Below are 45713 nucleotides of genomic sequence, written 5' to 3'. Positions count from 1 at the left end.
CCCGGAACCCGGACCAGCCCCGGACCACCGCCCGAACCCGGAGACCGAACCCGGACCGGAGACCGAACCCGGACCGACCCCGAGACCTGTCCGCCGGCGGACGCGGAACGGTCCGGCTCGCCCGGGGACGGTGCACGCTCGGGTGCAGGCGAGCCGGCAGTCCCGATCCGGGCCCAAGCGCTTGTCGCACGAGCAGGTGGTCGAGCTGGTCCTCCCCCACGTGCCCGACGTGCTGAGAGAGGACGGCAACGCTCAGATCACCCGAGCCCAGCTCCGGAAGATCATGCGCAGCCACGAGATCCCGCTCAGCAACGAACACCTGACCCCGGTCCTGGCCCTCGTACGGGCCGCCGCCCCGGTTTCTACTTCCTCCAAAGGAGCTGCTCGATGAAGACCTGCGACCGCTTCAACCGGATAAAGGCCGGTTTCGAGAATGACCTCGCCATCCTGAACAGCCACGCTGCCCAGCACGAGGGGAGCAACCCGGCGAAGGCGAGCAGCCGAATCGCCAAGGGCGTAAAGCTGAACATGGGGCGGATGCTCGCTCGCCACTACTCCCGGTGCAGGCTCTGCTGCTGAACCCAGACTTTCCCGACGGTGGCCCGGCCTTGCCGGGCCACCGCCCCGTTCGCCCAAGCTCTCCCGCTCCGAAGGAACTCCGTGCCCGCCACCTCTTCCTGCCCCGATTCCGGTGCTGGCCGTCCACTCCCGACGGCCGTGTCCTCACTTCCCCCGCACGGTGCGGCTGACGACAACTCGGTCTCCGACGGAGCAAGTTGGGGCGGAAGCAAAGCTTCCGCCGCACCCGCCCCCGAAGGGGCGGGAGAGGACCTGCACCAGGGGGCGCAGGTCCGGGAGGCTTCGACCGGGGGCGGATCGGAGCCGGGGAACGAGGAGAAGCCGAAGCCTCGCCGTCGCGAGCGTCCTGTCCGTCAGCGTCCGCGTCAGCCGCCCGCGAAGAAGCGCCGCCACCAGCCCTCGACGCGTTTCAACGACGACGAGTACGCGCTCGTCGTCGCCGCCGCCGCCCAGTGCCATCTGACCGTCGCCGGCTTCCTCGCCCGCTCCGCCCTGGCCGCAGCCCGCGACCTCGACCGCACCAGCGCCGAGATCGCCACCGAGCGCGACATGCTCACCGCGCTGTTCGACAGCCGGCGCAAGCTCGGCTGGGCCGGCAGCAACCTCAACCAGGTGACGAAGGCGCTCAACGCCGGTGCCGATGCCGCCGTCCCCCAGCTGGAGGCAAGCCTCGCGGCCGTGCGGCGGGCCGCCGACGCCGTGCACGCCGCCGCGACCTCCGTTCTCGAACGACAGCAGGCGGCATGATCCCCAGCATCAACCCGCCCGGTGACCGGACCATCGGCCTGCTCGCCTACCTCTACGGCCCCGGCAAGCGCGAGGAGCACGTCGACCCGCACCTCGTCGCCTCGTTCGACGGCATGGCCCCCGACCCCGGCCGCGACCCGAGCGCCACGCTGAAGGCCCTCCAACAGCTCCTGGACCAGCCCGTTCAGGCACTGCCGGAGCATGCCCGTCCCGCCAAGCACGTCTGGCACACTTCCGTCCGCACCGCGCCCGGCGACCGGATTCTGTCCGACGAGGAGTGGGCCGAGGTGGCCCGCCGGATCGTCGTCGCCACCGGCATCGACCCGGGCGAAGGGCAGCCCGGCTGCCGCTGGGCCGCCGTACGGCACGCGGACGACCACATCCACATCGTCGCCACCCTCGTATGCGAGGACGGCTCTCGGCCCGACGACTTCCGCTCCGGCAAACGCGCCCAGGCCGAGGCCCGGCTCATCGAGAAGGAGCTCGGCCTGCACCGGGTCGCGCCCGGCGACGGCACCGCCGCCCAGCGTCCCACGAGTGCGGAACGGCACAAGGCCGAACGGCAGGGACGCGAGCGGACCGCCCGCGAGGAACTCCGCGAAGCCGTACGGCGGGCTGCGGCCGGCGCTCAGAGTGAGGAGGAGTTCTTCAGCCGTCTGTCCGCCGCGGGCCTCCTGGTGAAGAAGCGTGCCGCGCCCTCCGGGGACCTGCTCGGCTACAAGGTCGCCCTGCCCGAGGACCGGAACAAGGACGGCGAGCCGGTGTTCTATCCCGGCGCGCGTCTCGCCCCCGACCTCTCTCTGCCCCGCATCCGCGAACGCTGGGCCGGCGGTGGCCTCCAGGACAGGACCGGCCTCGAGGCTCCGGGAATGGCCGGGGCGCCGGCCGCCGCGCGGCGGCGCACGGCGGCTGCCGCCTGGCAGGCTGTCCTGGTCGTCGAGCACGGCGAGGACGGCCTCGCCGCCGCGTACATCGCCGCCGCCGGCGAAGTCCTCGACGCGCTCGCCAAAACCTCCGCCGCCCACACTAGGCAAGAACTGCGAGAAGCCGCCTGGGCGTTCGAGCGAGCCTCCCGGTCCCACGTCCGCGCCGTACGCGGCCACGACCGGGCCCTGCGGCAGGCTGCCCGTGACCTCGTCCATGGCGGGTCGGCCCTCGGCCGCGGCGAGGAGGGCGCGACCACGGCCATGGCGATCGACATGCTGTTCTTCCTCATCACCGCTGCCGCGCACTGGCACGCCAGGAAGGGCCACGCCCAGCAGGCCGAAGCAGCCCAACGAGCAGCCGAGCACCTGCGAACCGCCTACCAGGCCGCCGCCGAGTACCCGCTCGCCGTCCTCCACCAGCGTGGCCGTCGCCTCGCCCGCCCTCTGCTGCGGCGCCAGGCCGAGGCGGTGCACGCGGCGATCCCCGAGCTGGCCGAGCAGGTCCTGGCCGAGCCCGGCTGGCCGGCCCTCGCCGCCACGCTCGCCGAAGCCGAGGCCGCCGGCCACGACCCCGTCCCCCTGCTCTCCGAAGCAGCCGAACACCGCGAACTGGGCACCGCCGAATCGATCAGCGACGTCCTGGTCTGGCGACTGCGCCGGGCCGCAGACCTTCCGGCTGACGCCGCGAGCGCTCCCGTTCCTCAGCGCATGCCTGGCGCAGCCTCGACTCCGCCTCGCGACCGGGACCGCCGACGGCGCCGGTAGCCGGCTCCTCCATTCACGGATTCGAGAGTTGCCCGACGTCCCGTCCGTGGGGCACTCTCGTCGTCCGCTGCCGGGGCGAGGCAGCCGAATGCGAGGGGAGGCCGTATGTTCGGGCGCAGGAAGGCGCGGAAGAGCGAGGGCGAGCTGGGGCCGGCGGGCGCGCCGTGGCTGGACTACCCAGCGCCGGCATGGCCGCAGGAGGCCGCACCCGTCGAGGAGGCTCCGGCCGCGCCGGCGGGCGAGGACTTCCTCCCGGAGGACCTCCGGCTCGATCTGAGCACGAAGCGCTTCCTGGTATGGCGCCGGCCGCTGGTCCTGGAGGGCGAAGTCCGCTCCTGCCCGCAGTGCGCGGCGTACCGCGACTGGGCCATCCTCGCGGTCGAGGGCCAGATCTGGCTCCGGTGCCCTGCCAAGCATGTGACGCAGGAGCCGCGCCTGAGTCTCGAATGGTTCAACCGGAACGCCGGCCCGACCAGCTCGACGTACGGCTCCCTGGACGAGGGCCTGGACGACTTCGGCCTCTGAACCGGTGACTCGGTTCCGCGCCCTGCTCAGCCGCCCCGGCCTCCCGAAAGAGTCACCGATCCAAGGACGCTCGCCAAAGAGCCCGGTGCCAGGTCGAATGACCTGGCACCGGGCCCTGTTTGTGCTGCTGTACGTGCTGAGGGACGGCTGTTGGACCCGAGGAGGTACGAGGCCGTGCTGGTGGCTGGCCGCCGGGGGTCAGACGGTGGGGCGCAGGGAGAGTTGCCCCTCGCTGTCGCCGGGCAGGGTGTGCCGGAGTACGGGGTCGGGAGAGGCGAGGGAGGCGGCAAAGGCGGCGACGAGGTCATGCGGAGTGCTCGCGGAGAACCCCGTGGCCCAGAGATACCCCCGCCCGATCCGGGGCTCACACCAGGCTAGCCAGCCGGTTTGCTCGGCGGTGGGGTCGAGGCAGAGGGGGTCTCCGTCCTGGAGGTACTCCGGGAGGAGGCTCAGTGCCATGCCCGCGGCCAGCTGCGGATCGGAGAAGGCAGTCGGGTTGTCGATGTCGCGGACCCAGCCGCGCTCCGCGAGCGACTCGAAGACCACGTGCGGGCCTGCATATCCGTGCGCCGGATCCGGACGGGCCTCCAGGGCGAGCAGGAAGTCGGCGACGGCTTCGGGCGGGACGCCGGTGGTGAAGTAGGCAGTCCACTCAGCCAGCCCGTCCGCGGTCGGGCGGGCGGAGACGGTCCACGCGACCGGCAGGTCTCCGAGGATGATCGGTTCGTCGGCAAGCACCCACTGGGCCCAGCGGAGTCCGTCGGGAGCGACGTACAGCACGGTGCTGCGAACCACCTGCTGGACCGCGTCCGGATCGTCCGGATCAACAGGTTCACGACGGCCGCGAGCGAGTGTCAGGGAAGTCCAGCCGGCGGCGGAGAGGTGGGAGGCGACGTGGTCTGCGAGTGCTCCGTCGTCACCGGCAAGGTGGCGCGGGGTGACCCACCAGGCGGGAAGGGCCGGAACGTCGGACGGATCGGAAGGCGTGGACGGGCGCAGAAGTGCTCCTTGTCGTACGGGCGATCAGGGGGAGACGGCGCGCAGTCTGCGGCGCGAACTCGTCGGCGGGTCGACCGGCGGCATCCAGGTCAGCGCCTCGGCGACCGGCCGGGGCAGGTAGCCGTACTGCACGGCCTCGGCGTCTTCGGCGAGGTACACCACCGGCTGTCCGTCCAGGTCCTCCCCGACGAGGACGTCAGCGAGACGGTGGGCCATGGGGAAGAAGGGATTGATGGCGAGGCGGACGGAGGTGTCGGGATCCAGGGCGGCAAGGCGGTCGATCAGGTGGCGGACGGTCATGTCCGATGCAGATGCGGGCATGTGCACTCCTTGCAAGGCGGGGAAAGCAGAGGCGCGGGGACAACAGGAACGCCGGGGCGGTGCCACCGTCAGAGACGCTTGGCCGTAGCCAGAACCTCGGAGACGGTCCTCGCGACCAGGTGGGCCGGCGTGTGGGGATCAAAGACGATCCTGTAGCCGGGAGTCCGAGCGGTGCCGGTGACCGCGAGTACCCAGCCCTCATGCTCGGCGCCGGGGCGGCCGGCGGGAAAGTGGCCGAGGTAGAAGCGGCCGTCGGCGGAGGCGATATGGGTGTCGGCCCGGTCGTCGACGATGAAGTGGAAGTCGCCGTTCGCGGCGGGGAAGGTGTCAATGACCTCGGTCGCCTGTCCCGGCCCCAGGAGCCAGTCGTGCAGCCTCAGGCGCTGGGTCGTGGTCCGGAATCCGGCGGAACTCAGCTCCACTGTCACGGCATCACCTCTCTGACCTGCTATTTTCCGGGGTTCCCGGAAAGGGTCGTCTAGGTTGACATGCCCTTGAAGCGTGTACCAGTCCTTTCGCGATCTTTCCTGTCTGCCAGAGGCGAACTGACGGTGCGCCCCTGCCCGTAACGAACGATCGCCGGCAGCGCGACCGCACAGAAGGGTCGCGCTGTCGGCGTTTCAGGGCTCCTACTCCTGCACGACTTCCAGCTCGGCGCCCAGCGCCGAGAGCGTGGGCAGCAGCGTGCCGTAGCCGCGTTGCAAGTGATAGATGCCTTCAATGGTCAAGACGCCTTCGGCTGCGAGGGCCGCGATCAGCAGGGCTGCGACGGCCCGGATGTCCTGTCCGGCCACGCGGGTCGCGGTGAGTCGGGACGGCCCGTGGACGGTGATGGCCGGGCCGTCGGAGGTGACGCTGGCGCTGAAGTCGCGCAGCGGGCGGACGTGGCTGTCGCGGGCGGTGTAGATCCGCTCCTCGATCCGCGAGACGCCGGGGGCCTGGGTGAGGAAGGCGTCAGCTGCGGCTGTACGTCGGTGCAGGTGGCGGAGACGGTGGCGGTCTGAACGTGAGCCTCATGCCGAACGGCGTGCGCGGGCCTGGACCGACACGGCCCGGATGTGGCATGCGCTCGGCGACGGGCAGCAGACTTTCGCCGCCCTGCGCCGCGTCGAGCAGGAGGCGGATCAGGAAGTCCGCCGTCCCGCGCTGCGAGCGCTGACAGCGAGCCTCCTGTACGGCCCGGCCTGGGTGCAGGGAGTTCGGGACTTCGCCGTCCGTACGGGAGCCGTGCCCGCCTGAGCAGCACGGCCCCCCGGCCGCTACACGCGGGGGCGGCGCGCGGTCACGGCGCCGGGGCGAACGCCGCCGCAGCCTCGTCCTTCTCGACCGTCGCGATGACCTCCCGCATCCGGTCACTCATGGGCGGCAGCGCGTCCAGCGAGTGCCAGCCGACCTCCACCGACTCGTCGTCGCACACCCGGGGCGAGGAGCCCGGGGCCGCGGGTCGGCAGGCGAAAACGATCTCCAAGTACTGAGCCCGGTCCCCGTTGGCGTGCTGCACCGGCGGGGAGTGCGTCACTGCCGCCAGGCGCTCCACCACGACCCGGACTCCGGTCTCCTCCTCGACCTCCCGCGCCACTGCGGCGGCCGGGGCCTCGCCCGGCTTCACGATCCCGCTGAGCGGGGTCCACAGGCCGGCGGCGGACCGGCGCTGCAGCAGCACCTGCCGGTGCTCGTCGCGGACGACCGCGACCACCCCGGGCAGCCACAGCAAGCAATCGGGACCGACCGCCCGCCGCAGATCTGACACAAAATCAGGAATCATGCCCACACCCTAGGGCGACCAGAACACCTTGGGCGGCCGTTCCTGACACTCTGCTGCGCCGAGCCCTGCGGTGCACCCCACCGCGGCGTGCGGCACCGCCCCAGGGGAAAGCAGTTCGGTCTTCAGGTCCGGCAGGAGAGCTGCCCCCGTCGGCAGCTCGGACCCAGCCCCAGGTCAGGGTGATGTGTGGCTGCCTTGGATACGGCGCCAGACAATGCCCAGGTCTGCGAGTCGCCCTCTCATGGCCCCTCGCTGCTCCTCCAGCTCCAGCGAGGCCGGGGAGAGGAGGTAGACGTTCCCCTGGTAGCGCCGGAACCCGATGAGTTCCCATCCTCTGGCGATCTTGGTGGTCACCCGGTCGAACTCCGTCTGGTTCCTCAGGCGGTCGCTGCTGAGGTCGGTGACGCCCGGCGAGCATGCGATGGCGCGGCAGCCGGCCATGAGCCGGTGGATCGCCTCAGTGGCGAGGATGGCGCCGAGGCCGTGCCCACGCCACGGCTCGTCCAGGGTCACCTTGTCCATGACGAGCAGGGAGGACCCCACGTACGGAAGCGAGCTGCTGGCGTCCTCGCTGAAGCTCCCCGTGCTCGGATCCAGCACGGCCTGAGCGATCTCGCCGAGTTCTTCGGATTCCTCCTCCATGACCCGGACCGCATTCATGCCCCGGTCGAGATGCACCCGATAGAAGGTGATCGAACCCACCGTCCTGTCGCCGTGGAGGACGGCCACGTCCCACCGCTCCAAGGTGTCGGCCTGTGGGGTGTCGGCGAGGTCATCGATGTAGGAAATACGCAGGCGCAGCTCGGAGGGGTCTCCGGGCAGGGTGAACAGTTCGGTCACTCCTGAAGCCTAGCCACACGCAGCAGCCCGGAGACGGAGGCGGGCAGCCGTCGGGCGACGGCCGGAGGCCCGCGGCCCGGTCCTGGGAGCGTCCAGGCTCGTGCCAGGGTTGCCTCCATGACGCCGATGATCCCCGCGCACGTCCCCGACGAGCCGCCGCTCACCTACGCCGACAGCTTCGACATACCGGTCCTGTTCCGTAACGGTCCTGCGGACAAGCCCTGGAAGCAGTGGCGGACGGCCAAGCACAAGGAGTGGAGCGCGACGGACGGGTTCCCGAAGGCGGACGGCTGGTACGCCCCGACCACCACGTGGCGGGAGATCATCAAGGCGGCCACCGAGGTCGGCCGCGACATCACCCCGCACCTGCAGAACCAGCCGCGGTACGCACACGGGGAGCTCGTCGCCCGCGTCGCCCCGCTGTATGCCTACCTCGGTGCGCACCCCTTCAAGCACCAGCCCCCCGTGCCGGGCGCTAGGGGCCGGCGCCTGACGCTGAACCCGGTCTACGCGTACGGCACCGAGCGCACCGCGAAGAACGCTGCCGCCTACCGGCTGGGCATGACGATGACCGAGTGGGCCTGCCGCTCGCTGCTGGGTCTGGGGCAGACCGAGCACCTCGAACTCGGCGGCCCCATCCCCGCCCTCAGCGCCACCTTCAAGGACCCCAAGAGGAAGCTGCCGGACCTGTGGGGACGGCACGAGGCGGAGAAGGTGTACTGGCTGATCGAGGCCAAGGGCGGTATCTGCGACGTCGGCACCCTCCGCAAGGGGTGGGCGCAGCTGGAGTCCGGGAGCAAGGTCCTCGGCTCGTACGCGCACCGCAGCGTCCTGGTCGGAGCCGCCGTGCGGCCCGGGGACGACCTGTTCCTGACCATCGATCATGCCCTGCACCCCGGCCAGCCGCCCCTCCCCCCTGCCGGATCCGACCCCGACGGCAAGGAAGCCGCGGGCAAGGGCAACCTCGAAGACCACCTCGGCGACAACGACGACGCGCTCATCGGCGCGGCCCGCGCCCAGATGCTCGTCTACCAGGCACTGCGCTCCGCTCCCCCCTCGCAGTTGCGCACCGTCCCGGTGCCGGCCGACCGCACTTCGCGCCATCGACGCCACGGACTGACCACACCGCTGGAAGACGACGACCGCACCCGCGCCATGCGAGCCGACCTCCGCGGAGCGGCACTTCATCTCAATCCGGACCTCACGCGTTCCCAGATCCGCTCCTGGGGGATCGACGACTTCCTCACCTGCCGCATCCCCGGCACCGAAGTCCATCTCGGCATGTCCCGGAAGCTGTTCGCCGTCTGCGCGCGCCTCCACGAGGAAGATCTCGCCATCGCCCGGCGCACCCCGGGACTGCGCGCCGAGGACCAGCTGGCCGTCGACGAGCGGGGCAGCGAAGAGGCTCAGGAAGAGCAGCGGCTCAAGCAGCGGCGGATTTTCCACGAGCAGCAGGAGGAAGCCCGCCCCCGGCTGCGTTCCCTGCTCCGGGAAGCCTATGAGCGTGGAGAGACGAGCGACTGGAGCGACCTGCTGCACCGTCCCGAGGAACCAGAACTCGACCTGGCGAGTGCCGAAGGGCTCCTCGAAGCGGCGACCCCGGAAACGTACCTGGCCGTCAGCCGCTACGACCTGCCCCCGATCCACGCCTAGCTAGCGGTCAGGTCTGGGGCCTGGGTCCAGCTCGCCGTCCACAAGGGCCTGGATGATCCTCTCGGTGCGGGCACGCGTCTCGGGTCCGTGGCCGGCGAGGTTGTGGTCGAGTTCGTACTGCTGCATGTCAAGCACCGGCTTCATCTCTCCGATGAGGGCGGGCCATGGCGCAAGCGAGTCGGTCAGTTCCTCAACGTTGCCGGACCACTCGGCCTGGCGTGCTCCCAGGGCGAAGGCGAGCAGGAGGACGGCGAAGAGGGGTTCGCTGTCGAAACCGGCGAGCAACCCGAGCCCTGCGGGGTTCTCCTTGCCGGTGTGGGTGGCGACAGCCCGCGCGACAACCGGGAGCTGGAGGAAGAGGGCCGTGGCCACCGAGCGGGCTTCTTCCCATTCTGGGTCGGTGGCTTCGGCGAGCGCTTCGCTCATCCGCGGCAGGGACACGAAGTCGGCAGCGCCGACGAGCAGGCTCGCCGGACCGGTCAGCCACGGCTCGGCGCCTTCCACCCGCTGCCGTCTGCCCGGCGAGATGCCAAGGACCTTCTCGATCGTTCCCGCCTCGTCTTCCGTCACCTCGGGCCGCGTGCCCAGGGCGAAGATCTGGAGCATGTGCGCGACAGCCGTTGCCCGGTCGCCAGCCGGGACACGGATCGGGCGGGGCAGCGCGTTCTTGCCTCGCATCGCGGCCATGGTCGCGGCGAGGGCGCCCACGACCGTGTCCTGGTCGTCGACCGGGTCGAGGCCCTGGCGGGATGCCTCGGCGTGAAGGAGCTGCTCCAGCTCATGCGACAGGTCGTCTACCACGATGGTCGCGGAGGTACGGACGGCGTCGAGGTCGAAAGGGAAGCCCTCTACCCACAGCACGACGCGCAGCAGGTTCACGTCCCGTGTGCGCTCGCGCCAGCGTAGGAGCTGGACCAGCTGACGGTCGCTGTCAGGCGGGTAGATCCAGACCGGGCGGCGTCCGTCGTTGCCAGCTCGGGTGGGATGGGGCATCAGGCCGTTGCTGATGAAACTCTCCAGCTTCCTCGCGGTCATGGTGCTGAAGCCGGCGGATGTGGCGGCGCGCAGAAGGTCGGCGCGCTGTAGGAGACGGGGTTCGACTGCCATGCCGGGCAGCGTAGGGGCGCTGCGGCACGCCGCGCGAGCCGAGTACTCCCACTCCAGGCCGGTCTAACTTGCAAACGGGCCGACCCCCGTTGCCACCAGCAGGTTTGCGCTGCTTCTGTGGGTCCGCGGCGCCAACTCGGGCGCTGCTCCCACCTCGAGAGGACTTGTCCATGTCCAGGAATACGGCAGCGGCGGTGACCGGAATGATCGTGCGTTCCCTCGCGAAGCGGTGGGCCGACGCGAACGGCCTCAGCAGGGAGCAGGGCCTGCTCCTCGCATGGGCGGCCGGCGCCCTCGCGTCGGTGGCCGTCATGCGCGTCTGACGCTGTAGCGGAGCGGTATCGGTCTCCGCAGACATAGCGAAGGCCCCGGGAACCATGGTGGTTCCCGGGGCCTTCGGGCTGAAAGGGGCTTGCCTGTGCCGAGTGCTCGCGCCTCGGCTCCTGGCAGGTCCCTCTGATCAGCCGGTGGTCGGAGTCTCCGCCTCGTCCTGCGTCTTCTTCCGTCGTGCCGCGATCAGCGCCCCGCCGCCGGCCGCGATCAGCAGGCCGCCGGCCGCAAGGAGCCACGCGTTGGAGTCGGCGCCGGTGTGCGCGAGGGAGCCCTTGGAGGGCGGGGTGCTCGGGGTGTCGGTCGGGGGCACCGGTGCGGTGGAGGTGGACCGGGTCGGGGTCGGGGTGGTCGGCGGGGTCGTCGCCGGTGTGGTGGGCGGGGTGACCGGCGGGGCGGTCGGCGGGGTCGTGGTGGGCGGTGTGGTCGGCGGGGTGGGCTTGTTCTTCTTGGTGTTGGTGAAGGTGGCGGTGGTCTTCGCGGCGGGCTTGGCGGTGATCTTGACGGGAGTGGTGTCGAGTTCGTAGCCGGTGGGGGCCGTGGTCTCGGTGCCGGTGTAGGCGGTGCCCTTGCGGGAGGAGACGGGAAGCGAGGTGGTGGCGGTGCCGTCCTTGCCGGTGGTCAGCGTGATCGTCTTGCCGGTGCCGATGGCGGGGGTGATGTTGATGACGGCGCCGGCCAGGGGCTTGCCGGTCTTCCTGTCGGTCTTCTTCACGAGCAGCTCGGCGGGCTTGAAGGTGTCGATGATCGTGAGCTTCGCGGTGTGCTCGGGGGCGACGATGACTTCCTGGTCGGGGGCCAGGTCGTGGAGGGGGCTGCCGGTCGCGGTCTCCTTGAGGCGGTAGGTGCCGGGGTGGACGTCCTCGAAGAGCAGCTTTCCGTCGGCGTTCGTCTTGCCGGTCAGGGCCTTGGTGCCGTTGAGGGTGTCGAGCAGGGCGAACGCGGCGCCGGCGAGCAGGGTGCCGTCCGGGTCCTTCTTGGTGATCTCGACGGCGCCCGGCGGGATCTCGGGGGCGCTGGCGAAGGCGGTCGGGACCCAGATCAGAGAGCTGGTTGCCAGGGTGGTCACGGCGACGGTGGCCGCGGTGCGGCGGGGGGCACGCATGAAGAAGGAGTTCTCCTCGGTCAGGTGGTGGGCGGAACGCCTTGAGGGCGGAAGTCAGCGAGAGCGGGTAGCCGGCGTTGGGACGGATGCCGGGGCGGGGCGTGCGGGAGGCGGGCTCGTCCGAAGGAGAAGTGGCCGCGTGCCGTCGGGTGGCGGCTAGGACAAGGGCGTGCTGCCTGTCCATCTACACGCTGCGGGTTGTCGGGTTCGGGACCGGTGGAGCGGGACCCGAGGCTCCTGGTCAGCTGGCCGTGTCGCTCGTGCGCCGGCGGCGGCTGAACAGGTAGAGGCCCGAGCCGCTGGCGAGCAGAGCGGTCGCGCCGGCGATCAGCCACGGTGTGGTGTCCGCGCCGGTGTGGGCGAGGGAGCCGGACGGCGGAGCCGGGGGCGTGGTCGGCGCGACCGGGGGCGTCGTGGGCGGGGACGGCGGAGTGGTCGGCGGAGCCGGGGGCGTGGTGCTCGGGCTCGGCGGCGGGGTGGTCGGGACGGGCTGGTCGGCGAGGGTGACCGTGACGTCGGCGTCGGGCTTCGCGGTGAAGGGGACGGGGGTGGTGTCGAGCTGGTAGCCGTCGGGGGCCTTGGTCTCGGCGGCCCAGTAGCGGGTGCCGGTCTTGAGGGTGACGTCGAGGTCGGCCTCGGCGGTGCCGTTCGTGCCGGTGGTCAGCGTGGTGACGACCTTGCCGGGGATGTGCTTGCCGGTCTTGTCCGTCTCGTCGGCCCGGATGGCGATGACCGCGCCCGCGAGCAGCTTGCCGGTGTTCTTGTCGATCTTCTTCACCGACAGATCGGCCTTCTTGAACGGGTCGATCAGGTCGATCGGGTTGGCCTGGGCCGTGCGTCCGGCGGTGATCGTGATGGTCTGATCGGCAACGAGGTCGTGTACGGGGCTGCCGGAGGACGTTTCGCGCAGGCGGTAGGTGCCGGCCCGGAGCTGGTCGAAGGCGAGGACGCCGTGCTCGTCGGTCTTGCCCGCGGCGACCTTCTTCCCGTCCTTGTCCAGGAGTTCGAAGGCGGCGCCGACCAGGCGGCTGCCCTGAGGGTCCTTCTTGCGGATGGTGACGCCGCCGGTCGGCTCGTCCACGGTGACGGCGGTCGAGTCCTTGACACTGGTGGTGCCGCCGGCGAGGAGCATGCGCTGAGCGGCGGGGTTCTTCGGGGTGAGGACCTGCAGGTCGGTGGCGGGCAGGCCGTCGGCCTTCGCGGTGACGCTGGCGGTGCCTGCGGTCTTTGCGGCGAATTCCCACTGGGCGGTGCCGCTCGCGCTCGTGGTGACCTTCCCGGAGGCGGTGCCGGAGCCGGACTCGGCCAGCGAGACGGTCACCTTCGGCACGGGGGCGCCCGCGCTCGTGGCGACCTTCACCGCGACGGTGACCTTCGTCCCGGCGGTGGTGGTCGTCACTGACGGGGTGATCGTGAGGGTGTAGGGGCCGGCGAGCCGCTTGGCCTCGGCGATGTAGCCCTGGGCGAGGGTGCGGGCGGTCGGCGAGACGACCGGGTAGGCCAGGCGCTGCTTGCCGCGGGGACCGTCGAGCGCGTACGTGCCGCCGGCCAGGTACTCGTACACGACCGCGTCCACTGCCGCCGCCCGCGCGTTGTCGCGGGTCTGACCGTACCGCCCGATCACGTACGCCGCCTGGGCGAGACGCTCCTTCGGCACGGTCTTGCCGGTCACCGACGACGTCCAGGACGTCACCGGGCGCGGGGCGCCGTAGCCACCGGCGTCGGCCGGGCCCTTGCGTTCGGGGTCGGCGCAGTAGGTCTCGGCGTCGCCGTGGACGGCCGGGCCGGGCGGTCCGTAGGCGCCGATGTGGCTGGAGCCGGCGTTCCCTTCGGAGTCCGGGATGGTGTAGCCGGGACCGAGGATCTCGCCGGCCGAAGGCGCCGCCAGGGCCGGGGTGGCCAGGACAGTGCCTGCCGTGCAGGCGGCGACCGCGACGGCCAGGTGTACGGATCGAGCGGAGCGAAGACGCATGGAGATGGTGAAGTCCTGTCGGAGTAGGTGTCAGTGGTGAGGGCAGCGGCGAGGCGGAGTTACCGGCTGCGAGCAGCCGGGACGGCGGTCCGGCCGGGCAGGGCCGCAGAGGGTTTCGATCCCGTACGAACCGGCGGAGCGCCGGGGAACCAGAGCTGGACGTAGCGGTCGATCGCCTTGCGGAGGCCGGCGGTGCCGATGCCCTGCCAGGGCGGGGTGTCCGCGTGGCGCCAGTCGGTGAAGGTGCCGTAGTTCCCTTCTCCGGGCCTGGTGCCCAGTCGCTGGTCGCGGGCGGCGAAGGCATGGTGGTCGGCGAAGCTGAGCCACTGGGCATCGATCAACCCGCGTTCCAGGTGCACGACTTCGAGGCGCAGGCCGTCGTAGCGCTGGTGCATGCGGGTGTCGGTGAAGCTGATCCGCAGTCGGAGGGGAAGGGCGGGGGCGGGTCTGGCGTAGTAGGTGTCCCCGACGACGGCCGCCTCCGGATACGGGAGGGTGAGGTGGTCGTCGAAGAACTGCTCGGCGAACAGGGGCAAGCGCGGGGCTCCTGGTGGTCAGCGGCGGATGGCGGGGCGGGCGGGCAGTAGCGCCGAGGGGGTGGTGGTGCTCCAGCGCGGGACGCTGCCGGTGGGGGCCGGCGGGCGGGCGGCGATCCGGGGTCGGATGTCGCGCGGCGTCGGGGCGGGTGCCCGGGGCGGCACGACCGGGGTGAGTGTGGCGTGGGCCGCCAGGCGCGGGTGGAGGGTGTCCTGCCAGCGAGGCAGAGGAGCGGGGTTGGTGAACGCTTTCGCGGTGGCGGCGATCAGGTGGGGTGGTGTCCGGGAGCTGAAGGCGATCCCGGCGCGAGTTCCCCACCCAGCGGGTCCGGCCCACAGCGTGATCGCCTCGTCGGGGTGCCGGTTGACGATGTCGATGCTCGCCCCGGCCTGCCCGTCGGGAGCGGTGACGTGCAGCCATCCGCGGTCCGGGCCGCTGAGTGTCCAGCCGGCGGCGATGAGCGGTGCGACGGCGTGGGACCGGGGTCCGGCGGCGTGGAGGAAGCGGTCGCTGTCCTCCGCCCAGTCGTGCGCGAGCGCGGTGGTCAGGGCGCCGACGAGTTCGGCGGGCGTGTTCTGGTTGGCGATGGCCGTCCACTGCGGTGAGGACATCGCGTCGGGTGCGGCGCTGATGGTCCACAGGTCGTAGTCGTCTCCGGCCCAGCCGATCCGGATGCGGTGGTCCGGGCTGGTGACGACGAGTTGGTGGGGGCCGTCGTCGAGGTGGTGGTGGGGCCAGTGGGTGACGGGCGCGAAGCCGGCGTCGCCGTGGCCGGAGGATCCGGCCAGGTATCGGGGGGTGACGTAGACGTCGCCGTCCACGGGCTGGGGCGCGGGCAGGGGTGGCTCCGGGGTGTGCGAGGAGGGGCTGGGTCAGCGCATGGCGGACGTGGCTGGGGCTGGACGCGGGGCGGGCGGGGGCGGCGCCGTGTCCGGTGTCCGCGTCGGCACGGCGGCGGCGCGGGCCTCGGTGACGAGCTGGCGTTTGAGGCTGACGCGTTCGCCGGGAGGAAGTTCGATCAGGCCGTCGCCGGTGATGTGCGGGAGCAGGCCGGTGACGAGACGGGAAGCAGCGGCCGGCTGCTGGTTGACGAGGCGGTCGATGGCCGCCTCGACGGCCTGGCGGCGCAGCTGGTGTTCCGGTGACGAGCGGCGGCGTTCGGTGACGGTGGCGGTGTACTGGCGGAGGAGGTGCTTGTGCTCGGCCTGACGCTGCCAGACGGCAGTGAGGAAGCGGCGCCCGTTGAAGACCTTGTACGCGTCGGTCTCCGGCAGGTCGTAGACATCTGCGGGCAGTGGGCCGAGGGCCGAGGAGCTGGAAGCCCGGGCCACGGGGACGGTCAGCTCGGCGAGTTCGTCCAGGGCCTGGGCCCAGCGCCGTTGGAGGAGCGGGTGGCGCAGGGCCGTGGTGCGGGCGTTCTGGGCCCGGACGTCGTCGGCGACCAGCCCGCAGAAGGCGACCGCGCCCTTGGCGAGCAGCTCGTCCACCTGCGGGGTACGCGGCTCGGTGAGGAGACCGTCGTCCCATCCTTCCTCGACCGTGCCGAAGACGTCGGCAGCGGCAGGGCGGAGAGGGAATCCGGCCTCGGCGAACGTCCTGGTGAGCAGCCGGTTGAAGTGGTCGGGAAGGGCGTCCACGAGCCAGTTTCGGGCCATGGCGATCATGTCGGTGGAGGGCGGCGCGGCTTTGGCTTCCCGCTGTCGTCCCTCCTCGCGCCGTACGGCGGTGGTCTCCCGGGTGACCTCGTGCAGGGCGGTGCGGACGCGTCGCAGGAGGCGGGTGGTCCGCGCTGCGCGGGCGTCGCCGTGGTAGGTCATCCGCTCGGCGGCGACCTGGAGGTCGCCCTCGGCGAAGGTGAGGGCGTCGTGCAGCTGGAGGAGGCGTCCGGGGGTGTGGAGGGCCTCATGCTGTTCGGGGCGGAGCCATCCGTCGGCGTCGGCGATCGCGGCCGTGACCAGCTGGTCGAACCGCTCCTCTATATAGAGGTCGAAGGCGTGGTCGTCGAGGGAGGCGACCTCGTGCAGGCGCAGACGCTGCTCATGCCGGGTGTCGTCGGTCGGCTGGGTCATGGCGGGGCGGTTCCTTGTACGGGTAGGTGTCACGCGGTCGCGGGACGCCGGGCGGCGGGGTGGCTGCGGAGCTTGGCGAAGGACACGCCGAGTCCGAGGGCCTGCAGGACGGCGCAGACGGTGATGGCGTGGCCCAGCAGGTCGGGCGGGGTGAGGGCGACCAGGGCTCCGGCGATCGGGAAGGGCGCCAGGAGCAGCAGGATGATCAGGGAGAGGGTGGCGCCGAAGACCTCGGCGGGGACCAGGCGGGCGCGCAGGGTGCGCAGGACGACGGTCATGCCTGCCTCGCCGGCCATGAGGAGGGCCACGAGGACCAGGAAGACGGTGTAGGTGTGGGCGGCGGCGAGGGCGAGGCAGGTGGCGGAGGCGAGGGCGGCGGCTGCGGCGCCGACCGGCCACAAGCCGAGACGGTCGATGGCGAGGCGGGCGAGGGCGACCATGGCCAGGGAGGCGACGGCGGCGGCGGACCAGACCAGTCCGACCTGGCTGCTGGTGCCGCCGAGCTGCTGGATGACCAGGACGGGGCCGGCGGCCTGGACCAGGCCGATCGCGCAGTTGGAGAGGAGCAGGCCGACGCACAGCCACCCCAGGGCGGGCAGCGACCGGAGCGTCTTCCAGCCGGTCTTGATGCCCTGGACGACCGGGGCGGGTGCCTTCTGCGGCCAGATGGGGCGCTGGCGCGGGGCGAGCGCGGCGCCGAGCAGGGAGCAGGCGGCGATCGTCAGGAGCATGCCGGTCGCGCCGACGTACTGCAGCAGGACGCCGGCCAGGGCCGGACCGGCGAGCGTGGCGCACTGATCGATCCCGAGCAGGACGGCCTGGACCCGGTGGGCGTGGTCGCCCGCGTCCCGGCTCGCGGCGCCGCCGGCGGTCTCGGCCGCGATGTACGCGAACTCGCTGAGGACGCCCGTCGCGGCGGCGAGCACCATGACGGTGACGACGGCGCCCAGGCCATCGCCCATCGCAGGCAGGGTGCCGGCGACGGCCAGGACGACCACGGCCCGCAGCACCGAGGCGGTGCGCAGCACCCGCGTGCTGCCGACCCTGTCGACTGCGGCACCCGCGAGCGCGAAGGCCGAGAGCCTGGGGAGCCATTCGAGGACGAACGCCAGGCCGGTGAGGGCGGCGGAGTTGGTGACGGCAAGGACGAGCAGGGGGATGCCGTAGGTGCTCATCGCGAACGCGCCGGCGTCCGCGGTACGGGGGACGTAGACACCGCGCACGGGGCCGAAGGCCGGAATACGGGCGTGACGGCCGGCGGGTGGCCGGGATGTGGAGTGCGTGCGGGGCATCGAACGTTTCCAGTGGAAGGTACGTAGGTTCAGCGGCCGTTGGGGCGGCGAGCCGGGGCGCGGCTCACGGCCGGTGCGGGCGCGGCGGTGGCCTGGGAGAGGGCCTTGAAGGCGGTGCACAGGCCGGTCAGGTGGCGTACAGCGTCGCCGCGGCGGGCGAGGAGCATGTCGATCTGCGGGCCGGTGAGCTGCAGGACACCGTCGGTGGAACGGTGGCGGTACTGGTCGCGGCCGTCGGCGACGCGGCTGAGCTGGTCGATGGCGTACTCGGTCTGCCGCTGGAGTTGCTCGGCGATGCCGTCGAGCACGTCGGCCTCTTCGCGGATGAGGCGGCCGAGGAGGGCTGCCGCCTGGCTGCCCGCGGGATCCCGGGCGGGCATCCCGCCGAGCAGGGAGCGGACGGTTGCTTCGCCGAGCCGGGGCGCCGGCCGAGGTGTCCGGGTCACCGGCAGGGGCCGGTCGTCGGGGAGGAGAACAGGTCGGCCGGACGCCAGGTCTTCGCCGGGGCAGGAGCAGGCGGCTGGGCGACGGGCAGGGCAGGGCGCGTGCTCTGGCGGGCCTGGTGGGCGGCCCACTGCCCCGTGCGCGCGGCGGCCGGAAGGCGGGAGGCGCCCCACAGCGGGTGACTGTCGGCGTCCCTGTGGGGCCGGCCGCTCGCCCAGGCGGATGCCGCCCGGTAGACGGGGGCCAGGGCGTGGGCGGCGTCGGTGAGGCGCAGCTCCATTCCCTCGTCCTCGGCGCCGGTGGGCCAGACGGGCTGGCGGGCAGAGACCAAGCGGTCGTCTATGAGCCGGTGCACGGGCGGGTACACGGCGCTGGGGCTGTAGCCGGGGAGCAGCGTCTTGCGCAGGGACACGATGCTGGACGGCCCGCGTTCCCTGAGGGCCCACAGAAGGGGCGTGGCGTGCCGGTAGGAGATCAGGGCAAGGGCGTCCTCGGCGTTCTGGGCGGCCGGGATCCGCTCGGGCAGCTGCATCACCTGCGGCTTGCCCTCCATGACGATCGTCGTGTCGACGAGCTGCTTGTCGAGGTGCTGATCGCCGTACTCCGCCAGGGCGTGAAGCGTCGGAAGAAGCGCACGGCCTCGGTCGGTGAGGCTGTAGGTGACGTGCCGGTGGGTCACCGCGGTGCGCTCCAGCAGCCCGGTCTCGCACAGGGCGCGAACGCGCGGGGTGATCTGACTGGCAATGAGCCAGGGGAGGCGGGACTGGATCTCGGTGTAACGCAGGCCCTTCGGCTCGGAGGCGAGGGTCATGAGCATCCAGACGCTCCAGCGCGGCGCGATCATCTCCAGCGTCTCGGCGACGCGACGCAGGTCGGGGGAAAGGGCTCGGGCAGCGGCCACAACGGACTCCAGCGGAAGAAGAGGAACAGGGGTGGGAAGCGGGTTACCGCGCGCGGGCGGCAGGGGGGACCAGGGCCGGCGGCAGGTCGACGGCGGTCTCGGGGAGGGCCGGTGGGGTGGCCGGCGCGGGTTCGGGTACGCGGTGGAGGCTCTGCAGGACGTCGCCGAGGACCTTGTTGTGTGCGTCGCGGGCGGTGACGGCGTGGGCCAGGCGGCGGGCGGCGTCGAGGATGTGCCCGGCGTCCGCGGCCTCGAAGGTGCGCCCCGCGGCGGTCAGGCGATGCAGCTGCTCGGCGTAGAAGACGACGCCGTGGTCGGCGTGCCGCAGGGCGTCGAAGGCGTTGAGCAGGGCGTAGCGCATGGTGCCCGGTTCGGCCCCGGCGGCGAGTTCGGTGACCGGCCGGCCGTAGAGGGATTCGATCCGGTCCCCCGCCGCACGGGAGGCGGCGTACGGATCGGGCACTCAGCGTCCCCGCACCGCTGGCCGTACCGGCGCCGAAGAGGCGGGCTGCGCGGGAGGAAGTCTGCTGGTCAGGGTGGCGGCGCGCGTGGGGGGCGGCGGCATGGCGGTCAGGAGCGCGTCCAGCGTTTTGAGGTAAGCACGGCGGCCGGAGAGCGCGGCGTCGAGCCAGTACACGTCGGTCTGGAGACTCTCCGCGGACAGCCCGTCCAAGTCGCCGGTGGGGGCCATGCTCGCGTGGACGCGGTCACGGACCAGGGCGACCTGCTCCTCGGACAGAGCGAGCATCGCCCGCACCTCCAGGGCCCGGGTGAGAGCGGGAGACGCTCCGGACCGCACGGCCTGCGCGTACAGGTCGGCGAGCGGCGCACCGAACGCGTCCTCCAGTGCCTCGTCACGGCTGCTCATCTTGTCGGCGACGCTCATCGTGCGATTCCGATCTGCGCGGGCCGGGCCGGGGCGGCGACAGGGAGCGTGGTGGTCAGCCGGGGCGCCGGGCTGGTTCGCGCGCGCTGTGGTCCGGCCGGGACCTCCACCAGCGCGCGGACCCACTGGGCGTACAGGTCCCGCTCTTCGACCGCCCGGTTCACCTGGTGGGCCAGGTTCATCACCGGGTCGTCCAGGACCTCGTCCGTGGCCGTCTCCAGGGCGGCGACGAGCGCGTCCTCAGCTTCCTCCAGCGCCGACTGCGCCTGGGTGAGCAGGCCGTAGGCGTGGACGACGCTGGTGAGGCCGGCCGTGGCGGACGGCTGGTCCGCGGACCGGATCAGTTCGTCGAGCGGCGTCCCGAATCGGGCTTCGATGCGACCGGCCAGCACGGCGACGATCTCGCCGTCGAGGAAGTCGGGGGTCTCGGACACGGATGGTGCTCCAGAAGAGGATGAAGGGTGGGGAAGGTCAGGCGCGGACGCGGTCATCGCGGCAGTTGTGTCCGGCGGCGGCCGGGCCGGGGACACTTGCGGCTGCGACGTGACGCTCTCCACCGGCCGGAGCCGGGCGGCTGGCCGTCCGCGGCGGATGAGGCCGTGACGCGAGGGGATGGCTCGGAAGGACGGTGGCTTCGATGGAAGCGGGCGAGTAGCACATGGCAGGCTCCGGACCAGCGGGAACAGGGAAATCGCAGCCCTGCGAGAGGGCCGCTGTAGAAGGCAAGGGTCCGGAGAATCCCCGGTTTCGGAAACCGGGGATTCGCCGCTATATTGCGCACTTTTGGTACTGGCGGTGCCTGTCCGGGAGGGGCGGCCCAGGCGGCGTGGACCGGTCAGCTCAGCGCCCTGGCGGCCTGGCCGCTGTCGGTGCCGGGGTGACGGGCGCGGTCGTCGGCGCCGTGCCGGACGAGGCGGGCGCGGCCGGCTTGAGGGGCGGGGCGTCTCCGTCCCGCCAGGCGTCCCACCACTGGGTGGCCTGGTCGTAGGTGGCGAAACCGCCCTCGCGCAGAGTGTGCGTGCCGGCAGTCATGTCGACGCGCTCCAGCAGGATCCTGAACTCCAGCCCGGCCTGGGGGGTGAGGGAGCGCAGCATCACCGCGGTCTCCGGTGCGTCGCGCTCATCGTCGGAGTAGCTGGTGAGCAGGGCGAAGCGGTCACCGTCGCGTCGGATGCGACCTTCCAGGGTGTGCGTGATGGTGTCGGCCGGCCGGTAGCGGTCGGGGCCGACCACGGCGCCCGGGCAGCCCCGTGCGATCAGCCACGACTCGGCCATCGCGACCAGTGGAAAGTCTGTGCTGTCGATCGTGAAGGTGCGGGCTTTCATGTCCCGGGCGACGTGTACTGCTGCGAGCTGGGGTTCGCCGGGGATGCCCCAGGCAGCGCCCTCGTCGTACAGGACGAAGTAGGCATCGGTCCCCGTGCGTTGCTCTCCGAGGACCTTGTACGACGAGCTCTCCACGGCTTCGAGGAGGTCCTGGTGGCAGGGGGCGGCGGGCTCGAAGCCGTCGAGGTCGTAGTCGGGGTTGTCGTCAGTCACGTACGGATGGGGCTTTCGGTCGCAGGGAGGGTGGCCGCGCCGTCGTGTCCCCGCTGCGGGATCGGGGACACGACGCGGCGCGACGGATCACGCGGGTGCTGGGCGCGGGCGGCCGGGAGATCCGGCGGCACGCGGTGGAGGATCAGTCCAGGCACATGCGGACCTCGCGGTAGACGTAGGTGCCGGAAACCCAACCCTTCACGCCGGTGGTGAGGTCGGTGATGTAGTGCCAGCCGCTCCGGGAGGAGTGGACGGTGAAGCGGTGGCCCTTGTAGAGGACGCCGACGGCGGTGGAGCTGGTCGTGGGGCTCTTGCGGATCTTGACGGCGCTGGTGCCGATGGTCCACGGGCCGGGGAGGTCGCAGGCGCGTACGAGGGGGGCGGTCGCGAGTGCCGTGGTGGTCGCGGCGGTGGCGGCGGAGGCTGCGGCCGGGACGGCGACGGCGGCGAGGGCGACGGCAGTGAGGGCGGCGCGGGTGAAACGCACGGAGGGATCTCCTTGGGGGATCTGGGGATGGGGAAGGCGGGCTGCCGGGTGGGCAGGGCGTCCGCCTGTGGCGAGGCTGGGGCCTCGGGGCCGTCCGCCGTTGGCCGGCGGACGGTGATTCAGCGACTGTGTGCCGGGACGGGCCAGGCGCCGGCAGGGCGGGCGAGGGCGGCAGGATTCGGCTGTGTGCGGTGGCGGGAGCCGATGAGGGTGGAGCGGCCGGCGCCGGTGAGGGTGACGGGCTGGCCGACGATCAGGTCGCGGGACGTGTCCCTCGCGACAAGGCCGTGGTGTTCGAGTCGCTGGAAGGCCATGTAGTCCACGAGGCGGCCCTGGGGCGTCCGTACGGAGACCCGGTGAGTGTGCAGGTGCTCGCGGACGGTTCCGCCGGCGGCGAGCGAGAGCAGGGCGGCCAGGTCGTGCGCGGTGAGTTCGGCGCTGATCGGGGGCCTAGGCGGAGCGGAGGCCCGGACCCTCTCCAGGGCAGCGGCAGCACGCAGTTGCTTCTCGTCCCGGTCGGCAACGGCCTGGGCGAGATCCCGCAGGGTCCGGCTCATCCGGTCGAGCAGGGCGGCGTCGACGAGGTGCGTGCCGGAGGAGAGCTGCATCAGCACGTTGCAGTGGTAGGCGACCGCGGTCTCGGCAGTCCCGAGGTCGCGGTGCGCGGTCGCCAGGGCGGCGCGGTCCTCCGAGAGCAGCCCAGCGTGGTGATCGTGATGCAGGCCGGCCAGGTCTCCTACGGCTTGCTCGATCTGCCCGTCCAGAGCTGTCGGCGCCGCCCGGGACGCAGCGGTCACCGGGCCTCCCAGAAGCCCGCGCAGTCCGGGCAGGCAGCGAGGAGGGCCGTGCGCCGGTACGACTTGCGGCGTCGGCCGTCGGGGAGGGTGATGTCGCGGCTGGAGACCTCGTACGGGCGCAGCAGCGTGGCCAGCCTGGCCTGTGTGAGGGACGCGTACGGCCAGCGTCCCTCGGCCACGCCCGGCAGGGTTCGGAGGCCGTCGACAAGGTCGGCGGAGGCGAGGGCGTCCGGGGAACCGTACGCGGAGAAGACGGCCAGGCAGGCAGCCGCGATGCACTCTCCGCCGAGAGGGCGACGGGGGAAGCAGCACGGGTCCATCTGAGGAGCAGCCTGGTCCCGTTCGGCCTCGGCCGGCGCAGCCGGTACCGAGCAAGAGTGGTCGCCCAGCAGCCGGTTCACCTCCCGCCTCGCGGCGATCAGGTCCGTGAGGACGGCCACGGTGGCCGCGAACTCCCCGTCGGCCTGAGTGTCGGTGGTTGCCCTCGGGCCGTCGATGATGTCGCGCAGCTCGTCTTCGAGGTGGTCCTGGCGGGTCTTCGCGTTCAGGAGGGCCTGATGGTGCGGGTGCGGCGCGGGCGCGGGAACGCGGGCGAGTTCGTCGTCCAGGAAGGCGTCGAGGAAGCGGAGGATCGGGCTGCGGGTGGTCAACGCTGAGGTCCTTTGGGATCGGTGGGAGGCGTGGGTGAGGTGAACAGGTCCGCCGGCCGCCACGGCGGCGCCAGCGAAGTGGTCGTGACCGGCCTGGTCGCGGACTGCGGGGCGTTGCTCTGCAGCTGGGGCGGGATGGTGCGCGCCGCGTGGACGCGGGGCCCGGCTGGTGGGCGTGGCCGGTTCACGCGGGCGCGGACGACGTCGTATACCTCGTGCCGGGCGCGGGGCCGGACGGCGACGATGTGCGCCTCGACGGTGTGCTGGGAGCTGGGCGGGGCCTTCTGCAGGCGGTAGACGATCCGCCATTGGGCCCCCGGACCGAGGTAGAGCTTGCGGTACTCGCTCAGCTCGTAGGCGAGTTCGGGGCCGGTGATCCGGGCCCGGACGACGCCGTCGATCAGGTCGAGTGCCCGGTCCCGGATGTCCTGCGGCAGGACACGTAGGTCCCTGAGGGCCCCCGGGTTGAACGACAACCCGTAGGCAGCCGGGCGGTGTTCGGCCGTCATGACGCGGAACCGGCTTCGGTCGAGGGCGCGTCACCGTTCTCCTGCCGCGATCGGGCGTCGCGGGCGAGGGTCCTGGTCGACGGGCCGGGTCCGCGAAGGAGACGGTGCTCGGGACGTTCCGGGTCCGTCTGGCAGGCGCTGAGCGAGCCGCCGGGCGAGCGGACGTGGGCCATGGCGTGGGTGAGGAAGTCGCGGTGCCAGATGAACATCCCGGATGCGCCGGCGTCCGGCTCCTTGTGCTGCTGGTAGGCCATCCACAGGGCGTGCAGCCACGCCACGACGTCGAGGTGCTCCTGCCACTGGGGGCACCAGGGCGCGGCGGTGGTGATCTCGGCGCCGTAGACGTCCATCAGGACGTCGTCGACCCAGTCCGTCAGGGAGGCCAGCTCGTCCTCGAACTCGTTGCCCTCCAGCTCCAGGATCGGCTTGGGCTCCGGTGGCGGGGTGAAGGCCGGCATGCCGGGGAAGCCGGCGAACGGCATGCCCGCCGACCGCGGGTCGACCGGCGGGGTGGCTGCGAGCCGGTCGATGACCCGCGCCTGCTCGGCCGAGCGATCGAGGAGTTTCCGGACGGACACCTCAATCGATTCGAGGTCCAGCTCCGGGACACGGACGGGCTCCAATTCCCCGCCGTCGGGGGACTCGGTGAATTCGGACACGAAAAGGATCTCCTTGCAGCCGGAGCCGGTGACTCAACGGCTCCGATGGTCCGGAGAATCCCCGGTTTCGGAAACCGGGGATCGGCCGCTATATTGCGCCCTTCAGATCAGGCTCCGAGGACGAAGTCCTCCTGGGACGCGGTCTCCCGCAGGGTCTGCGACAGGCGCTCGGTGGCGACGGCCGCGTACTCCTCGGTCTTCTCGATGCCGATGAACTGCCGCCCTTCGAGCAGCGCGGCCACGCCGGTGGAACCGGATCCGGCGCAGAAGTCGATCACCGTGCCGCCCGGCGGGGCGATCTTGACGAGCTCGCGCATCACCGAGACGGGCTTCTGGGTGATGTGCTTGCGGTCCTTGCCCGAGGGCTGCGAGGCGCTGTACAGGCCGGGCAGGTAGACCGGGTTCGCGGCGGCGTTGACCCGGCCCTTCGCTCCCCAGACGATGAACTCGCAGTCCTGCCGGAACTTGCCCTTCTGGGGCCTGGCCTGGGGCTTATGCCAGGTCAGGACGCCCAGCCACAGCCAGCCGGCGGCCTGGAGGGCGTCGGTGGTCGCCGGGAGCTGGCGCCAGTCGGTGAACAGCAGCGCGGTTCCGCCGGTCTTCGTGGCCCGGTGCGCCTCGGTCATGATCTGCGTCAGCCAGAGCGTGTAGCTCCTCTGGTCCATGTTCTCGCCCACGAAGTCCGGCAGGGCGTGCTTGGCGTCGGCCGAGACGTACTTCTGCCGGGCCGAGCGGCTGGTGCGTTCCTGCGCGGTCCGGCCGCCCGAGTTGTACGGGGGGTCGGTGATGACGGAGTCGGCACAGCCGTCGGGCAGGTTCGCCAGGACGCTCAGCGCGTCCCCCTGGTGCAGGGAAAAAGACATGAGGGTGCCCCAATTCGGAGGAGGAAACAGGAGGAGCCCCTGAGAGCGCGCCAAAGCTACGGAGGCCAAGCTCCGTCGGGCGCAAAGGGGGGAGGCCGAAACAGTAAGGCACGATCCCCGGTTGAGAAGCATCACCGTCGAAGAGCCAAGAAAAGTGCTCCGATTCCGGCTGGCGATTTCGGTGACCGGGGATCCGGGTTTACTGTCGTGTCATTGCCCGGCGGACACCGCTGATGGCGCCCCTCCCCCTCTGCCCACTCCTGCCCAGGAGGTCCTTGTGTTCCGTCCGTGACCCCGCACGCGCTCCGCGCCGCCCCGAACGCCTTTCCCTCCCCGCACCGCCGACCCGACACGGAGGCCACCGATGTACCGCCCCTGATGCCCTGCCCCTCTCCTTGTTCTCTCGCCGCTCCATGGAGGTTCTGCTGATGTTCCGCCCGTAGCACTCCCCGCCCCAAGTCGCTGTTCAAGCAGACCCGTTCTGCTCTCGCCCCAGGAGGTCCGCTGATGTTCCGCCCGTAAGACCCCTCCCCGCCCGGCGGGGCGCGTGAGCCAACACGCACCCCGGCCGGCCCGCTCTCGCACCACCGCTCCGGCCGCACGGCCCTTCCTCTCGCACACCGTGCGGCCGGAGCCCGCCCCGAAGGACTCGCCGTGTCCCTGTCCCGTCCCTCCACCTCCCCACGCGACCGCTTCGCTGAGCGCCGTCCGGAGACCGCTCGCGAGTGAAGGGCATCGCCGCCGCGATCGGCGCGCTCTGCCTTCCCCCTCTTCTCCTCGCCGGCACGGCCGTTGTCGCCGCCGCCGGCGGATCCTCGGCCGTGACAGTGCCGTCCTGCACCACCGCCCCGGTCGACACCGCCGCTGTACAGCAGCAGGTCGCCGCCGTCCTCGCTGGTTCCGGCGCCAAGGGCTCACGTATCGAGGGCCTCGAACTGCCCGACGAACAGATCCCCCACGCCCGCACCATCGTTGCCACCGGCATCGACCTGGGCGTTCCCGAACGCGGCCAGGTCGTCGCGCTGGCCACCGCGATCCAGGAGTCCCGCCTGCGCAACTTGTCGTACGGCGACCGTGACTCGCTCGGCCTGTTCCAGCAGCGCCCGAGCCAGGGATGGGGAACTCCCGCGCAGATCCGCGACCCCGCCTACGCCAGCAAGAAGTTCTACGAGGGCCTGCTGAAGGTCTCCGGCTGGCAGCAGATGACCATCACTCAGGCCGCGCAGGCCGTACAGCGCTCCGGCTTCCCGGACGCCTACGCCCAGTGGGAGCCCCTCGCCCGCGCCCTGCAGCAGGCACTGGTGACCGCACTCCACGCGCCCGACGGTTCCGCAGGCGGAACACCGGCCCAGCAGCCGGCCGACTCGTGCGAGCCGCAGACCGGCGGTGCCGCCACCGGTCCGATCCCCGAAGGCACGGTCCCGAAGGGATACACGATCCCCGCGGACGCCGATCCTCGCGCGAAGACCGCTCTCGACTGGGCCATGCACCAGCTCGGTACGCCCTATCAGTGGGGCGGGTCCTGCACGGACGCGCACGGCCAAGACCCCCTTAAGCGCTGCGACTGCAGCTCCCTGACCCAGCAGTCGTACAAGGAAGCCGGCATCGCTCTCACCCGGGTCTCCCAGACCCAGGCGCACGAAGGGCGAGCCGTCTCTCTCACCCAGCTCCGCCCGGGCGATCTGCTGTTCAGCCGCGGGACCAAAGCCGCCCCTGAGCACGTCGGTCTGTACGCGGGCCACGGGCTCGTCATCGAGGCCCCGCGCACCGGCCGCAACGTCCGGTTCAGCACCCTCGCGGACTACGCCGCCCACAGCGCGCGCCGGGTCCTCTGACACCGGCCCCGCCCGGCCCGCCCTTTCGAGGCGCCGGGCGGGCCGGGCCAACTTCGCGCCGCCGAGCGCTTCTCCCCCCTCTCCTTCCTTCTTCTCCCGTTCCCCGGCACGGGCCGCTGAGCCCTGCCCGCACAAGGAGCGCACCACCATCTCCCCCGCCACCCTCACCGCCCTCCCGTACGACCATCTCCTGCTCGCCTTCGACCCCGGCGTTTCCCCGAAAGGCGGCGGCCTGCCGGGCCTCGAAGTCCTGCGCACCGTCGTGAACAGCATCAATTTGTTCGGCATCGTGGCCGTGGTCGGCGCGCTCGCCGTCAGCCTCGGCGTGTGGGCCTGGGGTCACCACACCGGCGGCCACCAGGCCGAGGCCAACGGCAAGAAGGGCGCCGTGGTCGCCGCCGGCGCCGCCCTCGGTCTCGGCGCCGCCAACGGAATCGTGGCCTTCTTCTCCGCCCTCGGGTCCCAGGTCCAGTAATGGGGAAACGTTCCCTCTCCCCCCGTGTCGGCTGGAGGCCGTCGCGACGGGTCGTCATCGCCGCCGGCGCGCTGATCATGCTGCTGCTCGTGGCCGGCGTGGTCGCCTGGTGGACCGGCAGCAGCAAGACGGCCGACGCCTCGCCACAGCCGCACGCCACGACCTCGCCCCCTGCCGGCGCCGCCGGTTCGGCTCCTCCTCCGGACGGCGAATCGGCAGCGCCGGTAGCTGGGCCGCCTCCGGTCTCTGACCCGCTCGTCTTCGCCCGGGCAGCAGCGACGATGCTGTGGTCCTTCGACGCCCGGACCACCAGCCACGCCGAGCAGCTCGCCAGGATGAAGTCCTGGATGACGTCCGAATCCGCATACGCGGACTGGGACTCCGTGCAGGCCCAGATCCCCGACCCGGTGCTGTGGTCGCGGCTGAAGGACAACGGCCAGCACGCCACCGCAGCCGTCTCCGAGGCGCACTTCCCCAGTGCCTTCAAGCAGGCCATCGCCGACGATCCCGCCGCGATCACCGAGGCGTACATCTACGCCGTCACCGTGCGCGGCAAGACCCAGCTGGCCTGGACCGGAGGCGGGTCGGGAGCCGAGGACCGCCAGATCACCCTGGCCGTCCAGTGCCGGCCCAGCGCGGACTGCCGCCTGGTCGCCGTCGCCCCGCGCGTCGCCCCGTAGCCCTCTCCCGTACTTCCTGACCCGAAAGGACGCCCGACGTGGGCTTCTGTGACCTGCCCGTCGCCGGTTCAATCTGCGACATCGGCGACGCGATCGAGTTCGCCTCCGATCCCGTCGGCGCGATCGGGAACTGGATGGTGCAGAGCGCCGGTGACCTCGCCGCCGCGGCGGCCGACCTGGCTGCCAAGGCCATCGACCGCACCACCGCCATCGACCTCGGCGCGAGCTGGTTCCGCGACAACTACGAGACGATCTTGCCCATCGGCCTCATCGTGCTGGTCGCCACCTTCTGCGCCCAGCTCGTCAGAGCCGCCGTCAAGCGAGACGGCCAAGCCCTCGTCCAGGCCCTCACCGGAACAGCGAGCGGCGTTCTCTTCGCATTCTGTGCGATCACCTTCACCACCGTGGCCATCGAAGTCGTCGACGCGCTGTCCGCCGGACTGTTCGCGGCGGCTGGCACGGACATCGCCTCCGCCGTGCGCCGGATCGTGAAGGTCTCGGCCATCGGTGCCGTCGCCGGACTGGGCTGGCTCGTCGCGGTCATCGCCGCGCTCGCCTCAGCCGCAGGAGCGTTCCTGTTCTGGTGCGTGATGATGGTCCGGAAGGTCGGCATCCTGATCCTCGTCACCTTGGCCGTGTTCGCGGGAGCGGGCGGCGGCTGGGAGGTCGCCCGCCGGTGGCGCCGCGGCTGGATCGAGGCCACCGCCACCCTGGTCGTCTCCAAGCTCCTGATGACGATCGTCTTCGTCCTCGGCATCTCCGCGCTCGGCGAAGCCGACAGCAAGGACGGCCTCGCCGCCCTGGCGGACGTCGCGGCAGGCATGGTGATCATGCTGCTCGTGCTGCTGTGCCCGTACATGGTCTTCAAGTTCGTCCATTGGGCGTCTGAGGGCACCGACGGCGAATCCATCCACCGCGCCGGTGGCGCAGGAGCCTCAGTGGCCCGCCAGCACGCCGAGAACGTCGGCCGTAAGGCAGCAGCCGCAGCGGCAACCGCCGGCACGGGCGGCGCCGCCGCCGGAGCCGGCGCGGCAGGAGGGGCCCAGGCTGGCGGTGGCGGGTTCCCCGGTGACATCGCCGCCAACCCCGCGACCGGCACCGACATGCAAAGCGAAGGCTCCAAGGGCGACTCCGAGAGCCGTCTGCAGGACCTGCTCCAGCAGACGATCTCGCCGCAGCCCCAGGGCGGCGGCACGCCCGACAGCCAGGAGGGCACCCCTCCGAGCTGGAGCGGGAACTGGGCCGGCAGCGAAACCGCCCCCGCGGGACAGCAGAGCGGTGAGCTCGGCAGCAGCTCGGCTGCGATGCCGCCCGCTCACGGGGCCGCGAGCAGCGACTCCGCGGCCGCCGGCCCGCCGCCGGGCCCGTAGCCGCCCCTCCCGTACACCCGCCGCCGGGGGCAGGGGACCCTCCCCGCCCTGCCCCCGGCTCCTCCCTCCCGGAAGCGATCGTGTCCTCCGTTCTCACCGTCAAATTCCCTACCCGGTCGCGCCGCGGCATCCTCCTCGGCCTGACCCTCCCCCAGCTCGTCCTGGTCTCCTCGACCCTCGCCGTGCTGCTGGCCACCGTGGTGACCGCGGGCCTGCTCGGCGCCGTCGTCCTGGCTCCGCTGTGGCTCACCACCGCCGTCCTGGTCGGCGTGCGACGCGACGGCCGCTCCCTGATCGACTGGGCGCCGCTCGCCGGACGCTTCGCCCACCGCCGACGGACCGGCCAGACCCTGTGGCGCGCCCGCCCCGTCTCCCGACCCCGGGTGGAGGGCCTGCTGCATCTTCCCGGCACCGCCGCATCCCTGCGCGTCGCCATCGCCGACTCCGGGGCCGCCGCCGTCCACGACCCTCATAACCAGACCCTGACCGCCGTCGCCCGCGTCAGCTCCCGCGCCTTCGCGCTGCTCGACCCGGCCACCCAGACCGCCAACGTATCCGCGTGGGGCCGAGCGCTCGCCGGCATCGCACGCACCGGACGCATCTCGACCGTGCAGGTCCTGGAACGGACCGTGCCGAACTCCGGCGACAGCCTCGCCCGCCACTGGACCGAGCACGGCAACCCCCATGCCCCGATCGCCGGCCAGATCTACACCGAACTCCTCGCTTCGGCCGGACCTGCCGCCGCCCCGCACGAGGCGTACCTCGCCATCACCCTGGACCTGAAGGCCGCCAAGCGCCTGATCAACCAGGCCGGCGGCGGCCTCGCCGGCGCCTTCACCGTCATGGAGCAGACCACGTCCTCGGTCGCCCAGGCCGCCCGCAACGCGGGCCTGACCGTCTCCGGGTGGCTGGGGCCCCAGGAGATCGCCGCCGTGCTGCGCACCGCGTACGACCCGGCGTCCACCGCGCACCTGCAGCGGTGGTCCGAGACCGGCCAGGCAGAGGCCGACCCTGCCGCCGCCGGGCCTGTCGCCCAGGTCGAGGAGGCCGACCGGCTGGTCACCGACAGCGCCCGGCATGCCACCTTCTGGATCGAGAACTGGCCGAGGACCGAGACGAGCCCGGGCTTCCTGCACAGCCTGATGTTCAGCGCCGGCGTCCGCCGCACCTTCTCCCTTATCTACGCGCCCCAGGGCATCGACTCCGCGCTGCGGGACGTCCAGCGCCGCAAGGCCGCGATCATCGCGGACGCCTCCGAGCGCCAGCGTCGTGGACAGGTCGATTCCGAAGCCGACAGCGTCGAGTACGCCGACGTGAAGACCCGCGAGAAGCAGCTCATCTCCGGCCACGCCGACGTCGCCCTCACCGGACTGCTCACCGTCTCCGCCGACACCGACCAGGACCTCGACGCCGCCTGCACCCAGATCGAGACGGCCGCCGCCGACGCCCAGGTCGACCTGCGGCGCCTGATCTACCAGCAGGCCGACGCCTTCATCACCGCGGCCCTCCCGCTCGCCCGCAGCACCCTGTAGCCCGCCCTGCCGCCCGACGGCGTCCTCCTTCCCCGCGAGAAGCCCATGTCCCCTGATGACCGCCGCGACGCCTTCGACGGTGACGCGTACCCCTACCTGCGGGCCGCCACCGCCGGGCTGCGCCACCACACCCGCGCCCAGAGCGCGACCGGCCAGGCCCAGCCCAGCGACCGGCCCCAACTTGACGCGCTCCACGCCCACCTCACCGCCCTGCACCGCCTCATCGACCAGGCCGCCGAGCAGACCCGCCCCGAGCGCCCGGCAGCCGGACGTCACCTGGCCACGGCCCACGCCCGCGTGTGGCAGGCCGCCGACTCCGTCCACGCGGCCTTCCACCTGGTCCCTGCGGCCACGGAGGACGAGAAGTGCCAGCCCGACCGGCTTCCCGAGGGACCGCCCTTCCTCACCATCTGCCAGCGGCACCTCGCCGCCGTCCACGCGATCCGGCGCAAGACCACCGCCGCCGACCTCGCGTCCTGAACCGTCCTACTGGAAGCGTCCCTTGTCCCACCGCCGCGCCAGCGCCACTCCCCTGTTCACCCCGCATGGCATCGACCGCGCCCAGCGCCGGGCTCTGCGCAAGCAGACCGCCCGCGCAGAAGCCCGGGCCCGCACCGCCGCCGGCACCGGACCCGACCAGCAGTCCGGGGAAGCAGCCTTCCCCTCGCCGTTCTACCCACCCACCGGACGTCCCGGTCCCGCCTCCGCCCGCGGCAACCGCCTCAAGCTCCCCGCCCACCGCATGACCACCGCCGTCGCCAGCGCCGCCTACCCCTTCCTCGCCGAAGGCGGCCTGGGCGCCGACGGCATCTACATCGGCAAGGACCTCCACGCCGAAGGCAGCTTCACCTTCGACCCGTTCTCCCTGTACGGGCGCGTCGAGGGCTTCACCAACCCCAACGTGCTGCTCGCCGGGGTGATCGGTCAGGGCAAGTCCGCCCTGGCCAAGAGCCTGGCCCTGCGCAGCATCGCCTTCGGCTACCGCGTCTACGTCCCGTGCGACCCCAAGGGTGAATGGTCGGACGTCGCCCGGGCCTTGGGCGGCGAGTCCATCGCGCTCGGCCCGGGCCTGCCCGGCCGCCTCAACCCCCTCGACGCCGCGCCCCGGCCCTCAACCATCCCGGAGTCGGAATGGGCGGGAGAGGTCCGCACTCGCCGTCTGCTCCTGCTTGCTTCCCTGGCCCGCACCGTCCTGGGCCGCGATCTGCTGCCCATGGAGCACACGGCCCTCGACATCGCGCTCGACAGCGCCGTCGCCCGGGCCGCCGCCACCGGCCGCGAGCCTCTCCTCGGCGACATCGCCCACGCCCTGGCCGACGGCCCCGGCCTCGAACTGGCCGGCGGCCTGCTCTCCGGACGCCTCGGCGACGCCGCCCGCGACCTCGCCCACGCCATGCGCCGCCTGGTCTTCGGCGACCTGGCGGGCATGTTCGACGCCCCGTCGACCACGGTCTTCGACCCCTACCGGCCGATGCTCACCGTCGACCTCTCCCGCCTCGGCGGCAGCGACGACACCGCGCTCGTCCTCGCCATGACCTGCGCCTCCGCATGGATGGAAGCCGCCCTCACCGACCCCGGCGGCGGACGGCGCTGGGTGGTCTACGACGAGGCGTGGCGCGTGCTGCGCCACCCTGCCCTCCTCATGCGCATGCAGGGCCAGTGGAAGCTCTCCCGCGGCCTGGGCATCGCGAACCTGATGGTGATCCACCGCCTGTCCGACCTGCTCTCCGCCGGCGACGCCGGCAGCCAGAGCCGCGCCCTGGCCGAGGGCCTGCTCGCCGACTGCAGCACGCGTGTGATCTACCGCCAGGAGACCGACCAGCTCGCCGCCGCCTCCAGCCTCCTCGGCCTGACCTCCGTAGAAGCCGGAGCCCTGTCCCACCTCAGCCGGGGCCGCGGCCTATGGAAGGTCGCCGGACGCAGCTTCGTCGTCCAACATCAGCTGCACGCAGCCGAGTTGGACCTGTTCGACACCGATTCCCGTATGCATTGACCCCTTCTCCTGGAGTTCCCCTGCACCCCGATTACGAGCACTACGACAACATCGGCCGCAGCACCGAACAGATCATCGCCGCGCCCTCCGGCATGGCGACGGAAGGCGACCTCCTGCGATGGGCTCGTCGTGACGCAAAGGCGTACCTCGCCGAGCGTTCTCTGCCGACTGGCTCGCCTGCCCCTCTCGACACCGCCGCGTATCGCGCCGCACTCAACGAGGCCCGGACCATCGCCGAGGTCAGTGCGGTGACCAGACACCTGATAGAAGCCTGCAGGCCCGTGCTGGAGTCGATGGGCCAGGTCCTGTCGGACATCGCCGACTGGAACGGCCGGTATGGGAAGTCGGAAGCCGACTCCCCGTCCCGGAAGGTGATGGAGGCGGCCAACCGCCTCGTGTCCACCCTCTGGGACGCCGAGGCAGCCGACCTCGCCGCGCTCCGGGCGACGTACGACCCCGCCCCTACAGGACCGGGGTCGAAGCCCGCACCGGGCCTCCCACCTGCCCCGCCCGAGGCGCCGTCCTCCGGCCCTAAGCCCAGCCGCTAACCCCCTTCCGGAGGCTGAACTTGTCGACCCGTTCCTTCATCGCTCGCCCCACCGCCCCCTCGACCGGAAGCCGGTACGCCGGCCGTTACTGCCACTTCGACGGCTACCCCGAGAACCAGCTCCCCCTGCTGCTCGGTGCTCTGCAGTACCGCTTCGCCGGAGACCTCGAAGCCCTTCGCCGCCACCTCATCGACGCCCCGCACGATTGGTCGGGGCTCGGCATGGACCTGCTGGAAGGCGCCCCCGAGCACGTGCTGAACCAGATCGATCCGCACGCGGAGCGCTTCCCCAGCCGCCCCCTCGACGACATCGTCACCCTCTCGGGCGAGCCGGCCGAGCCCATCACCATCACGCAGGCCAACGCCGGCGGCCTCGAATGGGGCTACGTCCTGCACGACCACGGCATCGAGGTCATCGCCCTGACCTGGGACGACCGCGGAGGCCCGATCGTGAGCTGGGACACGTCCCCGCTCGCACGCTTCCAGGGCACCCCGTCGCTGTGGGGCCGCGACCAGCCCGTGCCCGTCCGGCCAGCCCGCCCCGCGCTGAAGGCCGTCCCGCCGGTCAGTCCCCTGCCGGCCCCGGCCAAGACCCGCGTCACCCGCTGACCCCGACTCCAGGAGCCCATCCCTGTCCACCCCGCAGATCACCGTCGTCATCGCCACCCAGCTCCGCCCCGACCGCCTGTCCTACCTGCAGGAGATGCACGCGAGCCTCACCCGGCAGACCGTTCCGTGGGAGGCCGTGCTCGTCCTCGACGGCGCTCCGCCCGAAAACGTGCCTGCCTCGATCGCCGCCGACCCGCGGGTACGGGTTCTCGCCCTGCCCCGTTCAGTCGGCGCCGCCTGCGCCCGCAACCTCGGCCTGAACCTCGTGAACACCGAGTTCGTGAACTGGGCCGACGACGATGACGTCTTCCCCGACTGGAGCCTGGGCGTACGGCTGGCTGCAGTCACCGACCGTCTCGGGTGGGTCGCCGGGTACAGCGCGGACTGGCTGCCGGACGGCACCACCCGCGTGTGGGAGTGCCCCACGCCGCCCGGTTTCCACGCCGCCGGCGACGTGGTCACGTACTGGCCGCTCCCGCAGGACACCATCCCGATCGGGCCCACGACGATCCTGGCCCGCACCCGCCTCGTACGCGCGGCCGGCGGCATGGGCGGCCTCGTCCAGGGCGAGGACTACATGGCCGCCGTCGGCGTCACCAACCTGGCCCCCGGCGTCCTGCTGCCCCTGCCCGTCTACAAGTACCGCAAGCACGAAGGGCAGATGACACAGGGCGAGCAGTACGACGAGCTGGAGCTCGCCGCTCGACAGCACGCCCACGCCTACGGCCACGCCCTGCGCAACGCCTTCGTCGCCGCCCGGGCAGCATGAACATGGCCGGCACCGCACTGCCGCAGGCACGGCCGGACGCCGAGATCATCCTCTGCGTCAGCGCCAAGGAGGGCCTGGTCGCCATCCCCGTAGGCGAGAAGTATTCCCACGGGCACACCGCCCTCCGCTCGACGGGCGCCTTCGAGAAACAGAAGGCGGGCTTCCACGTCCTGCGCGACCTCAGCACGATGCGCGACGTGATGCCCGCGCTGGCCCAGGCCGCCAAGCTCTATCGAGTCGCACTGACCACCAGCTCCAACCCGTATCTGGGGGACTACGCCCAGAAGCTGGCGCGCTGCCTGCCCGGCGACTGGACAGCGACGGTCGAGGTCTACGCCCACCCTGTGTGGCAGGAGGACTGGCTCCCTCTGCTGTGGGACAGCGGTCAGCTCACCGAGGCAATGGAGCGCTGCCGCGTCCCGTACGGCGCTGTCCTCACCAGCTCAACCGGCGCGGAACTGCTCCTGATCGAACAGCCCGGCGCCGCAGGTCGCTACCTGCTCGGCGCGTGCGCGAGCAGCACCTTCGACGACAACTACGACAATCCGTTCGCTCCGCCGGCCATCGGGTTGCCCAAATACCCGAAACTCGCCGCCGCCCAGGTGACGACCAGCTTTCTTCCCCGCTATGAGCACGCGGTGCACAAGCGCCTGTTGGCGGAGGTCGAGAGCGGGCACGGACGTCTGGAAGACCTGCGGCGCTCTGCCGGTGACGGCCACGCCGAGAGCTCGACGGCCGTGCTCCGCCGGCTTCGCCCCCACGCGGCGCACCTCCTCGACCGAGTCTGGTGGGCCACCACCCCGGACCGGGCGGATGCCGAGGCGTTGGACCGGCTGGACGCTCTGCTCCGGCCGGGGCGAGGCGAGCGGCCCTCTGTATTCAGGGCGCCGGCCCCGCTGCCCTCTGCGTCGGCCGACGACGTGCGCCGATGGCTCGCCGACGCCCCCGTACTCCTGAAGCACGCCCGGGCCACCCTGCCGCCCCCGTCCGCGGCCGACTCCCGCAGGGCGCTCGCCTCGACCCCCCGAGCCCTCGCAGCCCCGACCGCCTCAGGTCGCGGCCGGTGAGCCCGCTCTCCTTCCTCCCCTCCCACTCCGAGGACGTACATGCCCCATGTCCCCCATTTCCACTTCGGCCTCGACCCCGACCTCGGTGTCGTAGCCCGACCGACAACAGAGGTCACGCCGCATCTGGCCAACTGGTACCTGGTGCGTGAGCAGTTCGAGCTCGTTCCCGGCACCGCGGATCTGTACCGGCTCACCCGGCAGGACCACGATCCTTGGCGACGAGGCCGGCAAGCCGTGCACGATCTCCGCCAAGCCGGATTTGCCGTCCAGGCCGACTACAGCCTCGATCCCGCCCAGTCCGCCCCGCCCGCTCCGGCACGAGGCAACGGGCTGACCGAGCGCCGAGCCCGCATCGCAGCGGCGGCAGCCAGCCGCTCCCCTCAGCGCCCCCTCACGACCGCGCCCTCGACAACGGCGCCCATCCCCGCCGCCGGACCGGTTCGCGCTGCTGTCTCGCGGGGTCGGTGACCCGTGGACGACGCCTCAATTCGCATCGTCCGTGAGCGCGGCGGCGAAGTGGAAGTCACCGGCCCTGTCGATCCGCTCGCTATGGAACTGCTCCTGAGGGCCGGCTTCCTGGCCCAGCCGACACTGAGAGGCCCCTGGATCCGCCTCCCGTTCGACATGGGCGAGACCTGGGAGAACGACCGCGCCCAGTGGGCCGCCGACATGCTCCGCACCGCGCGGTACCCCATCCTCCTCGACTCCAGCCTCAGCTCCGCTCCTCCCCCCGCCCCGCCCCATCGCCGCGCTCCCGCCCTGCGCGCGGCTCCGTCGCGACGCCGCTGACGCGCCGCCTTCCGGAGAACACCCGTGTCCCCTACCGCCCACATCACCCTGTACTCAAGCCCTGACGACGGCATCGTCGCCCTGCCTGGCGGGCGAGGCGCCGACTGGGCCGTCATCGCGCTTGACCTCGCACGATTCGAGTCGGCCGGCGAGGGACTCCATGTCCTGCCGATGTCCGACCTTGACCGTGTGCAGCAGGCTCTCGACACGCTCTACGCCAACGCACACCGGCTCGGCATCACGGTGACCGCCACCCACCAGACGTTCATCGGCGACATCGGGCGAAGCATCGCTGCCCGCCTGGATGACTCCTGGACGGTAGAAACCGGCAACTGCGCGCTCTCGCCCTCGGATTCACGTAGCCGCCTGAACTTCCTCTGGGACTCCTTGGGGGGATCGCTGTCCTACGTCATGCAGTCGTACGCGGAGCAGGTATCGGCAGTGGCCTTCCTCTGCTCGGAAACCGGCCTCGAACTGGCTGTGCTGCGGCGCCCGTGGGACGGTCAGATCGTCGTCGGTGCCCTCGCTCCGGAAGCGCAGTTCGCCTCGCTGGGGGCGGTGGCGCCGGTCAGCGTCGTCGCTCCCGACGTCGCCAGCGTCCTGAAGAAGGTTACAGAGGCACTCCTGCCGTCCTACGAACACGCTCTGGCTCAAGCGCACTTCCGGCTCCTGGGAGGTGTTCTCGATCAGCTACGGGCGGCCCGGACGACCGGCGCCCTGCCCCGCCTTGGGGCGTTGAACGAGGACCTCTGCCGACACTGGTACGGCCTCGACCACCACCTGCGAGGACTGTACGACCCCCTGCCCGAGCCTCTGGGCGGTCTCCTCCGCAGGGCCGATGTAGCCCTGTCCGGAGGCAGCGCGCAGGACGAGGAAGGCGCAGTCCAGTTGCTGGAGCACTGGCTGCAGCAGGGCACACGGCTCGTCGACCTGGTGCAGTCCCTCGACGCGGACTTCACCGCCCCCTCGGCCATACTGCCGGGATCCGCTTCCCTCCCGCCCGGGCCGCCGCGTCAGGGGCGTCGGCCGGGGATGAGCAGGTGACGGCCGCGTCGCGGACGTCGGGGCCGGTGCTGAGGGAGCCGTACGTGGCCCGGCTTCTGGCCGGCACCATGGTCGCGCGGCTCCCGACGGGCATGGTGCCGGTCGTTCTCCTCCTCCTGGTCGCCGACCAGGGCGGGGCCGCGTCCATGGCCGCCCTGATGTGCGCGGCGTACGGGCTGGCCTCCGCGCTCGGGCAGCCGGCACTCGGCCGGGTCGTGGACCGGTACGGGCAAACGGCCGTGACCTGGACGGCTACCTGCGTCACCAGCCTGGCGATGCTGGCCATGCTCCGCATCAACTCGGCCACGAAGACGCCGCTGTTCATCGCCCTGGTCGTTCTCGCCGGCCTCTCCACCCCGCCAGCCGAGGCCAACCTTCGAGCTCTGTGGCCGAGCGTGCTGCCTGATCCTCAGCAGCGGCGCGCTGCGCTCGCCCTGGACACCGGCTCTCAGGGGCTGATCTTCATCGTGGGGCCACCGCTCGTTGCCGCCATCACCACGTGCGCGGGACCGGCCACCGCCATGGCCACGTCAGCCGCGCTCGGCCTGGTCGGGGCGACGGTCGTCCTGACCGCCGCCCCGTCCCGGAGCTGGCGCCCCAGTGCGGCTGTGTCGTCCGGTCTCCTCGGCCCTCTGCGTTCGCTCGGGCTGGTCGCTCTGCTCGTCGGCATGACCGGGACCGGCGTCGCGCTCGGTGCCCACACGGTCTGGGCTGTCGCGCTTGCCGAGCGGAGCGAGAGTGCTCTGCTGTTGGGGCTCCTGCCGGCGGCGCTGTCCGTCGGCAGCCTCCTCGGCGGCGTGCTCTACAGCCGACGGGCGTGGCCGGGCAGCCTCACCGCCCAACTCGTCGTCGCTGCCGTCGCCTTCGGCGCGTGCTGGCTTCCCCTGCTTCTGAGCCCGGGTTCGGCAGCGGCCGTTGCCGTGTCCGCCCTGCCGGGTCTCGCGCTGCCCGCGCTGGTGACCAGCGCCTTCCTCACCGTGGACGCGCTCGCCCCGGCCGGCACCGTCACCGAGGCGTACGCGTGGCTGATCGCCGCCATCGGCGTCGGCCAGGCCGTGGGGACGGCCTTCGCCGGCCAGCTCGCCGCTCACCCTCAGCTTGGTGCCGGTCTCCCCGCCGCCGGAGCGGCGCTCACCGTCGCTGTGCTCGCCGCGGCGTGGAGCTGGATCTACGTGCCCGGCGCCCGCGCACACCGTGGTCGGCACCGCCGGGTACCCGCGCACCGCTCGCGGAGGGCTTCGGCCCGTCCCGCCTGACACCCCTTTCCCCTTCCCCTTTACGAACTCAAGGAGATCCTCATGGCCGTGCCCACGTCCTTCGAGGTCGTCCACAGCTGTGGACACACCGTCGCCCACGACCTGTCGACCCGGTCGGCCGACCAGCGAGCCGGATATGCCCGGTGGCTCGCGGAACGAAAGTGCAGCGAATGCTGGCGAGCCGAGCACCGGGCCGATGCCGCGAGCACCGCAGAGTGGCTGGCCGCCAAGCGCGCCGAGGAACAGGCCGCCGCGGCGGCGTGGGCCACCCAGTTCGACATGCCCGAGCTGGAGGGGCCCGAGAAGATCCTCGGCTGGGGCGAGCGCTGCCGGCACCAGCTCGTGACCAGCGCGTACGAGGCCCTCGTCACCGAGGGGACCTGGAACGAAGCCGACTGGGCACAGCTGGAGGAGCAAATCCGGCTGCTGACCCGGGCCGGCTGGTGGGTCGATCAGCGGGACGCGGACGGAGCCGATCTTCCCGAACTTCTGGACGCGGCAACAGACGCGGACCGGCCCACGGAGAACCCGTTCCGGTAGCCGCGCAGCGCGCAATATAGCGGCGGATCCCCGGTTTCCGAAACCGGGGATTCTCCGGACCCTTTGTCTTCCACCGCCGCCCCGCGACCTCGTGGAAGGACCGTCCGTGCCTGAGTTCCGCCCCGTGTACCTGCCGCACGACCCGCTCACCCCGAAGCGGGACATCACCCACGCCCACTTCCGCCCCGGCGAGCACGTGGTGGTCTTCAAGGGGGCCGCCGACGGCCGACTGTGGGGCGACGCGATGAAAGTCGTCACCGACTCGTGGCACACGCCAACCGACGAGAACGGGTGGCGGCTGCTCGACCCGAACGGCGGTCACCGTTCCTACGTCACCGCCCACCCCCGCTACATGGTGCACCTGTCCACCCGGTGCCCCGAATGCCTCGTGCACCAGCAGGCCCTGCACAAGTACCTGGTGCCGCGCGTCGGAACCGGCGAGGAGCCGGTCGACTGCCGCTGGTACTCCGTGACCGCGCTGAACCAACTGGTCCACGTCGCCGATGCCGGCCACGCGGGGCGATAGCCGGCAGGACCGCGTCCCCTCCGCCTTCCCCTACCTGTCTGTCCGACAGCGAGCGAGAACATGATCATTCATCTGCACCGGAACGGTTTCGAAGCCGCCGATGCCCTGGCCGACGCGCTCGGTCGTCCCCTCAGCGCAAACGAAGGGCTCACGACCGAGCCCGGCGGCACCGTGGTGGCCTACTGGGACCAGCTCGACCGGTACACCGACGAGAGCCGGTACTGGACGACCCCGGAGTGGGCCCAGCATCTCGACGATCCGCTGGTCGAGCACCCCTTCGCCGCCGCCCCGGACGGCTCCCGACGCGCGATCCTCCACCTGTACGTGCGCCTGCATCCGCTGGACCGGGAGCTTTCTCCGGCCGAGTGGTCCGAGGTCGGCCACCGGCTGGCGCGCACGGCCGGGCTGGCTCCGCCCGGCGACGACCGGGCCTGCCGCTGGGTCGCCGTACGGGACAAGGCCAACCGCATGGACCTGATCGGCAACCTCATCCGCCTCGACGGCTCCTGGGCCACGACACCCCGCCGCCTGGCCGAAGCCCTGGAGGCGGAGGCCCGACGGATCGAAGCCGACCTGCTTCTTCACACCGGACCCCCGTCCGTCCAGGAGAAAGCGCCCGCGGCAGCCCGGCCGACCGCCGCCGCACCGGCCCGCACTCCGGCTGCGACGAGTCCGCTCGCGGGCATCCTGACCCAGCTTGCCGCCGAGCAGGCCGGGCCGATCGCGGCGGTGCGGCAGCTCGTCGAGCAGGTCGGCCGCCAGGCCGCCGCCCTGCCCGGCCACGAGACCGCCGCCGCCGGCCGGGACCTGTTCTGGGCGGCCCGCCGCCTCCACGGGGTGCAGGATCAACTCGGCCAGATCGCCGCCCGCCTCACGCCCGCCCCGCCTGCCCCAGGCCCGGCGCTCACGCCCCCGCACACCGCTGCACCGTCCCCGGCGGCGCAGCGGTGACCGCGGAAGACACAAGGGCCGAGCAGACGGTGGTCATCGTGCGCGATCTGGCGACCGACGTGATCACCGCGAGCGGCGGGGACGGTCTGGCCCACGGCATCCTGGAGCGCTCCTTCTTCCTGAGGGAGACGCACGGGGTCACCTGGCACCGGATGTCCCCCACGGTCACGCCGGAGGAGGAGCAGGCCGTCGCCCGTATGGCCGTGGCGCGTCTCCAGGCCGCCGGGTACCGGGTCCTCGCCTCTCCGGAGTTCGCCTGGGAGGGCACCGAGGCACGCTACGTGACGACGGGCCGGGAGATCGAGAACCTCGCCGGCCGGATCCGCGAGGCCGCCTCCGTGGACGACCTCACCTTCGAGGTCGCGGAACTCACCGCGACGCACGACGGCATCGTCGCCTCGCTCGGTCTGGTCCTGCACGCGCTCGCCGACGCCTACGACCGGTTCAGCAGACCGGAAGATCCACGCTGGGGCACCCGCCTGCGCAGTGAGGCAGACCACGAACTTCGCCTCCTTGCAACGGAGTTGCGGAGCGTACGCGCCACCCTCGCGGACCGCAGCGCGCCGCCGGGCCGTCGCGGGCCTCACCCCCCGCCGCCGGCTCCACCAACGTCTACCGCCTTCGGACGGACCCGATGACCTTCCCCCCTGCCCCCTCATCGAGGAGCCCATGTCCCTCCCCCGCACCCTCCCCGACGACCGCGACCTGGAATCGTTCGCCACCGTCCTCGCCGAGAACCTGCCCGGCAACTGGGCGGTCGAGTACCACCCGCACCAGCACTACGAGGAGCAGTTCCAGCACGCCGAAGACGTCTGGGACCTCAACCTGGTCAGCGGCGCCATCGCCGAGTTCGTCCTGCGCGAGGACGCCCACCTGATCCGGCAGGACGGCACCCGCCTGTACGTCACGATCCGCCCGCTGCACGACGACGAGTTCCTGGTGGCGGCCATCGCCCCGACCGGATCGATCGCCGCCGCAGCATTCGAAGGAGTTCGCGAGCCCGACGGAATCGCCGTGCCGGCCGACCCCGAGCGGGCCGCTCACGCCGTCACCGCCGTCCTCCTGCCCCGCTACGAAATCGCACTCGCCCAGGTACGCCACGCCGCCATGAACCCCCCGCAGCCCGCAGCCCGCCCCGACACGACGGTCGTGATGACCTGGCGGGAGGACGGCTCCCTCGCGGCGACGACCACCGCCCGGCCCGCGTCCGAGGTACTGCTCGCCGAGGGCTTCGTGTGGGAGACCGCCTCGAACGCATACGTACTGGCCGGCGACGACACCCGCGCCCAGGGCCACGCGGTCCAGGCCGCCGGCGCCCGCCTCGCCCGCCTCGGCATCGGTACCGCACTGCGAACGGCCCCCCGGCCCGCGGCTGAAGTCGCCCTTCCGGCGTCCCAGCCCGGTGGCCGAGCGACTGCCCGCAACCGGTGACGCAGGCCCGTACCTCACGCCCGCCTGTCCCTCCGCTCGATCCGGTCCGCCGGCCTCGCCTTGCCGTCTTCGTCCTTCGTCGCTACCTGCGCGCGGCGGTGGTCAAGGCGGGCGGGACCAGCCACCTTCCTGCCCATCCGGCGCCGCCCTCCGGTCCGGCTGTTCCCGCCTCCCGCCACGCCCGCTGACCAGCTTCACCGGCCAATCCCCTTGGAACGCCATGAACCCGTCCGCCACCGACGACGCCCTCCTCGACGCCATCGCCCAGCACCTCGACCAGCTCGCCGACCACCTACTACAGGCAGACGCCCGGCAAGCCGCACAGATCCTGGCGCGGGTCGTGGATCTGGAGGGCGGTGTCCTCCGCAAGCTGACTGACCTCGTCACCGACTGCAGCCGGGCGTCCCGGAACCACGCCGCGGACGGACTGTTCCCTCCAGAGGCGTGGCTGGCCTTCGGGCGGGCCGGCAACACGCTGGCCAATCTCACCGGCAACCTCGACCAGCACCGGAACGTCTTCGAGCAGATCGGCAGACAGGCACCCGCTTCCGCGCCGCCGAAGGCCACCGCGTTCGTCGCCCGGGGGCGGCACCGGTGAGCAGACAGCGACAGAAGTGGTCCGGTTGGGGCGACCAGCAGTCCGCCGCCCAGCAGCACTACCTCATCGAACCCCGCTACCTGGCCGGCGGCGGAGACCTGCGGCACATCACCGAGTACCTGCGCGCCTCCGGATGGAAGGACACCACCCCCCGGTCGTCCGCCGCCCTCGTGTTCGGCTCCCCCGACGGGGCCGTCCGTGTCGCTTACCAGCCGCCGGGCGGCTGGCAGATCCACGGCGCCGCCCAAGGACACCAGCCGGCCTGGCAGGTCACGTTCACCGCGCAGGCCCCGGTGGAGATCGTCGCCGGCCTCACCGACGCACTGACCAAGGAACGCTCCGCACACGCCCCCAACGTGTGGGCGCCGCTGTCCGAGCACGGCTGGTCCACCGACACAGGCCAGGAGTACACCGCCGTCAGCCCCACCCGGGACGCCTTCGTCCAGTACGTCGGCGCCGGACCCCATCAGCACTGGTGGATCGGCGCCCGCAACGAACACGGAGCGGTCTGGAACCTGCAGGCCACCCCCACCACCCCCTTGCACCTGCTGCAGGGCCTGACCGAGGCTCTGTCCTCCCCCGAACCGGTGATGCGACCGCGCGGGCACGTGCCGCCGAGCAAGCGCATCCGGGTCACCTCCGTGTCCGTACTGCCCGAACACCTCAGGGGCTGGCAGCAGGCCCGCATCACCGCCGCCCGCGCAGCCACCTGGGCCCGCAACTCCGTCCGTGCCGCACAGCCCCGCACGAAGAACCGCCAGCACGTCCCCCACTGACCCCCAGGAGCCCCGTGCCTTCCCCTCTCTCACGTCCCACCGCCCGGAATCCGGCCGGGACCGGCGCCACCGAGTTCACGCAGGCGGTCGCGTGGCTCTGAGCCCTGCCCAGCGGGCCTCCTACATCGCCGACCGCAACTCGAAGATCCCGTTCTTCTCCGCTCCCCGTCACCTCGCCGGCCCTGGCGACCCGCGTCACGTCACTCACCCCCTGCTCGCCGCCGGCTGGAGCGTCACCTCGGCCCCGGGCGATCCCCGCACCGTTCTGACCGGCCCCGACCAGGCCCGCCACCGCCTGATCCTCGACCCGCTCTCGACCTCCTACTGGCAGATCGAAGCCGCCGACTGGACGTGGAACGCGGCCTTCGGCCGGATGGTGCCCGCCGAAATCGTCGCCGGATTCACCGACCGCCTCCTCGACGGCCCCCGGCGCAGCGACGTCGGCCCGTGGGCGCGGATGGAGAAGGCGGGCTGGGCCGTCGAGCGGCGGCCCGACGGCACCGGCGAAGCCCGCTCCTCTGGATCCCGCCAACTCTGCGCCGAGCTGATCGATTTCTACGACGAAGCACCCGAGCGGATGACCTGGAGGATCGAAGCCACGTCTGAGTACGACGGCCCGCCGGCCTGGCGCATCTGGATCAGCGGTGCCGTCCCGGAGCGTCTGCTGGACGGCCTGGCCCAGCAGCTCGTCACCACCACGCCCGTCGTACGCGGCATGTACGACCCCGAGAGCAACGGCGCCCGGCAGGAGCCGAGCGGCCTCTCGCCCGAGCAGGTGGTCGACGCGCACTTCGCCCGAGTCGATGCGATCGGCAGACGGGCCCTGGCCCATCGCCGCACCCGCCCAACGGCCTCGCTGCCGGCACCGGCGGCTCCGGCAGCCCCGACCTCCGTCTCCCTCCGCTGATGTCCGAAGGACCCCTCGTGTCCAACTCTTCCTTTCCCAGACCGCTTTCATCGGATCGCGCGGCGCCGATCGCCCAGCTCTCGTTCTTCCTGCTGCAGGGCGACGCCGTGATGGCCGCTTGGGAGCGGTACGACGACGAGCACACCGACCTCGACGGCTGGCCGTACGACCAGGACACCTACGACGCCCGGCAGGCCGAGAAGGACGCCTCCCTCTGGCGCCGCTTCTCTCCCCTGCGAGGGCAAGCCGCCGCCCTGCTGGACGCGGCCGAGACATCCGCCGGCCACCTCGCCGGCAAGTCCGGCCAGGCCCGCTGGAGCTGGCAGCTCGCCCATCTGCGCGGGGCCCTCGACCGGGTCGACACCGCCCACACCGAGTACGAGCGGCTGGTGGCCGATCCGTCCACGAGCCCCGAGGACCTCGTCGCAGCAGCCGCCGCCCGCAACCGGCACGCGTCCGAAGCCCTGGTCGACTGGCTCACCCACGGGCGTGCCGTCTTGGAGATCCACGCAGCCACTGTGCGGGCCGGGCAGACCGGCATCCGCCTCACCACCCGCACGCCGCACGCCGCCCCACCGGCATCGCCCGCCCGCCACCGCTGAACTCCCCCTCTTTCTCTTCCGCACCTCACTTTCTTGGAGCCCTTCGTGTCCCAGCGTATTGGTAACCCGCGTTGTCAGAACGTGCGGAATGGATGCTCAGCGGCGGATGAGGTCTGCCGCGTATGCGGCTCCAGGGCCCTCGCTTTCGA

56 protein-coding genes are annotated in these 45713 nt (G+C 71.9%); 31 read left to right on the top strand and 25 right to left on the bottom strand.

Features of this window, described 5'->3' with window-relative positions; genetic code table 11:
- The first annotated feature begins 181 nt into the window (after positions 1–181).
- The 5 genes from ACIF6F_RS20550 to ACIF6F_RS20530 all read left to right on the top strand — a co-directional run bounded on the left by ACIF6F_RS20550 (position 182) and on the right by ACIF6F_RS20530 (position 3542).
- A complete protein-coding gene (locus ACIF6F_RS20550) occupies positions 182–391 on the top strand; it encodes a hypothetical protein (RefSeq protein WP_399948479.1) in 210 nt (69 codons plus the stop codon).
- Positions 388–579 carry a hypothetical protein gene (locus ACIF6F_RS20545; protein WP_043224566.1) on the top strand — a complete coding sequence of 64 codons (192 nt, stop codon included), beginning with the start codon at positions 388–390 and terminating at the stop codon, positions 577–579. Before ACIF6F_RS20550 ends, ACIF6F_RS20545 begins: the two co-directional genes overlap by 4 nt.
- A gap of 138 nt (positions 580–717) precedes the next feature.
- A complete protein-coding gene (locus tag ACIF6F_RS20540; protein ID WP_399948477.1) occupies positions 718–1326 on the top strand; it encodes a plasmid mobilization protein in 609 nt (202 codons plus the stop codon).
- Positions 1323–3017, top strand: coding sequence for a mobilization protein (locus ACIF6F_RS20535; RefSeq protein ID WP_399948475.1), 1695 nt, complete (start codon positions 1323–1325; stop codon positions 3015–3017). The genes ACIF6F_RS20540 and ACIF6F_RS20535 overlap by 4 nt, the downstream gene beginning before the upstream one ends.
- A 105-nt stretch (positions 3018–3122) precedes the next feature.
- Positions 3123–3542 (top strand): hypothetical protein, encoded by a 420-nt coding sequence (locus ACIF6F_RS20530; RefSeq protein ID WP_399948473.1) that lies wholly within the window; start codon positions 3123–3125, stop codon positions 3540–3542.
- Between the two features lie 198 nt (positions 3543–3740).
- Here ACIF6F_RS20530 and ACIF6F_RS20525 read toward each other — a convergent pair whose 3' ends face one another.
- From ACIF6F_RS20525 to ACIF6F_RS20510, 4 genes are all read right to left on the bottom strand, one after another.
- The gene (locus ACIF6F_RS20525; RefSeq protein ID WP_324616090.1) at positions 3741–4337 is read right to left on the bottom strand and encodes a DUF317 domain-containing protein; all 597 of its coding nucleotides are present in this window, start codon (positions 4335–4337) and stop codon (positions 3741–3743) included.
- A 228-nt stretch (positions 4338–4565) separates the two neighbouring features.
- Entirely contained in the window at positions 4566–4862 is a 297-nt protein-coding gene (locus tag ACIF6F_RS20520) for a hypothetical protein (RefSeq protein WP_037879676.1), read from the bottom strand.
- Between the two features lie 68 nt (positions 4863–4930).
- Positions 4931–5290 carry a DUF317 domain-containing protein gene (locus ACIF6F_RS20515; protein ID WP_399948470.1) on the bottom strand — a complete coding sequence of 120 codons (360 nt, stop codon included), beginning with the start codon at positions 5288–5290 and terminating at the stop codon, positions 4931–4933.
- Between the two features lie 201 nt (positions 5291–5491).
- Positions 5492–5842: a hypothetical protein gene (locus ACIF6F_RS20510; protein WP_399948967.1), complete on the bottom strand. Its 351-nt coding sequence runs from the start codon at positions 5840–5842 to the stop codon at positions 5492–5494.
- 76 nt (positions 5843–5918) lie between these two features.
- Between ACIF6F_RS20510 and ACIF6F_RS20505 the strand changes: the two genes are divergently transcribed.
- Positions 5919–6101, top strand: a complete 183-nt coding sequence (locus ACIF6F_RS20505) for a hypothetical protein (RefSeq protein WP_399948468.1) — start codon at positions 5919–5921, stop codon at positions 6099–6101.
- Between the two features lie 43 nt (positions 6102–6144).
- Here ACIF6F_RS20505 and ACIF6F_RS20500 read toward each other — a convergent pair whose 3' ends face one another.
- Positions 6145–6627 carry an NUDIX hydrolase gene (locus ACIF6F_RS20500; RefSeq protein WP_399948466.1) on the bottom strand — a complete coding sequence of 161 codons (483 nt, stop codon included), beginning with the start codon at positions 6625–6627 and terminating at the stop codon, positions 6145–6147.
- A gap of 174 nt (positions 6628–6801) precedes the next feature.
- Complete coding sequence (locus tag ACIF6F_RS20495; RefSeq protein WP_399948464.1) at positions 6802–7467, bottom strand: hypothetical protein; 666 nt, start codon at positions 7465–7467, stop codon at positions 6802–6804.
- 117 nt (positions 7468–7584) lie between these two features.
- Between ACIF6F_RS20495 and ACIF6F_RS20490 the strand changes: the two genes are divergently transcribed.
- A complete protein-coding gene (locus ACIF6F_RS20490; protein ID WP_399948462.1) occupies positions 7585–9120 on the top strand; it encodes a gamma-glutamyltransferase in 1536 nt (511 codons plus the stop codon).
- Here the strand turns inward: ACIF6F_RS20490 and ACIF6F_RS20485 are convergent, their stop codons facing one another.
- A complete protein-coding gene (locus tag ACIF6F_RS20485) occupies positions 9121–10227 on the bottom strand; it encodes a hypothetical protein (protein WP_399948460.1) in 1107 nt (368 codons plus the stop codon). It lies immediately after the preceding gene.
- 170 nt (positions 10228–10397) lie between these two features.
- Between ACIF6F_RS20485 and ACIF6F_RS20480 the strand changes: the two genes are divergently transcribed.
- Positions 10398–10550: a hypothetical protein gene (locus ACIF6F_RS20480; RefSeq protein WP_346171698.1), complete on the top strand. Its 153-nt coding sequence runs from the start codon at positions 10398–10400 to the stop codon at positions 10548–10550.
- Positions 10551–10687: 137 nt separating this feature from the next.
- Here ACIF6F_RS20480 and ACIF6F_RS20475 read toward each other — a convergent pair whose 3' ends face one another.
- From ACIF6F_RS20475 to ACIF6F_RS20390, 18 genes are all read right to left on the bottom strand, one after another.
- A complete protein-coding gene (locus ACIF6F_RS20475) occupies positions 10688–11662 on the bottom strand; it encodes a SpaA isopeptide-forming pilin-related protein (protein ID WP_399948457.1) in 975 nt (324 codons plus the stop codon).
- A 241-nt stretch (positions 11663–11903) separates the two neighbouring features.
- Positions 11904–13634 carry a SpaA isopeptide-forming pilin-related protein gene (locus ACIF6F_RS20470; RefSeq protein ID WP_399948455.1) on the bottom strand — a complete coding sequence of 577 codons (1731 nt, stop codon included), beginning with the start codon at positions 13632–13634 and terminating at the stop codon, positions 11904–11906.
- Positions 13635–13693: 59 nt separating this feature from the next.
- Positions 13694–14170, bottom strand: coding sequence for a hypothetical protein (locus ACIF6F_RS20465; protein ID WP_399948453.1), 477 nt, complete (start codon positions 14168–14170; stop codon positions 13694–13696).
- An 18-nt stretch (positions 14171–14188) separates the two neighbouring features.
- A complete protein-coding gene (locus ACIF6F_RS20460) occupies positions 14189–14992 on the bottom strand; it encodes a DUF317 domain-containing protein (protein ID WP_399948451.1) in 804 nt (267 codons plus the stop codon).
- Positions 14993–15043: 51 nt separating this feature from the next.
- Entirely contained in the window at positions 15044–16240 is a 1197-nt protein-coding gene (locus ACIF6F_RS20455) for a hypothetical protein (RefSeq protein WP_399948449.1), read from the bottom strand.
- A 29-nt stretch (positions 16241–16269) separates the two neighbouring features.
- Positions 16270–17532 (bottom strand): MFS transporter, encoded by a 1263-nt coding sequence (locus ACIF6F_RS20450; protein WP_399948447.1) that lies wholly within the window; start codon positions 17530–17532, stop codon positions 16270–16272.
- Between the two features lie 29 nt (positions 17533–17561).
- A complete protein-coding gene (locus tag ACIF6F_RS20445) occupies positions 17562–17912 on the bottom strand; it encodes a hypothetical protein (RefSeq protein ID WP_399948444.1) in 351 nt (116 codons plus the stop codon).
- A gap of 62 nt (positions 17913–17974) precedes the next feature.
- Complete coding sequence (locus ACIF6F_RS20440) at positions 17975–18877, bottom strand: winged helix-turn-helix transcriptional regulator (RefSeq protein ID WP_399948442.1); 903 nt, start codon at positions 18875–18877, stop codon at positions 17975–17977.
- Positions 18878–18920: 43 nt separating this feature from the next.
- The gene (locus tag ACIF6F_RS20435) at positions 18921–19340 is read right to left on the bottom strand and encodes a hypothetical protein (RefSeq protein ID WP_399948440.1); all 420 of its coding nucleotides are present in this window, start codon (positions 19338–19340) and stop codon (positions 18921–18923) included.
- Positions 19341–19763 carry a hypothetical protein gene (locus ACIF6F_RS20430; RefSeq protein WP_399948438.1) on the bottom strand — a complete coding sequence of 141 codons (423 nt, stop codon included), beginning with the start codon at positions 19761–19763 and terminating at the stop codon, positions 19341–19343.
- Positions 19760–20197, bottom strand: a complete 438-nt coding sequence (locus ACIF6F_RS20425) for a hypothetical protein (protein WP_399948436.1) — start codon at positions 20195–20197, stop codon at positions 19760–19762. Before ACIF6F_RS20425 ends, ACIF6F_RS20430 begins: the two co-directional genes overlap by 4 nt.
- Positions 20198–20603: 406 nt before the next feature.
- Positions 20604–21302 (bottom strand): hypothetical protein, encoded by a 699-nt coding sequence (locus ACIF6F_RS20420; RefSeq protein ID WP_399948434.1) that lies wholly within the window; start codon positions 21300–21302, stop codon positions 20604–20606.
- 142 nt (positions 21303–21444) lie between these two features.
- Positions 21445–21789 carry an SH3 domain-containing protein gene (locus ACIF6F_RS20415; protein ID WP_399948432.1) on the bottom strand — a complete coding sequence of 115 codons (345 nt, stop codon included), beginning with the start codon at positions 21787–21789 and terminating at the stop codon, positions 21445–21447.
- 119 nt (positions 21790–21908) lie between these two features.
- Complete coding sequence (locus tag ACIF6F_RS20410) at positions 21909–22586, bottom strand: hypothetical protein (RefSeq protein ID WP_399948430.1); 678 nt, start codon at positions 22584–22586, stop codon at positions 21909–21911.
- A complete protein-coding gene (locus ACIF6F_RS20405) occupies positions 22583–23236 on the bottom strand; it encodes a DUF3631 domain-containing protein (RefSeq protein ID WP_399948428.1) in 654 nt (217 codons plus the stop codon). Before ACIF6F_RS20405 ends, ACIF6F_RS20410 begins: the two co-directional genes overlap by 4 nt.
- A complete protein-coding gene (locus ACIF6F_RS20400) occupies positions 23233–23745 on the bottom strand; it encodes a hypothetical protein (RefSeq protein WP_399948426.1) in 513 nt (170 codons plus the stop codon). The genes ACIF6F_RS20405 and ACIF6F_RS20400 overlap by 4 nt, the downstream gene beginning before the upstream one ends.
- Positions 23742–24404 carry a DUF4913 domain-containing protein gene (locus tag ACIF6F_RS20395; RefSeq protein WP_399948425.1) on the bottom strand — a complete coding sequence of 221 codons (663 nt, stop codon included), beginning with the start codon at positions 24402–24404 and terminating at the stop codon, positions 23742–23744. Before ACIF6F_RS20395 ends, ACIF6F_RS20400 begins: the two co-directional genes overlap by 4 nt.
- Before the next feature lie 107 nt (positions 24405–24511).
- Complete coding sequence (locus tag ACIF6F_RS20390; protein WP_399948423.1) at positions 24512–25267, bottom strand: DNA-methyltransferase; 756 nt, start codon at positions 25265–25267, stop codon at positions 24512–24514.
- 725 nt (positions 25268–25992) lie between these two features.
- On the opposite strand from ACIF6F_RS20390, the gene ACIF6F_RS20385 reads away from it, so the two are divergent.
- The 23 genes from ACIF6F_RS20385 to ACIF6F_RS20275 all read left to right on the top strand — a co-directional run bounded on the left by ACIF6F_RS20385 (position 25993) and on the right by ACIF6F_RS20275 (position 45564).
- Positions 25993–27102, top strand: a complete 1110-nt coding sequence (locus tag ACIF6F_RS20385) for a C40 family peptidase (RefSeq protein ID WP_399948421.1) — start codon at positions 25993–25995, stop codon at positions 27100–27102.
- Positions 27103–27292: 190 nt separating this feature from the next.
- Complete coding sequence (locus ACIF6F_RS20380) at positions 27293–27577, top strand: DUF6112 family protein (RefSeq protein WP_031008868.1); 285 nt, start codon at positions 27293–27295, stop codon at positions 27575–27577.
- Positions 27577–28257: a hypothetical protein gene (locus tag ACIF6F_RS20375; RefSeq protein WP_399948419.1), complete on the top strand. Its 681-nt coding sequence runs from the start codon at positions 27577–27579 to the stop codon at positions 28255–28257. The genes ACIF6F_RS20380 and ACIF6F_RS20375 overlap by 1 nt, the downstream gene beginning before the upstream one ends.
- Before the next feature lie 38 nt (positions 28258–28295).
- Positions 28296–29627: an ATP-binding protein gene (locus tag ACIF6F_RS20370; RefSeq protein ID WP_399948417.1), complete on the top strand. Its 1332-nt coding sequence runs from the start codon at positions 28296–28298 to the stop codon at positions 29625–29627.
- Between the two features lie 80 nt (positions 29628–29707).
- Complete coding sequence (locus ACIF6F_RS20365; RefSeq protein WP_399948415.1) at positions 29708–31159, top strand: SCO6880 family protein; 1452 nt, start codon at positions 29708–29710, stop codon at positions 31157–31159.
- Between the two features lie 45 nt (positions 31160–31204).
- The gene (locus ACIF6F_RS20360; protein WP_351104341.1) at positions 31205–31639 is read left to right on the top strand and encodes a DUF6238 family protein; all 435 of its coding nucleotides are present in this window, start codon (positions 31205–31207) and stop codon (positions 31637–31639) included.
- 22 nt (positions 31640–31661) lie between these two features.
- Positions 31662–33152 (top strand): ATP-binding protein, encoded by a 1491-nt coding sequence (locus tag ACIF6F_RS20355; RefSeq protein WP_399948412.1) that lies wholly within the window; start codon positions 31662–31664, stop codon positions 33150–33152.
- Positions 33149–33700 carry a hypothetical protein gene (locus tag ACIF6F_RS20350; RefSeq protein WP_399948410.1) on the top strand — a complete coding sequence of 184 codons (552 nt, stop codon included), beginning with the start codon at positions 33149–33151 and terminating at the stop codon, positions 33698–33700. The genes ACIF6F_RS20355 and ACIF6F_RS20350 overlap by 4 nt, the downstream gene beginning before the upstream one ends.
- Before the next feature lie 20 nt (positions 33701–33720).
- Positions 33721–34308, top strand: a complete 588-nt coding sequence (locus ACIF6F_RS20345) for a hypothetical protein (RefSeq protein ID WP_399948408.1) — start codon at positions 33721–33723, stop codon at positions 34306–34308.
- Between the two features lie 37 nt (positions 34309–34345).
- Positions 34346–35077, top strand: coding sequence for a glycosyltransferase family 2 protein (locus ACIF6F_RS20340; RefSeq protein WP_399948965.1), 732 nt, complete (start codon positions 34346–34348; stop codon positions 35075–35077).
- A 2-nt stretch (positions 35078–35079) separates the two neighbouring features.
- The gene (locus ACIF6F_RS20335; protein ID WP_051842154.1) at positions 35080–36144 is read left to right on the top strand and encodes a hypothetical protein; all 1065 of its coding nucleotides are present in this window, start codon (positions 35080–35082) and stop codon (positions 36142–36144) included.
- A 549-nt stretch (positions 36145–36693) separates the two neighbouring features.
- On the top strand, positions 36694–36933 hold the full coding sequence (locus tag ACIF6F_RS20330; RefSeq protein ID WP_399948405.1) for a hypothetical protein: 240 nt from the start codon (positions 36694–36696) through the stop codon (positions 36931–36933).
- 24 nt (positions 36934–36957) lie between these two features.
- Positions 36958–37977 (top strand): hypothetical protein, encoded by a 1020-nt coding sequence (locus tag ACIF6F_RS20325; RefSeq protein ID WP_399948404.1) that lies wholly within the window; start codon positions 36958–36960, stop codon positions 37975–37977.
- A gap of 44 nt (positions 37978–38021) precedes the next feature.
- Entirely contained in the window at positions 38022–39233 is a 1212-nt protein-coding gene (locus tag ACIF6F_RS20320) for an MFS transporter (protein WP_399948402.1), read from the top strand.
- Between the two features lie 42 nt (positions 39234–39275).
- On the top strand, positions 39276–39773 hold the full coding sequence (locus ACIF6F_RS20315; RefSeq protein WP_399948400.1) for a hypothetical protein: 498 nt from the start codon (positions 39276–39278) through the stop codon (positions 39771–39773).
- 106 nt (positions 39774–39879) lie between these two features.
- Positions 39880–40299 carry a hypothetical protein gene (locus ACIF6F_RS20310; protein ID WP_399948398.1) on the top strand — a complete coding sequence of 140 codons (420 nt, stop codon included), beginning with the start codon at positions 39880–39882 and terminating at the stop codon, positions 40297–40299.
- A gap of 60 nt (positions 40300–40359) precedes the next feature.
- The gene (locus ACIF6F_RS20305; protein WP_399948396.1) at positions 40360–41250 is read left to right on the top strand and encodes a relaxase/mobilization nuclease; all 891 of its coding nucleotides are present in this window, start codon (positions 40360–40362) and stop codon (positions 41248–41250) included.
- 38 nt (positions 41251–41288) lie between these two features.
- Positions 41289–41888, top strand: a complete 600-nt coding sequence (locus ACIF6F_RS20300; RefSeq protein ID WP_399948394.1) for a hypothetical protein — start codon at positions 41289–41291, stop codon at positions 41886–41888.
- Positions 41889–41919: 31 nt separating this feature from the next.
- Positions 41920–42681 carry a hypothetical protein gene (locus tag ACIF6F_RS20295; protein ID WP_399948392.1) on the top strand — a complete coding sequence of 254 codons (762 nt, stop codon included), beginning with the start codon at positions 41920–41922 and terminating at the stop codon, positions 42679–42681.
- A gap of 220 nt (positions 42682–42901) precedes the next feature.
- A complete protein-coding gene (locus ACIF6F_RS20290) occupies positions 42902–43279 on the top strand; it encodes a hypothetical protein (RefSeq protein WP_399948390.1) in 378 nt (125 codons plus the stop codon).
- Positions 43276–44055, top strand: coding sequence for a DUF317 domain-containing protein (locus ACIF6F_RS20285; RefSeq protein ID WP_399948388.1), 780 nt, complete (start codon positions 43276–43278; stop codon positions 44053–44055). The genes ACIF6F_RS20290 and ACIF6F_RS20285 overlap by 4 nt, the downstream gene beginning before the upstream one ends.
- Positions 44056–44146: 91 nt before the next feature.
- Positions 44147–44962, top strand: coding sequence for a DUF317 domain-containing protein (locus ACIF6F_RS20280; RefSeq protein ID WP_399948386.1), 816 nt, complete (start codon positions 44147–44149; stop codon positions 44960–44962).
- Between the two features lie 17 nt (positions 44963–44979).
- Complete coding sequence (locus tag ACIF6F_RS20275; protein WP_399948384.1) at positions 44980–45564, top strand: hypothetical protein; 585 nt, start codon at positions 44980–44982, stop codon at positions 45562–45564.
- Positions 45565–45713 lie beyond the last annotated feature (149 nt).

The organism is Streptomyces sp. NPDC086023 (assembly GCF_044540325.1).
GTDB lineage: Bacteria > Actinomycetota > Actinomycetes > Streptomycetales > Streptomycetaceae > Streptomyces.
Note: the sequence above shows the minus strand (reverse complement) of the source record. Positions and strands in the feature narration are given on the sequence as shown.

Coding starts and splice junctions, on each gene's coding strand:
- ACIF6F_RS20450 (WP_399948447.1), bottom strand. CDS start 17,532: ATGCCCCGCACGCACTCCACATCCCGGCCACCCGCCGGCCGTCACGCC.
- ACIF6F_RS20470 (WP_399948455.1), bottom strand. CDS start 13,634: ATGCGTCTTCGCTCCGCTCGATCCGTACACCTGGCCGTCGCGGTCGCC.
- ACIF6F_RS20480 (WP_346171698.1), top strand. CDS start 10,398: ATGTCCAGGAATACGGCAGCGGCGGTGACCGGAATGATCGTGCGTTCC.
- ACIF6F_RS20375 (WP_399948419.1), top strand. CDS start 27,577: ATGGGGAAACGTTCCCTCTCCCCCCGTGTCGGCTGGAGGCCGTCGCGA.
- ACIF6F_RS20330 (WP_399948405.1), top strand. CDS start 36,694: ATGGAACTGCTCCTGAGGGCCGGCTTCCTGGCCCAGCCGACACTGAGA.
- ACIF6F_RS20520 (WP_037879676.1), bottom strand. CDS start 4,862: ATGCCCGCATCTGCATCGGACATGACCGTCCGCCACCTGATCGACCGC.
- ACIF6F_RS20505 (WP_399948468.1), top strand. CDS start 5,919: ATGTGGCATGCGCTCGGCGACGGGCAGCAGACTTTCGCCGCCCTGCGC.
- ACIF6F_RS20445 (WP_399948444.1), bottom strand. CDS start 17,912: ATGCCCGCCCGGGATCCCGCGGGCAGCCAGGCGGCAGCCCTCCTCGGC.
- ACIF6F_RS20530 (WP_399948473.1), top strand. CDS start 3,123: ATGTTCGGGCGCAGGAAGGCGCGGAAGAGCGAGGGCGAGCTGGGGCCG.
- ACIF6F_RS20545 (WP_043224566.1), top strand. CDS start 388: ATGAAGACCTGCGACCGCTTCAACCGGATAAAGGCCGGTTTCGAGAAT.
- ACIF6F_RS20535 (WP_399948475.1), top strand. CDS start 1,323: ATGATCCCCAGCATCAACCCGCCCGGTGACCGGACCATCGGCCTGCTC.
- ACIF6F_RS20430 (WP_399948438.1), bottom strand. CDS start 19,763: ATGAGCGTCGCCGACAAGATGAGCAGCCGTGACGAGGCACTGGAGGAC.
- ACIF6F_RS20295 (WP_399948392.1), top strand. CDS start 41,920: ATGTCCCTCCCCCGCACCCTCCCCGACGACCGCGACCTGGAATCGTTC.
- ACIF6F_RS20335 (WP_051842154.1), top strand. CDS start 35,080: ATGGCCGGCACCGCACTGCCGCAGGCACGGCCGGACGCCGAGATCATC.
- ACIF6F_RS20315 (WP_399948400.1), top strand. CDS start 39,276: ATGGCCGTGCCCACGTCCTTCGAGGTCGTCCACAGCTGTGGACACACC.
- ACIF6F_RS20290 (WP_399948390.1), top strand. CDS start 42,902: ATGAACCCGTCCGCCACCGACGACGCCCTCCTCGACGCCATCGCCCAG.
- ACIF6F_RS20490 (WP_399948462.1), top strand. CDS start 7,585: ATGACGCCGATGATCCCCGCGCACGTCCCCGACGAGCCGCCGCTCACC.
- ACIF6F_RS20390 (WP_399948423.1), bottom strand. CDS start 25,267: ATGTCTTTTTCCCTGCACCAGGGGGACGCGCTGAGCGTCCTGGCGAAC.
- ACIF6F_RS20500 (WP_399948466.1), bottom strand. CDS start 6,627: ATGATTCCTGATTTTGTGTCAGATCTGCGGCGGGCGGTCGGTCCCGAT.
- ACIF6F_RS20475 (WP_399948457.1), bottom strand. CDS start 11,662: ATGCGTGCCCCCCGCCGCACCGCGGCCACCGTCGCCGTGACCACCCTG.
- ACIF6F_RS20485 (WP_399948460.1), bottom strand. CDS start 10,227: ATGGCAGTCGAACCCCGTCTCCTACAGCGCGCCGACCTTCTGCGCGCC.
- ACIF6F_RS20360 (WP_351104341.1), top strand. CDS start 31,205: ATGTCCCCTGATGACCGCCGCGACGCCTTCGACGGTGACGCGTACCCC.
- ACIF6F_RS20455 (WP_399948449.1), bottom strand. CDS start 16,240: ATGACCCAGCCGACCGACGACACCCGGCATGAGCAGCGTCTGCGCCTG.
- ACIF6F_RS20400 (WP_399948426.1), bottom strand. CDS start 23,745: ATGACGGCCGAACACCGCCCGGCTGCCTACGGGTTGTCGTTCAACCCG.
- ACIF6F_RS20305 (WP_399948396.1), top strand. CDS start 40,360: ATGATCATTCATCTGCACCGGAACGGTTTCGAAGCCGCCGATGCCCTG.